Raw genomic sequence first — 46,362 nt, forward strand, 5'->3', positions numbered from 1 at the left:
GAGGGGGGATGCCGCAGGCTATGGGATCATCGCAGGTACCCTGATCGGCATCCCGGTCCGCCTGATCGTCGGGCTCGCCGCGGAAAGCGAGCGGTGGGAGCAGCTGACGGTCGGCGACGGTCAGGGCGCTCTGACCATGCGACCCATCGTTGGACGGGAGTTCGGGCTCGCAGCCTCCGTGGCCCTCGCGTGGCGCTGAACATCGGCGCGCGCGCAGGCGCCGGAGGACAATTCTGGGGGTCTGGACCTCAGCTACCTAGGATTTCGTTGAGGCCCTCGATGACCCGAGCGACCTCCTCCTCCGATGCACGAGCGATACGTCGCCCGATTCGTTCCGCCGTCAAGGTCCGGATTTGGCTGATCTTTATCCAGGACGCTTTAGGAAGACCGTCCGCCTTGGACTCCAGAGTGAGTGGGAATCCCGCCCGGGGCTCCTGGCTCGTGAGCGCGACCGCGATCACGGTCCCTGATCGCTCGTTGAACACATCGTGGCTTAGGATAAGGACCGGACGATGGCCCGCTTGTTCATGACCGCGAGGGGGGTTTAGGTCGGCCCAACGAATTTCCCCCCTCAGTATTCGGGCCACGAGTCGAGCTCCGAATCCATGCCTTCCTCGGCGAGTGCCTTCTCCTCCGTGCGATCGAGCTTCGCAGCCTCCCGGGCCAGTCGGGTGCGTGCAAGTCGCTCCAGCTTCTCGGCGACGGCAGCCTCGATCGCTTGGCTCCGATTAGGGAACTGGCGCCGGGCGATCAACTCATCCAGCTCCCCGAGGATTTCGGAGTCGAGCGTCACCGCAACTTTTGTCTTGGGCATGAGACGCCTCCCGAGTAGTATGACATAATATCATACCACCCGTCTCCGGGAAAGATCCAAGTCCGCTGGACGCCCGCCTACCGGGCGCGTGAAGCTGGCGCGGGGGAACGGGCGGGTAAATAGTTCGGCGGGCCAGCCCCGCAGCTTGCGCATGAAGCGGAGCGTTGAACGTTGAATGAGGGCGAAGGCGTGGTCCCGCACCAGTGAATCCCTTGACCCCCCTGCCTCGTCTCCATACTTTGCTTCACAAAGTACTTGGCAAGCGGACGAATGCCCGCGCGCGGTGGGCCCAATAGGAGAAGGCAGTGGAGCTCCGAATCCGAGGCGTCTCGAAGACCTACCCGAACGGGGTGCAGGCGCTCAAGGACATCACCCTCACGATCCCAGTGGGGATGTACGGGCTCCTTGGTCCGAACGGCGCGGGGAAGTCCACGCTGATGCGAATGATCGCGACGCTTCAGGAGCCGGACGAGGGGAGTATCCACTTCGGCGACCTGGACGTGCTTGAGGAAAAGGACGCGGTGCGCGAGACGCTCGGCTACCTCCCGCAGGAGTTCGGCGTCTATCCGAACGTGAGCGCGGAGAAGTTGCTCGACCACTTCGCGGTACTCGAGGGCATCGGCGAGCGTGGGGCGCGCAGGGAGGTCGTGGATGCCCTTCTTCGCCAGGTAAACCTGTGGGAGGTGCGGAAGCAGAAACTCGGCGGCTATTCGGGCGGGATGAAGCAGCGCTTCGGCGTCGCGGTGGCGCTTCTCGGCAACCCCAAGCTGATGATCGTGGACGAACCGACGGCGGGCCTCGATCCTGCCGAGCGCGTGCGATTCCTGAATCTCCTTTCCGAGCTGGGCGAAAAGAGCGTCGTCCTCCTCTCGACGCACATCGTCGAGGACGCGAGCGAGCTCTGCACCCGGATGGCGGTCATCGACGAAGGCGAGATCCTGCTCGAAACTGAGCCGCTCCGGGCCATCAATGACCTCCGGGGCCGCATCTGGCGCCGCGTGGTCTCGAAGGAGGAGCTCCCCGAACTGCAGCGAGAACACTCCGTCCTCTCGACGAAGCTCCTCGCCGGGCGCCCCGTCGTGCGCGCCTTCGGTGACACGGCCCCCGGCCCCGGCTTCGAACCCGCTGAGCCGATCCTCGAAGATGTCTACTTCAGCGCGATGGCCGGCCAGATCGGGGGGCGCCGCGGGCGGTCGGAGGTGACTGCGGAGCCATGAAGCTCTGGAGCACCTTCCGCTTCGAGCTGGCCTATCAGCTTCGGCGTGGTTCGACCTGGCTCTACCTCCCGGCTCTCGCCCTCATCGCCTTCGCGCAGGTCGTAGGAGGCTACCTCCCGGACGCGCGCTACGGGGGATTCCTCCTCACGGCTCCTTACGTCGTCGCGTATGTCACGGCCGTCTGCAGCTTGATCTGGCTTCTGGTCGCCGCCTACGTCGCGGGGGATGCGGCCGCGCGGGATGTGGAGACCGGGATGTTTCCCCTGAACTACGCTTCCCCGGTCCGAAAGGCGGAGTATCTCGGGGGACGGTTCCTCGCCGCCTTCGTCCTGAACGCCCTGATCCTGCTCGCCGTGCCCGCGGGCATCTGGCTCGGCATGCATGCGCCCGAGGTGGAGGCCGAGATCCGCGGTCCGTTCTGGCCCGAGGCCTACCTTTCCGCCTACGCCTTCCTCGCGCTGCCGAGCGCTTTCGTTGGGACGGCGATCCAGTTCGCGTTCGCGGCGCTCGGCCGTCGGGCCATTGCCAGTTACGTGGGCGGCGTGCTCCTCCTCGTCGTCACGTTCGCGGGGGCCGTCGGGTTGCCCCTTCTCCTGGACTGGGACGTAGCGCGTTGGTTCGACCCGATCGGTGTGATGGGCCTGCTCCCCGACTCCCCGACGAGCGGCTGGACCACGCTCGAGCTCAATTCACGCCTGACTTGGCTCGACGGATCGCTGCTCCTGAATCGCCTGCTCTGGATTGGCATCGGGCTGGCCACGCTGGTGGTCACCCACACCCGGTTTCGGTTCGAACATCCGACGCCGAACCGATGGTGGAGTCGCCTTTCGAGGCCGGGCCAAACGGTCGCCCCGACGCCGGTGGGGTCCGGAAGCCTCGGGAGCGCGGCGATCTCCGTGCCGGAGGTCGGGCGCACCTTCGACTTCCGAACGCGGGCTCGCCAAACGCTCGCCGTGGCGGTGGAAGCGTTCGGAAAGACGGTGACGACCTGGATCAGCCTCCTTCTGCTTGGCGTCGTGGCCCTCTTCGCCCTCGCTTCGGTGGACAATCAGGGAGATATGGGCATTCCCATGGTTCGCAGCACCGATTTGGTCCTTTTCAGCCTTCAGAATCCCGGGGCTCCTCCCGCCTATCTGATCATCCCCGTGCTCATCGTCTACTGGGCTGGAGAGCTCGTGTGGCGCGAGCGGGACGCGGGCGTGAGCGAGATCGTGGACGCCGCGCCGGTGCCCGACTGGGTGCTCTTCCTCGGCAAGTTCATGAGCCTCGGACTCCTCATCGGCGTTTGCATGGCGATCCAGATTACGGCCGGGGTCCTCGTACAGGTGACCACGGGTGAATTTGACATCCAGATCGGCCGGTACCTCCAGGTCCTCTTCGGGCTTCAGCTCACCCACTACCTCCTCTCCGGCCTCCTCGTTCTCGTCATACAGGAAGTTGTGAACCAGAAACAGGTTGGCCACCTCCTGACCGTCGTCGCCTCCGTGCTCATGCTCGGCGGTCCCGAGTTCGGCCTTCCCGAGTTCCTCGCCTACGGATTCGATCCGGGGTGGTCCTATACGGAGATGAGCGACTTCGGTGCGTCCCTGGGGCCGTGGATGCGGTATCAGCTCTACTGGACGGCGTGGGCGCTGCTCTTCGCGGTGGTGGCGAGGCTGCTCTGGGTGCGGGGGAAGGAAGAGGGGATCGGGGCGCGGGTTCGCGCCGCACGTCGCCGCTTCACGGGGCCGACGGCCTGGACGGGAGCGTCGGCGGTTTTCCTCACGCTCACCCTCGGTGGGTTCGTCTTCTACCACACGAGGGTGCTGAACGCGTCCCTGACTCCTGTGGAGGCAATGGAGCGGCTGGCCGAGTACGAGCGGCGCTTCGGGCAGTTCGCGGAAGTGCCGCAACCTCGACTGACGGGGACGAGCCTCGAGGTCGAGCTCTATCCGGAGCGGCGCGAGGTGGAGATTCGCGGCACCCATCGGCTCGTAAACGACGACCTGGTGCCGATCGATTCGGTTCACCTAGAACCGCGGTCGGACGTCGAGACTTTCGGAATCGAGTTCGATCGGTCGGCCCGACTCGTGCTCGACGACGAGGAGCTCGACCACCGGATCTATGCGCTGGAAGAGCCGCTCCAGCCCGGAGACTCTCTGGATCTCCGCTTCGAAGTTCGCTTCCGGCCCCGTGTTTTCCCGACTGGTTCCGTCGATGCGTCCGTCGTCGCGAACGGCACCGTCCTGAACAGTCAAGAGTGGCTCCCCGCCATCGGGTATCAGCGGGGCCGTGAGCTCGGGAATGTGGCGCAGCGGCAGGCGCACGGGCTCCCTCCGCGCCCGGCTATTCCCTCCCTGTACGACTTGGATGCGCGCGAGGTCCGAAGCTGGGCCGGGGAGCGAATCGCCATCGACGTCGTCGTGGGCACGGCGGAAGACCAGACGGCGATCGCGCCGGGCCTGCTTCGCGAGGCCTGGACGGAAGAGGGCCGACGCTACTTCCGCTATTCGACCGATGCCCCCATCGGGAACGAATACATCATCGCGTCCGCGGACTATGCCCTTCATGAAGGAGAGTGGAACGCGGTCGCGATCCAGATCTTCCACGATCCGAGACACGTCGAGCACCTGGATCGCATCGTCCAGAGCGTACGAGCCTCACTGGATCATTACACGGAGCAGTTCGGGCCCTACCCCTACAGCTACATCCGGTTCGTCGAGCAGCGCGGTCCCGGGTTCGGACTCCACGCCGAGGCGAGCACGATCACGTACCGCGAGTGGTTCAATCTCATGAACCCCGAGACGGATCCGGAACTCCCCGATGTCCCGTTCGCGGTCGTGGCGCACGAGGTCGGACACCAGTGGTGGGGGGCCCAGCTCGGGTACGCGTTCGTCGAGGGGGCCGGGGTGCTCTCGGAAAGCCTCGCCTGGTACTCCGCGATCGGGGTCGTGGAGGAAGCGCTCGGCCGCGAAGAGATGCGCCGACTCCTCCGCTGGATGAGGGAGCCGTATCCGGTCGAGCCACAAAACGTCCCGCTCCTTCAGGCCGCGAACGACTACCTCCTATATCGGAAAGGGCCCTTCGCGATGTTCGCTCTGAGGGAGTACGTCGGGGCGGACGCGGTGAACGGCGCCCTTCGGCGGTTGCTCGAGGTGCACGCGCAGGAAGGGGCGCCCCTACCGACGACGCTCGACCTTTATCGCGAGCTTCAGGCGGTCACGCCGGACTCGCTCAAATCCCTCCTCCACGATCTCTTCGAGGCCAACACCACCTGGGAGTTCGAGGCGGAGCGCGCCACGGCGGAGCCCACCGACGAACGTACCTGGCGAGTGACCCTCGACGTGCGGGCCCGGAAGGTGGTGATGGACAACGCAGGGGCCGCAGCCGAGATGCCGATGGACGACTGGGTGCAGGTCGGTGTCTTCGCGGCTCCAGAGGAAAGCGGGGATCCGGGTCAGAAAGACGAGGAGCTCGGCGAGCCGCTCTATCTCGAGTTGCATCGCATCTCGTCCACCGAGCCGACGATCACGGTTACGGTGCGGAGCGAGCCCGGATGGGCCGGTATCGATCCGTATCACCTGCTCGACTGGGAGGAAGACGAAAATGTCGCGGAGGTGGCGACCGAGAGCTGAGGGTGGGAAGGTTGGATCACGGTGCGCTACGACACTCCCTCACGGGCAACGCTGGAACCTTCAATCCTTAGCACGGGCAAGCGTCACGGCTAGGTCCTCGCCCGGTCGTTTCATCGCCTCCACAAGTCCGGATAAAACAGGAGCAATACCGTGAAGATCTCGAGGCGGCCGATGAGCATGAGCGCGATCAGGACGAGCTGGGACGCGGGATCCATCCAGCCGTAGTTCTCGACCGCGCCGACCTCGCCGAGCCCCGGTCCGATATTGGCGATCGTGGCCACGCTCGCTCCGATGGCGGTTTCCAGGTCATGACCCAACCCCGCGAGGACGAGGATTCCCGCGAAGAAGATCCCCAAGAAGAGAAGGACGAACCCGAGGATGTTGAGAACCTCCGAGTCCTGAAGCGCCTTCGAGCCCATCGGCGTCACGACGACCGCGCGTGGATGGAGGTTTCGGCGCAGCTGCGATATCCCCGCCTTCAGGAGCACGAACATCCGCATGGACTTGATTCCGCCGCCCGTGGAGCCGGCCATCCCTCCCATCAGCATCAGCGCGACGAGGACGAGCTGCGGCGCGAGCGGCCACCCTCCGTAATCCGAAGTGACGAAACCGGTCGTCGTTCCCACCGACACGACCTGGAAGAGGGTATCCCGGAACACCCGCTCCACGCCGAGTCCCGCGCCCGCGTCCGAGAGGAAGAGGAAGGGGAAGATCCCCAGCGTGGCGATGAGAAAGGCTCCCGTGTAAAAGCGCCACTCCAAGCTCGCCCAGTAGCCGCGGAATTTCCCCGAAAGGGCCCGGAAGTGGAGGACGAAGTTCACGCCGGCCAGGTACATGAAGAGGATGAGGACGTACTGGACGAAGCGAGACTCGTATGCGGCCGCTGAGGCGTTTCGCGTGGAAAACCCGCCGGTCGGCATCGCTGTGAAGGCGTGGTTCAACGCGTCGAAGGGGGAGAGGCCGCCCGCCATGAGGAGGAGGAACAGAATCAGGGTGAGTCCGGCATACACGACCCAGAGGAGCTTCGCCGTTTGTGTGATCCTCGGGGAAAGGCGTTCTGAGACGGGACCCGGCACCTCGGCCCGGAAGAGGTGCATCCCTCCGACCCCCAGGAAGGGGAGGATCGCGACGCCGAGAAGGATGATTCCCATCCCCCCGAGCCACTGTGTCAGCGACCGCCAGAAGAGGATTCCCTGTGGGAGCGCCTCCACGTCGGGGAAGACGGTGGCGCCTGTCGTCGTAAGTCCCGAGACCGCCTCGAAAAACGCCGCAACGGGACTCTCCACGACACCTGACAGGAGGAAGGGAAGGGCGCCGACGATCCCGACCACGATCCAGGTGAGCGAAACCACGGCGTACCCTTCGCGGATCGTCAGGCTACCCTTGAGCTTCGTCGTGCTCATCCCCACGAGTCCGAGCGTCGCGGAAATGACGGTGCTGATGAGGAAGGCCGGCAGATCGGGGCCGCCGTATCCCCATGCCACGATCGTGCTGGCGAGTAGTGCTGCGCTGAATACAACGAGGACGACGCTGATCGTGAAGATCAGGTGTCGGAAGCTCACGCGAGAAGCTCCTCGACCGCGGTGATCGCTTCGGGAAGCACGAAGAAGATCGCGTGATCACCGGCCTGAAGGGCGTCCGATCCCCGGGGCATGATGACCTTCTCGTTCCGGACGATTCCGCCCAGGAGCGCGCCGTGCGGGAAGCGGATGTCGCGGAGCTTGTGGCCGGCGAGGGAGGCGGAGGCGCCGATCACCGTTTCCATCGCCTCGGCATCGGTCCCCGTGAGTGTGGCGACGGACGCGATCTGGCCGCGACGCACGTAGCGCAAGATGGCATTCGCCGCCGAGATGCGGGGAGACACGGCCGCGTCGAGCCCGACCCGTTCGATGAGCGCCATGTACTCCATCTTGTGAATCAAAGGAATGGCTCTCCGGGCCCCGCACGTCTTCGCGAGGAGGGCCGCGAGCATGTTTACCTCGTCCCGGTTCGTGAGCGCGACGAAGCCATCGATCCCCTCGACGCCCTCCATCTCGAGCAGATCCAGGTCGGTGGTGTCGCCGTGGAGGATGAGCGCGCCCGTGAGCATCTCGGCGAGCTCGCGGCACCGGTCCTTATCGGACTCGAGAATGGTGCAGGCGATGTCGTGGTGGAGGAGGTGGCGGGCGAGGTAGACCGCCTCGTCGCTTCCGCCCCCGATCATGACCCTGCGAAGCTTGAAGGGATCGTGCCCCGCGAGGGTCGGAAGGGCACGGATTCCCGATGCGGGACCCATGACGAAGATCTTGTCCCCCGCCTCGATCATGGTCGAGCCGGTGGGGATTTCCGTCGCGCCACCGCGTACCACCGCGGCGACCACGAAGTCGAGGCCGCCGGATCGCTTGTCGATCTCCGTCATCGTCCTGCCGGCAACGGGGGCGCCCGGCAGGACCTTCATCCCCACGAGCTCGATCCGTCCCCCCGCGAAGCGCGCGAGGTCGGTCGCCGCGGAGGTGTTGAGGAGTCCGAAAGCTTCCCACGCGCACTCCTGTTCCGGACCGATCATCAGGTCCACGCCCAGGTCTTCGCCGGAGAGGGTCCCCTGGACCGAGTAGTACTCCGGGTGGCTGATCCGCGCGACCTTCACCTTGACCCCGCGGTGCAAGGCGAACATGCAGGCGACGAGGTTCACCTCGTCCGAGCCGGACACCGCCATGAGGATGTCGGCCTTCCCCAAACCGGCCCCCTCCAGGACCGGAAGTGCGGCACCGTTCCCCTCGATCGCGAGGGCGTCGAGGTTGTCCGCGGCGCGCCGGACCTTCTCCGGGTCGCTATCCACGATGGTGACGTCGTGCGCCTCCTCCGCGAGTCGCCGCGCCAGGTAAAAACCCACGGCTCCCGCGCCTACGATCAGGACTCGCAAGGGGAGGGTCTTGGATGTGGGGAAGTGGGTGGCAGGACCGGGGGAAGCTTGCCCACGCTCGAATCTGGGTGGGGAAGGTATACGGGGGTGGCTGGTAGGTAAAGCGGAGGGGCGCGGACGCCTTGCAGCGGCCGTTCCGAAGCGGCGTGGCAACCGCTACGTGACCCTCGCCACGCGGAACCCACTGGGCGCGCCAGAGGGCGCGCGAGGAGACTCAGATGACGCGGAACGTCGGGGATCGATATTCCTGCGAAAGCTGCGGCGCCCAGCTCGTCTACGAGAAGGGGTGCCCCTGTCCCCCCTCCATGCCCCACTCCGAAGCCTGCTGCGGAAAACAGATGAAGCTGCCGAGCCGGGAAGGGGCGGGGGGCGGGGGACGCACCGCTAGGGGCTCTCTGGGCCTGCGCGGAGGGGATGCGTAGGGGGGGCGGACGCGCCCCCGGCGCTCAACGCCTGAGGCCGGGCCGGTCGCGCGATCGGGCGAGAGGTGTACGGGAAGGAAACCGGCGAATCCAACTCTCCCATCCCTTCCGCATTCGTTCGCGGACCCGCTTCGGCTTCTCGGCGAAGAGGCGGCGGCCTTCGGGGAGCGCCCAATCCTGAAGCTCCCCCCGGCGACTCCCCATCACCTCCTCCAGAATCGCGACGGCTTCGGAATCGAAGCGGCCGGGCTCACGGTGGAGCGCCTCCCCAAGCACTGCGAGGTCGTGTTCCTCGCCCAGGCGGGTCGCGAGCTGCTTGACCCTTTTGTGCCTCGCGCCCAGGACGGCCGGCCAGACCGGCCGGAGGATGCGCAGATGGTTGCGGTGGACCTTCACGCTTTTTCTCCACTCGTGAAGGTTTTCCTGGGTGGGTTCCGCGCTGACCCGCCGGATCCATTTCCGGGCCCGCCTGTAGCCGTCGCTGAAGCCCGCGGCGACCGTGTCGAGATCCTGGGACTCGAGCGACCAGCCCGCGATCCGCTCGCGAGCTTCCTCGAGGAGGGCGTGAACGGCTCCGAGCCGGTCTCCGATCCCGATGGCGGAGCTGACCTCCTCGCGTCGCCGGAGGAGCGCCACCCGCACGGAGGCGACCGCCTCGGTCGTTCCGTCGCCGGGCCGCGCACCCTCGGCGAGGGCGTCACAACACTCGACCAGGGAGGCCGCATCCCGGAGGTCGGCGATCGTTCGCGCGATGTCGCGGAAGAACTCGTTCTCACGGGAATACTCCGGAAAGGCAGGGCGGAAGAGACGCAGAAGGGCCCGGATCTTGGTGCAGGCCTTTCGGACTTCGTGTACGACCTGGTGCGGATCGCCGTCCGCATCCTCGATCCGCACGAGCGTCCCTCCGACCGCCTCGCGGGCGATCCGGCGAAGGGCGCTTTCGGGGAGCTCGCGGGCCAAAATTCGGTATCGCATCTCGCCCCCAGGGTATCATTTTGATGTCCAACTCGAAATAGCCCGGCGGGGCGGCTCCGATCCCCCTGCGGCCTGGGATCCTTGCCTTCCATGCGAAGTCCTGCCTAACCTTTGATCGACCTCCTCCATCTTTGCCGAGGGAGGGGCGCTCGCCGCTCCCGTGCAGTGCCACGCCGACTCGAGGGACGACCGATGATCCGCATCCCGACCGCCGCCATCCTCCTCCTGGGACCCCTCGCGTTGGTGCCTGCGGGCGCGATCGCGGCACAGGAGAGCGCGGAAGTGACCTTTTCGCGGGACATCGCGCCGATCCTCCAACGGAGCTGCCAGGGCTGCCATCGCCCGAATTCGATGGCCCCGATGTCGCTGCTGAGCTACGCGGAGGTGCGTCCCTGGGCACCCGTGATCAAGGAGAGGACGGCGATCCGCGACCGGATGGGCGCGATGCCCCCTTGGTTCGTCGAAAAGGACGTCGGAATTCAGGATTTCCGGAACGACGTTTCGCTTTCAGATGAAGACGTCGCGATGATCGCCGCTTGGGTGGACGCGGGGGCTCCGGAGGGAAACCCGGCGGACCTCCCGCCGGCCCTCGAGTTCTCGGCGGAGGAGGAGTGGCAGATCGGCACCCCCGACCTGATCGTGGATCTCCCCTCCTTCACGATGGAAGCGAACGCGCCGGATTGGTGGGGCGCGATTCCGCCCGTACCGACCGGGCTCGGCGAAGATCGTTATGTCGCGGCGATGGAAGTGAAGGAGATCAGCGATGTCGAGGGGGCGCTCGGTGGAAATTTCATCTTCCACCATGCGATCCTGGCCTCAACCGGCCCCGGTGGCGGCGGGAGCAGCTGGCCCATCCATGAGGTCGGTCGGAACGCCGAATTTTTCGACCCGCGTGCCGGGCGGCTCCTCCCGGCGGGGTCCCAGTTCATGATTCCGGGCGTCCACATGAACTCGAACGATCGGACCACGACGGCCCACCTCCGCCTCGGCTTCAAATTCCACCCGGTCGGATATGAGCCCGAGCACCGCATCTCGAGCCTCGTCTTCGGAAACGGCGAGATCGACCTCCGCCCCATGGAGAAGGGACAGGAAGTCCACCTCTACCTGACGCTCGAGGAGAACATGCGGATCGAGACCTTCGAGCCGCACATGCACGCTTCGGGGGTGAGGATGTGCTGGGAGGCTATCTGGGGCGGCCGCGCCGAGACGATGAGCTGCAGCGGATACGATCACAACTGGGTGAAAGTCTACAACTACGGCGAGCACGCGGCACCCCTCCTCCCACGGGGGACGCTCGTCCATGTGACGGCTTATTTCGATACGACCCCGGACAATGCGAACGTGATCGATCCCCGGAACTGGCAGGGACTCGGTCACCGCTCGATCGACAACATGGCGATCGTTTTCCTCCCGGGAATTCCGCTGGACGATGCGGAGTTCGCCGCGGAGGTCGCCGCGCGCCGCGAGGCACTCGGCCTCGCGCCCGGCGAAGGCGCGCTCGGGTGCCCGCTCTGCGCCTTCGCGGAGCTTCCCCGGTCATGGTGAGGCGGCCGTTCGGGGTTCTGTCGGTGGCTCTTGCCGTCCACGCGGCTGCCCCATTTGTCGCGCCGCCTCCGGCGGTGGCGCAGTCGCCCATGACGGGAGGGAGCATTGCCCCCGCGTATGAAGGATTCTGGCGAAATCCCGATGGGACTTACGACCTCCTCTTCGGTTATTTCAATCGGAACTGGGAGGAAGAGATCCACATCCCGATCGGCCCCGATAACAACCTCCAGCCGGGCGGTCCCGACCTTGACCAGCCGACCCACTTCCTTCCGCGCCGGAATCAGTTCGTCTTCAGAGTGCGCGTCCCCGCGGACTTCGGGGATGGAGAAGTCGTCTGGACGATCACCGCGAACGGCGAGACGAATACGGCCTACGGGACCCTGCGGCCCGAATACGCCGTGGACGAGGTCGTGATGAGCGCGAACTTCGGTGCCGGGGGCCAGACGGGATTTAATCCCCAGCTCGTCGGAAATCTTCCCCCCGAGGTGACGCTCGAGGGAGAGAACCAGCGCACCGCGCGAGTGGGCGAGGCTGTCGCGTTGTCGGCGGTCGCGACCGACGATGGAAAGCCCGGGCGGCGGGGGATGCCGGCGGGCGCCGTCGGGCAGTCTCAGTTCGTGCCGAACTCGGCCGCGGGACTGCGCTTTTCCTGGTTCCATTACCGGGGCCCGGGGGAGATCGCCTTCGATCCGCCCCAGGCCAAGGTCTGGCAGGACAACAGGGACGGCGCCAGCTCGCCCTGGGCGGCCGGATGGTCGCCTCCCTCGATTCCGCCCGACAACCGGTGGTCCGCCACGGCGACATTCGGCGAGCCCGGGACCTACGTGGTACGCGCGCTCGCCCACGACGGGGGGCTGGTGGATTACGAGGACGTCACCGTCGTCGTCACTCCCTGAGCCGTCGTTCCTTCGGACGCGTTCCGGCCTGCCCGCCCTCAGGGGAGGGTGAGCGCGACGAGCGAGCCCGGGAGCCCCCCGCCCGCCACCTGCACGACGATGTACTGCTTCCCTTCGTGCTCGTAGGTCATCATGCCGTACTGGCCCGTCGCGGGGAGCCCGAGGGTCCCAAGCTCCTCACCCGTCGCCTTGTCCACCGCGTGCAGGAGCGGCGCGCCCCCGGACCCCTCCGCATAAAGAAGGAGGGAGCCGGTCACCATCGGCACGGGCCGCGCGAGTTGTCCCGTCTCGGGAAGCTCCACGCCCTGGAGCGCCGGGTGGTTTCGGATCCGCTCGGGGGTCGCTCCGTTCGGGATCCACCAGAGATGTTCCCCGGTGTTCATATCAATCGCCGTGATCTTGCTGTACGGCGGCTTGAAGACCGGAAGTCCGTCCGGCCCGGGGAATCCGCTCCCCCCCGCGTTCGCCCACCGCGAGATCGTTGTTCCCGTCGTGGCGAGGTCGTCGGGGTTGTCCACGTCCACGCCGGGGCCGACGAGGTAGGCGTTGCAGGTTCGGCCGGAGGAGACGTAGAGGATCCCCGTGTCCGGGTCGGCCGCCGTGGGGTTGAAGATGTTCGTCGCGCCCACCCCTCCCGGGCAGTTGACCGCGCCCCGGTAGCCCCCTTCGTTCCCGACGTGGATCGGCGGGTTGTAGAGGGGTCCGAGGAGGTAGTTTCTCGCCGTCTCCACCGCGCGGGCGCGGAGCTCCGGCGTGAAGTCAATCAGGTCGTCCTCGGTGAATCCCTGGAGCTCGTATGCGGCCGGTCGGGTGGGGAAGGGCTGGGTCGGCGCCGCCTGCTCGCCCGGGACCTGCGACGGGGGCACCGGTCGTTCCTCGATCGGCCAGATCGGCTCGCCCGTGACGCGGTTGAAGGTGTAGGCAAAACCCTGTTTCGTCGTCTGGACGACGATCGGGACTTCTTCGCCGTTCACGGTCACGTCGAGGAGGACGGGAGCGGTGGGGGTGTCGTAGTTCCAGAGGTCGTGGTGCACCATCTGGAAGTGCCAGAGCCGCCGCCCGGAGCGCGCTTCGAGGGCGATCAGGCTCGTGCCGAAGAGGTTGTCGCCGGGGGAGAAGCCTCCCCAGTAGTCCACGGTCGCGGGATTCGTGGGAATGTAGACGATTCCCCGCTCGAGGTCGGCGGACATGGGCGCCCAGGAGGAGACGTCCCCCGTGTAGGACCAGGCGTCATTCTCCCAGCTCTCGTGCCCAACTTCACCCGGGCGCGGGATGACGTGGAATTTCCAGAGATGCTCGCCGGTGGCGGCATCGTATCCCAGGATGTCCCCGGGGACATTTTCGATCCGGCTCTGCAGGTACCCCTGCTCGGCGGAGTTCCCCACGACGACGACCCCGTTCACCACGATGGGCGGCGAGGAGCTCGTGATCATCCCGAGCTCGCGCGGAATTCCGAAGTCGGGATCGTAAGGTCCGCCGTTCCATTCCTCCCAGGGACCCCATCCCTCGAGGAGATCGGGGAGGAGGTCCACGACACCTGTCCGCGAAAAGTCCTCGAGAGGGACGGGTCGCCCCCACCCCTCGACCGGAAGTCCGGTGGCCGCATCGAGAGCCCAGAGGAAAAAGGCGGGGGAGGTGATGTAGATCACGCCGCGTCCACCGATCTCTCCGTACGCCACCCCTTTTCCATAGCTCGCCCGCATGGAGCGCTCCCAGCGGGTCGTGTGCGGCTCGCGGAAGGTCCAGAGCGTCTCGCCCGTCGCCGGATCGATCGCGACGACCGTGCGGCGCTCGCCCGCGACCGTGTAGAGCACACCATTGATGTAGCTCGGCGTCGAGCGGGATGTCGTTTCGGGGCTCGGCCCGAAGTTGTCGCCCCGCCAGATCCACGCGGCCTCGAGCGCGGCGAAATTGGAGGCGTTGATCTGCTCGACCGGCGAGGACCGCGTGTGAGCGGCGTCCCCGCCGAGGTAGTGCCACTCGCCCGCGGGGATTCCGCGGTCCTGCCCGGCGAGGCCGAGGGGAAGGACGACGAGGAGTGCAGAATGCCACACGAGGGTCTTCGCGCGTTTCATGGGACTCCTCTTCGAAAGGAGAGCGGGGGTTGTCATCCGGGGATGCCTTCACACCCCCCTGGAGCGGTCGGTTCGTTCCGAAGGTGTTTGTACTCTCTTCCGTTCCACCCCCAGATCCCCAAGCAAAATCCCATTCCCGCGATCGCGAGATCGGGATACCCATCGCGCCCCGCCGGGCGGGTTTCCACGACCCTTCCGGGAATGCCGAGATTGGGCTGGTACGCTCCCGTCGAGTCCGCGATGAAGAGCATCACCCCGACCCCCGTTCCTCCGTAAAAGCAACCCAGGACTTCGATCAGGACCTCGGGCACCTCGTCCTGGTTCAAATCTTGCATTTCGACCTCGATGAGGGCGGACTGGCCACAGGCGACATCCACGAGAGCCCCTGGATCGAGCGAGTCCACCTGGACTGGGAGAGCGGTGGCGATGGCATTCTGCACGTCGGGAGCGATGGGAGAATCCGTGCCGAAGACGATCTGGGCCACGGGGCCCCGTTCGGCAGCAGGCGCTCCGGGCGGTGCCGCGCCGCCCCCGCACCCGGCCAGTAAGACGGAGCTCCATACGATCGTGACGCGCCGTCGCGATGATGCGATTAACAAGTCGGCCCTCTGGGGGAGTCTCCTGGAAGTAGTGTTGCGCGCGCGACAAAAATATCTCTGGCAAGTGCGGGCCGCCAACAGTAACTTCGCCGGAGAAACATATGGTTACGCTCGGATCAACATTCGGGAGCCCATGAAAAACAGGACCATACTCCTCTTCGCCGCGATCCTCGTGGCCGGGCTTCCCTTCTCGAGAATCGTTGGCCCGAGTCCGCTCGGGGCACAGTCGCCGCTCGATGTGGAGGCCCCGGACCCGGTTCTTCTCGATCCCGCGATGGCCGTCGGGCAGCTGGTACGCGCTCGGCTCGAGAACGACTTCGCCGCCATCCAGGCCTTTCGCCCGGGCTACACGTTTTGGGAGCACATCTTCACCATTCCCGACGGGTCTGTTGCCTTCGGGAGCGCGGTGGACGGTCGGCTCATCGCCGTCTTTCCCTCGAACGGGGACTGGTCGCGTGACGCGGCATGGGAGGAGCCCGAGCTCGCGGTCACCCTCGCGGGGAAGCGGCTCGCCTCGAACCTGGCGCGGCGCCGGGACGAGGTCGTGAGTCTCCTCGATCCCGTCACGGGGCCGCTCATGCACAACCCCACCCGCGGCGCTTTTGTCTCGCCGAACGTGGCGCGTTACGGTTCGTTCCTCGCGGATTGGGGCGCGATCTACGAGCGTTTCGGCGTGCCCGCGGAGATCGGCCTCGCCCAGGCCATGATCGAGTCGGGATTCAACCCCACGGTTCGCTCCGAGGCCCGCGCGATCGGCTTCTGCCAGTGGCTCGACCGGAACTGGAACGAGCTGAAACGCCTCTCGCCCAGCGTCATTGAAGCGCACAACCAGACGACGCAGGCGGCGTACTGCGCCGCGTATCTCGCGATCCTCACCGCGAAATACGGTTCGTTCATTCCAGCCCTTTCCGAGCACCACGCGGGGGGGACGAACGTGGGGCGGGCCCTGATCAACGGGGACCGGCTCGGTGGTCAGGACGTTCGCGAACAGTATTTGATCGGCGCCGCCTTCGCGCTGGATCTGCGCGAGATCTCGACCGACCGCTACCGGGAGGTCGTGCGCACCTATGGCCCGCGCTCCTTTCGTTACACGGAGATGGTCTTCGGAAACGCGGGGCGCATTCTGGAGCTGACGGCCTCGATCGCGCAGGATTCGATCTTCGCGATCCGCGCGGGGCGGAATATCCCGATCGAAGAGGTCGTCCGGCGTACGGGGCTCACAACGGACGAGGTCCGGCGCTTCAATCCCGCCCTCCTCAGGCAGGTCCCCGCGGGCGCGAACCTGTACCTCCCCTTTCCGATGGACGAGCTCGGGCGGGACGCCACTTTTTGGCACGGAGCCCCGTCCCCGGAATTCGCCGCGGTCCTGGAGGACATGTTCAGGCTCGGCGCTCCCGTGGCCCTGTGGGACGACCCAGGGTTCGAGCGAATACTCCGAGACCTCCAGACGCGCTTTCGGGAGACCGGAACCGAAGAGGGTGGCGTGATGGCGACGATGCTCGCCTTCGTCATGAACGAGACCTACCGGAGCGGACGCGGAGCCCAGCTGGCCGAGTTCCGCACGAGCACGCGGATCCTCCAGCTCTTCGAGGAAGGGGTGGCGGAGCGGGCAAACATGCGAGCCGCGTCCACGCTGGCGCGCTGAACGACTGCCCCACTCACGCGCCGAATCGCATCGCCGCGCCCACGGCATCGCCGCGCCCACGGCATCGCGGACGCTCGAACGCGCCCCCTACATCGCCCTCAGCGAACGCTTGAGCGCGATGATCCAACCGAGATGGATTCCGTCGTGCGCGAAGCTGAAGGTCAGCGCGTCGGCGGGTGAGGACAGGGCGACCCCGGCGGAGGTGAGGTACGGTCGTTCGTAACGTTCTCCCTCCCGTCCCTCGAACTCGTCGAAGAGCTCGGGGATCACGTCCACGAGATCCCGGGTGAGCTCGGCGAGTGAAGGGACCGGCGCCGATCCCCATTCGGCCGGACTCGAACCCTTTCGGAACCACCGGACCATCTCGTCGCTCACACTCAGCGGTTTTCCCGCGAGCCCGCGGGTGAGCGAGCGTGGCACCAGGGCGAGGTGCCCGGCGTGCCATCGGAGGTTGTTCTTCCACCCCGGCGGGACGACGTCTGCCCGTTCTTCGTCCTCGAGGAGCGCCTTCGCGATGCTCCCCCGCATCGTGTGGGACATGTCCCGCAGCTCACGCCATTCGATCATCTGGTTCGCCCTCCCTCGGGTTCACTACCTCGCGACTCCGAATCCCTGGTGCGTCCGCCCGCATAACGATCCCTGAGACGCCGCATCCCCGCCAGCCACCGGTCGGGATTTTCCGCGCGGCGCCGCGCGTATTCGGCGACTTCGGGGTGGGGAAGGATGAGGAACCGCTCCTTCTCCAAGCCCTCGATGACCGCATCCGCAACGACCTCAGGGTCGAGCATCCCGTCCACGCTCGCGACGCTTTCCTCGTGGCCGGCGGTCATCGCGGTCCGGACCGCCTGAGGGCAGAGGACCGACACCTGAATCCCCGCGCCGCCATGGTGGATTGAGATCCACTCCGCGAGGGCCACCGCCGCGTGTTTGGTCACGGAATAGGTCACCGAGCCGATCTGCGCCAGGAGTCCCGCGGCGGAGGCCGTAAAAAGAAGGGATCCGCCGCCGCGCGCGGCCATTCTCGGAACGAGGTGCCGGGCCGCGTACAGGTGGGACCTGAAGTTCACTTCCCACATCGTGTCCCAAACGCCGTCCGGGGTGTCGAGCCCCCCGGCCATGAAGACTCCGGCGTTCGAGCAAAATAGGTCTATGGGGCCGGCCTCTCGTTCCGCTCGTTCGATGAGCGCGACGACCTCGCTCTCGACCCGGACGTCCGTCCGCACGCCAATTCCACCGATTTCCCTCGCGACCTGGGCGGCGCCGTCGCCGTCGAGATCGGCCACGACGATCGACGCGGCCTCCTCCCGGTGGAATCTGCGTGCGAGGGCGCGCCCGATCCCGCTCGCGCCTCCCGTCACGACGACGACCCGGCCCCGAACCGTCATCGTTCGACCGGGCCGGTGGCCGCGCCCGGCTTCGACAGGCGCCTCACAGCGAATGCCCTCCGTCCACCACGATCGTCTGTCCGGTGACGAAGTCGTTCGCGGCGACGAGGGAGACGATCGTGCCGGCGCACTGCTCGGGCGTCGCGACGCCGCGCAGAGGGGCCGCCTTCGAGACGGCCTCGATCATCTCCTCGTAGCGCTCCTCGCCGAGACCTCCGCGCATCCAGCGGCCTTCGATGAATCCCGGTGCGACGCAGTTCACGCGAATCTCGGGTCCGAGGACTCGGGCCAGCGACTTTGTCATCGTGATGATCGCGGCCTTTGACGCGGCATACGGAATGGACGAGCCGACTCCGCGGATCCCCGCGACGGAGGCGACGTTCACGACGGCCCCCGACCCGGCGGCGCGCATGTGCGGAACTGCCGCGCGAGTGCAATAAAAGGTCCCCTTCACATTGACCCGGAAGGTGTCTTCCCACGCCTCCTCGGTCACGTCGTCGAGACGGTCGTGGGGGATGAAGTGGGTGGCCCCCGCGTTGTTCACGAGGATGTGGAGGGCGTCGAAGGCCTCGACCGCGGCCGCCACCAGAGCGCGGCATTGGCCGTCGTCACCCACATCGGCCTGAACGGCGATCGCTTCACCGCCTCCGGCCCGGATCGCGGCGACGACTTCCTCCGCGTCCTTCGCCGAACGCGCGTAGTTCACGACGACGTGGGCTCCGAGCTCCGCAAGGCGGTGCGCCGTCGCCCGGCCCACCCCCGCGGAAGACCCCGTCACGACGGCCACCTTTCCCCGGACGTCCACCTAGAGTCCCCTCCCAGAAGTTCGTTGAGCACCGAGGGTGTGGAAGCGCCGCGCCGGCAAGGCGCGACGACGAGGAGTAACAGGGCTACTTCGAGGAGGAGCAACGCTGCCGGGGCGGATGCGGCGGCGCACGAGCCGAGCGACCACAGGCGTTGGCACGACGTGAACGGGTCTCCGCGAGACGACGGCACACAGTGCCGTCAATGCCAACGAGCTTCTGGGACGGGACACTAGATCCCCTCGAGGGCTCTTTCGAGGTCGCCGAGGAGATCGTCCCCGTCCTCGATCCCGACCGAGAGCCTGACGAGCCCGTCGGTCACCCCGATCGCCTCTCGCTCGGCCTTGGGGACGGACCCATGGGTCATGAGCGCGGAGACCCCGATCAACGACTCGACCCCGCCGAGCGACTCCGCGAGGGCAAAAAGCTCGGTTCCCTCGACGAAGCGGCGCGCCCGATCGGCCGTTCCCAGATCCACGGTCACGACTCCTCCGAAGCCCGACATCTGACGAGCGGCCAACGCATGTTGGGGGTGCGACTCGAGTCCCGGATACAACGTCCGCTCCACGGCGGCGTGCGCCTCGAGGTAGCGGGCCACCTTCATCCCATTTTCGTTGTGGGCCCTCATGCGGAGGTGCAGCGTCTTCGTCCCGCGCAGGACGAGCCAGGCGTCGAGCGGACCCGGAATCGGGCCGGTCGTGTTGCGGAGCTGTCCGAGATCTGCCGCGAGATCGTCGTCGGCGACCACGAGGGCCCCCCCGACGATGTCCGAATGGCCTCCGAGGTACTTCGAGGTCGAGTGTGCGACGATGTGGACCCCGTGCGCGAGGGGGCGCTGATTGAAGGGAGTCGCGAAGGTGTTGTCCACGACGAGCCGGGCGTCCGCCGCCCGTGCGATTTCGCTCATTGCCGCGAGGTCGCAGATCCCCATCGTCGGATTCGTGGGGGTCTCCATCATGAGGAGCTTGGTCTTTGGGCGCAGCGCGGCCCGCACCGCCCCGAGGTCCCGCCCGTCCACAAAGGTGAAATTGATTCCAAAGCGGGAATAAACGCTTCGCGCCATGCGCGTCGTTCCCGCGTATGCGGCTTCCTCGCACACGACGTGGTCCCCCGCGGAAAGTGACTTCAGGACGCACTCGATCGCGGCGACACCGCTCGAGAACGCCAGCGCGTGTGTCCCGCCTTCGAGCGAGGCGAGATTCCTCTCGAGTGCCTCGCGCGTCGGGTTCTGGCCGCGGGAGTATACCCAGCCGAGGTGTTTCCCCAGCTCGGGCTGGACGTACGTGGAGGTCTGATAGATCGGCGGCATCACGGCGCCGGTCGTGGGATCGGGGGCCTGTCCTCCGTGGACCGCGCGCGTTCCGAACCCGCGCTCGGGGGATGGCGTCTTCATGGCGGATTCACAGGGCTCCAGCGGGACAAGGGCGCCGTTGACACTCGATTCCACTCCAGTGAAGCTTCGGAGTTCCCCCAAGCACGATCCCTTCCCCTGGCACACAAAGGCGTCGATCATGCCGCTGGCGCTGCCCCCCGACCTGATGGTGAGCGTTTCAGGCTTCCGGGGGAAAGTCGGAAGCTGCCTGACTCCGGAGCTCATCACCTCCCTCGCGGCCGGCTTCGGCCTTTTCCTCCGCGAGGAGGGTGCGGGAAGGACCGTCTACCTCGGCCGAGACTCGCGCACCTCCGGGAGGATGTACGCGGACGCCGCACGCGCCGGTCTCCTCTCCGTCGGCGGCGATGTCGTGGATCTCGGGATCGTCCCGACGCCGACCCTCCTCCTCGCCGCCGAAGAGGCCGGAGCGGCGGGGGCGCTCGGCGTCACCGCCAGTCACAACCCGTCCGAGTGGAACGCGCTCAAGTTCGCGGGGGGGGACGGCGTCTTTCTCGATCCGGGCCGGATGGGACGCTTTCAGGAGTCTCTCCGCGCCGAGTCCTTTCCCCGCGCGACCTGGGACACGCTCGGAACCGCGGTCGAGGACGACGGCGCGATCGCCCGCCACATCGAGCGTATCCTCGCGCTTCCTTTCCTCGACCTGGTCGGGCTGCGGGCGCGTGCCTTCCACGTCGCGGTGGATTGCGTTCACGGCGCCGGCGGGCGTGTCATTCCGACGCTACTCGAGACGCTCGGGTGCAGGGTGACCGGAATCGGGCTCGAGACGGATGGGCATTTCCCCCGAGATCCGGAGCCCACCTCGGCGAACCTGGGAGATCTCGGGAAGCTGGTCCGAGAGTCGGGCGCGGAACTCGGATTCGCCGTGGATCCCGACGTGGACCGCCTTTCTCTCGTGGATGGGGACGGGGCGCCTCTCGGGGAGGAGCTGACCCTCGCCCTCTGCGCGGCGACGGTCCTGGCCCGGCAGACGGGGCCAGTCGTCACGAATCTCTCGACCTCGCGGGTGATCGAGGATGTGGCGGACCATTTCGGGGTCTCGGTCATGCGGACCCCGGTGGGAGAGATCAACGTCGCCCGCCGCATGCAGAAGGAGGGCGCGGTCGTGGGGGGGGAAGGAAACGGCGGCGTGATCCTTCCCGCGCTCCACCTGACCCGCGATGCTCCTCTGGGATGCGCACTCGTCCTCCAGCATCTCCTCGACGAGGGACACACGTTGCGCGAGGCCGCCGATCGTTGGCCGGGGTACACGATCGTCAAGGAAAAGCTGGACTTCCCGCGGGATAAAATCGCCGAGGCGTACCACTCCCTGATGCAGGGGCTGCCCGAGGGCGGAGTTTCCAATCAGGATGACGGATTTCGGGTGGATTGGGCAGGCCGGGGCGAATGGCTCCACGTCCGGCCATCAGGGACAGAACCGGTGGTCCGCCTGATCGCTGAGGCGCGGGACGGGACGAGGGCGTCGGAGTTGATTAAGCTGGCCCGAGACTTGCTAGGATAATGCCGGGGTAATGCCGGGGTGCGGATCGGCCCGCCCCTCGAGGGGCGGACTGGCTCCGCCGTCAGAGGGACCAGACGCGCCAGAGTCGTCGAAACCGGAAGCGGCATATGTGCGGAATTGTTGGTTACGTGGGCTCGAAAAGCGCTGTCCCCATCCTCCTGGACGGGCTCCGGCGGCTCGAGTATCGCGGTTACGACTCGGCGGGCGTCAGCGTGATGGGACCCGACGGGGTCCTCCGGACCGTCAAGGCCGCCGGGAAGCTCGCGGAGCTTGAGCGGATCCTCAAGACGAATCCGGTCGCAGGGACCTGCGGGATCGGCCACACTCGTTGGGCCACGCACGGCTCTCCCACCGAACGCAACGCCCATCCCCATCTCTCGGCTACCGGCGACATCGCTCTCGTCCACAACGGGATCATCGAAAATTCGGGCGCCCTGCGGGCGCGTCTCGAGGCCGAAGGGGTCGTCTTCCGGAGCGAGACGGACACCGAAGTCCTCGTCCACCTCATCGACCGACTCTGGCCCGCGGGCGGCCATCTCGAAGACGCGGTCGCGGCCGCCCTGGAGCAGGTGATCGGCGCGTACGGAATCGCGGTGATCAGCTCCCGCGATCCCAACAAGATCGTCGCGGCCCGCCACGGCTCGCCCCTCCTTCTCGGAGTCGGAACAAATGGCGAGGTCCTCGTGGGCTCCGACGCGGCCGCCCTCATCGCCCACACGCGTCACGTGGTTTATCTCGACGACGGCGACTACGCGGCGATCACGCCGGACGGATACCAGGCCGTACACATTCACCAGGGCCCGGTGAGCCGGCAGGTTCATGAGGTGACGTGGGATCTCGGCGCGATCGAGAAGTCCGGGTACGAACACTTCATGCTCAAGGAGATCTTCGAGCAGCCCCGGACTCTGGAAGACGTGATGCGGGGCCGGCTCCTCGAAGAAGAGGGCTCCGCCCGTCTCGGTGGGGTCACCATCTCCGACCGAGACCTCCTCACCGTGGAGCGGATCGTGATCACCGCGTGTGGCACGTCGTGGCACTCGGCGCTGATCGGCGAATACATGCTGGAAGAGCTCGCGCGGATCCCGACGAAAGTCGAATACGCTTCGGAGTTTCGGTACAAGAACCCGGTCGTGGACCGGAACACGCTCGTCATCGCGATCAGCCAGTCGGGGGAAACCGCCGACACGCTGGCCGCGCTCCGGGAGGCTCGGCGGCGCGGAGCGCGCGTCATGGGGATCGTGAACGCGGTCGGATCCACGATCGCGCGGGAGACGGACTTCGGGATCTATCTCCACGCGGGTCCCGAGATCGGGGTCGCCTCGACGAAGGCTTTCACCAGCCAGGTCGCCGCGCTCGCGTTATTCACTCTCTATCTGGCCCGCCGTCGCGATCTTTCCATTCTCGAGGGGAGAAAGCTGGTGAAGGCGCTTCGGGATCTCCCCGAGCAGGTGGCGCGCATCCTCAGGGGGAGCGACGAGATCCGCAACCTCGCGGAACTCTACCGGGACGCCCCGAACTTTCTCTATCTGGGACGCGGTTACCAGTTCCCCGTTGCCCTCGAGGGCGCTCTGAAGCTTAAGGAAGTAAGTTACATCCACGCAGAAGGTTACCCTGCCGCGGAAATGAAGCACGGACCCATCGCGCTCATTGACGAGCACATGCCTGTGGTTGTCCTCGCGCCGAAGGACTCCGTGTACAGCAAGATCCTTTCGAACATCGAAGAGGTGAAGGCGCGCGCCGGCCAGGTGATCGCGGTCGTCAACAACGGCGCCGCGGAGCTCCAGGGCAAGGTGGATCACTTCCTGAGCGTCCCCGAAACTCACCCCGCGCTCCTCCCGATCCTTACCGTGATCCCGCTCCAGCTCCTTGCGTATCACATCGCGGTGCTGAGGGGATGCGACGTGGATCAACCGAGAAACCTGGCGAAGTCGGTGACGGTCGAGTGATGGGATGCCGCCAGGGGTGAGCATGCGATGAGGGTCGTACTCCAGAGGGTGACGGAGGCCTCCGTCTCCGTGGACGGCAAGGTCGTCGGATCCACGGGGCGAGGCCTCCTCCTCTTGGTGGGATTCTTATCAGGGGACGGCGAAGAGGAGCTCGCCTGGATGGCGCGAAAGATTCTCGAGCTCCGCATCTTTCCCGACGACGAAGGAAAGATGAACCGCTCCCTCGCGGAAAATGGAGGGGGGATCCTCGTCGTCAGCCAGTTCACCCTCTACGGCGATGCGCGGAAAGGAAGGCGTCCCTCCTTCGTACGTGCGGCCCCTCCCGAGATCGCCATCCCGCTGTACCGGCGTTTCGTGGCGCTCCTGCGCGAGTCGGCGCCCGGGACCGTGAGCGAAGGGGAGTTCGGGGCGATGATGGAGGTCTCGCTCGTGAACGACGGACCCGTCACCCTCGTTCTCGAAAAAGAGGCGGAAGGATGACCCTCGTGCTCGCCTCGGCCTCGCCCCGGCGGGCGGAGATTCTCCGGACCCTCGGCTTCATATTCCAGGTAGCTCCATCGGATGCGGACGAGACGGTGCTCTCCGGTGAGTCACCCGGTGCGCATGCGGAGCGGTTGGCTCGGACAAAAGCCGAGTCGGCGGCGCGCCGGTACGCTGCGGCCCACGTGCTCGCCGGCGACACCGTGGTCACCCTGGACGGGGAGATTCTCGGAAAACCCCGTGACGATGACGACGCGGTCCGGATGCTCCTCCGCCTCCAGGGCCGGTCCCACGACGTTGTTTCCGCACTCGCCCTCGGTCTCCCTCCGGGGGAGGGAAGCCTGGGCCGGCGGACCCTCGCGGGCATCGAAGTGACCGCGGTCAACTTTCGCCCCTTCGGGCGTGCCTTCGCCGAGGCGTACGTGGCCACGGGGGAGCCGCTCGACAAAGCCGGCGCGTACGGGATCCAGGGAATGGGGGCTGCGCTCGTGGAGCGAATCCAGGGCGACTACACCGCCGTGGTGGGGCTTCCCGTCCCCCTCCTTCTCCGCCTGATGGAGCAGGGGGGGCTTCCGTACCGGTTCGGCGCCGTCGGGGACTGAGTCCCGGACACCCGCCGGGGACGAGACCCCGCTTGGGGGCGGGAATCTCCGCGGCGGCACGCGACGCCAAGGGGCTCCCTTCGGATCTTTCGTCCCTGCGTGGGGAAATACTATGTTGTGGGTGTGCGCTGACTTCTTTCCGGAGCATCCCATGCGGAAGGATCGCAGGTTTTTCGTCGGTCTGATCGGGGTGGCCGCCGTCGTCATCTATCTGGTGTGGACGGGGATCGCTGCGACCATGACCTATGCCGTGACCCCCGCCGAGCTCTTCGCGAACCTCGAATTGAATCCGGAGGACTCCGGCCGGGGAATCCGTGTGAGCGGCCACGTCCTTCCGGGGAGCCATTCGCAGGCTTCCGGAGAGCTGAAGCACCAGTTCATCGTCGTGGATCCCACCGACGAATCGATCCGGATCGTCGTGGAGTTTCCTCACCCGCTTCCCGACACCTTTTCAGACGACCAGGCGATGCTGACCGAAGTCGTGATGGAAGGGCGGTTGCGCGAAGACGGGATCTTCGAGGCGACTGAAGTCCTGACCAAGTGTGGGAGCCGCTACGAAGCCGTTCCCGAAGCGCCTGGTTCCGAGGTGCCTTCGGCCGGGTCTCCCGGCGCGTTGCCGGACCAACGGATTGCCTCGACTGAGGGAAAGGTGGACGGGTGATCCCCGAGCTGGGCGAATTCGCACTCTGGATCGCCCTGCCCATCGCACTCTGGGGAAGCGTCCTCGCCTTCCTCGGAGGGAAGAGTTCCCGCGGCGACCTGGTCCTCTCCGGCGAACGCAGCACCTACGCCGTCTTCTTCCTCATCGCGCTGGCCTCGGCCGGGATCATCACGGCCTTTCTGCAAGACCGCTTCGAGTACGCATACGTCTATAACTATTCGAGTCGGAACCTCATGACCTATTTCAAGGTCGCGGGGCTCTGGGCGGGGCAGGACGGCTCCATCATCTTCTGGGCGCTGAACCTCGCCCTCTTCTCGTCGATCGCGGTCTGGGTCAACCGGAAGAAGAACCGAGAGCTGATGCCGTACGTAAACGGCATCCTCCTCGCGGTGATCTCCTTTTTTCTCGTGCTCGGGATCTTCGTCACCTCGCCCTTCGAGCAGCTCGGGTTCACCCCGGCGGATGGGCGTGGGCTGAACGTGCAGCTCCAGAACTACTGGATGACGATCCACCCCCCGACGCTCTACCTGGGGTTCACCTCCTTCACCGTCCCCTTCGCCTTCGGGATGTCCGCGCTCCTCACCGGGAGACTGGACGCGCGCTGGATCCAGCTCACCCGAAAGTGGGTGCTGACGAGCTGGCTCTTCCTCGCCCTGGGGATCATCTTCGGAATGCGGTGGGCCTACGAGGAGCTGGGATGGGGCGGATACTGGTTTTGGGACCCCGTCGAAAACGCCTCGCTCCTCCCCTGGCTGGTGGCGACGGCCTTCCTCCACTCCGTGATGATCCAGGAAAATCGAGGGATGCTGAAGGTGTGGAACATGGGACTCGTGCTCCTCACCTACCTCATGACGATCTTCGCGACCTTCCTCACGCGGTCGGGGCTGATCGAGTCGGTGCACTCCTTCGCGCAGAACATCACGATCGCCTGGATCTTCCTCGGGTTCATGGGGCTGGTGGGCGGCGTCGGGCTCATCCTCATTCTCTGGCGGCTCCCCCTCCTCCAGAGCGAGCGCCAATTCGAGTCCCTCGTCTCGAGGGAGGCGGCGTTCCTCCTGAACAACCTCGTCCTCCTCGGGATCGCCTTCGCGGTCATCTGGGGAATGATGTTTCCCCTGATCACCGAGGGTTTCGCGGAGTTCCGCGTGGCGATCGGTGCCCCATTTTTCAACCGTGTGAACATCCCGATCGGTCTCGCCCTGCTCGCGCTCATGGGGATCGGCCCGGTCATCGCCTGGCGTAAGGCGAGCGTGCGAAACCTCCAGCGCAACTTCGTCCTTCCGCTGGGAGTGGGAGTGGGCATCGGAGCGATCCTGTTCGCGATGGGCGTCCGGCACGCCTATGCCCTCCTCACCTTCGCGATCGGCACCTTCGTCCTCGCGATTATCGCGATCGAGTTCGTGAAGGGGACGCGGGCACGCGCGCGCATCGAGGAGGAGGGGATGGGAACGGCCTTCGTGCACCTCGTGAGGCGGAATCGCCAGCGGTGGGGCGGTTACATCGTGCACGTCGGCGTGGTCGTGATGTTCATGGGCTTCGCGGGTACCGCCTACGACGAGGAGGTCACGCAGAACCTGGCTCCCGGAGAGACGCTCACGATCGCCTCCGCAATGGGGCACGAGTATGCGCTGGTCTACCAGGGGCTCTCGACGCACCGCGCTCCGAACATGGATCAGATCGTCGCACTCTTCTCGGTGAGCCGCGACGGGCGCGATCTCGGATCCATGACGTCGGAGATCCAACTCGTCCGGGCGCCGCCGCAGAGGACGACGCAGGTCGGGATCGAACACTTCCTCCTCGAGGACCTCTACGTGATCGTCGCGGAAGTTTCGGAAAATGCGGCGAGTCTTTTCGACCTGAACGACGCCGCGCTCCAGCGCGCGACCTTCCGGGTCCTCGTGAATCCCCTCGTCCCCTGGATCTGGTACGGGGGCCTCATCCTCGTCGTGGGAACCCTGATTGCGCTCTGGCCTGGCGCCGGGGTCCCCACGAGGCGTATCGCTCCAGCCCCCGTGCCCGCCGCGGTGGGATGAGCGTCCTCATCCCCGCGGTTATTCTCGCCATCGCGGTGGTGTTCTTCGTCCTGTACCCCGTGGTCGTGGGGGAGTGGGCGCCGATGAATCGGGACGTGGACGAGCTCACGGAGACGCAGCATCGGAAGCGGATCGCGCTTCTCGCATTGCGCGACGTGGAGTACGATTTCCATGCCGGGAAGCTTGACGAATCCGACTACCTGAGGCTCAAGCGAGAGATCTCCTCCGAGGCGCTCCAGGCGCTCGACTCCGAGGAGGCGGAATGGGTCGCGCAGGCGGGGGCGCGCGAGGCCGGCGGGGCGCAGCCTTCAGGCGAGGCGGCGGCTCCCATGGGATCCGAGAACGTGGAGGCGGAGATCGCCGCGCTCCGAGCTTCCATTCGCGAGGGCATGGTCTGTCCGCACTGCGGCCACCCCAATTCCCGCGGGAGCCGCTTCTGCGGGGACTGCGGCTCGGCCCTCCCACAGGTGCACAGCTCGGCGGGAGGCGCGTAGGAAGTTGGCCGCCGTCCTGGAGGCGCAGGGGCTGGCGCGATCCTACGGCCCGATACGCGCCGTGGACGACATCTCCTTCTCGTTGGGGGAAGGGGAGCTCCTCACACTTCTCGGTCCGAACGGGGCGGGAAAAACGACCCTGCTCGGCATGCTCGGCGGTGCGCTCCGGCCCCAAGCCGGGGAGATCAGATTCCGGGGGGAGCCGCGGAATTTGGGAGAGACCGCTTGGCGCCGGGAGATCGGGGTCCTCTCTCACCGCACCTTCCTCTACGGCCCCCTGAGCGCACGGGAGAATCTCGACTTTTACGGGCGGCTGTACGGTCTCCCGGGGCTTGCCGAGAGGGTGGACGTACGGCTTGAGGAAGTCGGGCTCGCGCCGCACCGGGACCGGAGGGTTCGAGACTTCTCCCGCGGCATGCGTCAACGCCTTGCTCTGGCGCGCACGCTCCTCCACGATCCATCTCTCGTCCTCCTCGACGAGCCCTTCACCGGGCTCGACGTGCATGCGTCGGCGCTCCTTCGGGAGGTCCTCAGCCGGCTGAAGGACGGACGGCGCACCGTGGTGCTCGTGACCCACTCACTCTCGGATGGCCTCGCACTCGCGGACCGGGTGGCGATTCAGGTGGAGGGGCGCTTCGCCTTCCTCGGCGCCCGTTCGGAGATCCCCACCGGAGAGGAGGAAGCGTTTTACCGCGGAGTCGTCGAGCGGGGGGCGGGAGTCGGGTGAGCCACTACCTCCGACAGGTCTGGGCCATCGCGGCCAAGGATCTGAGGGTCGAGCTTCGGACCCGCGAGCGCTTCGCTTCGATGGGCGCGTTCGTCGTCCTGACCGCCGTACTCTTCGACTTTGGCATCGACCGAACGCAGTTCGACCCTCGTGAGATCGCGGCGGTCCTCATCTGGTTGATCGTGATCCTCGCCGGCCTGCTGGGCCTGGGGAGGACCTTCGAGCTGGAGAAGGAAGACGGAGGGCTGGAGGGCCTTCTCGTCGCTCCCGTGCCTCGGGATGCCATTTACCTGGGGAAGGTGGTCGCGAACGCGGTTCTTCTGAGCGTGACTCTGGCGCTGACGGTAGCCACGATCGCGCTCCTCTTCCGCGTGGACTTCACGCAGAGTCCCGGGGCCCTCGCGCTCGTGCTAGGACTGGGGCTCCTGGGCTTCACGGCGTTGGGCACGCTCTTCGGTGGGATCACCGCCGGCACACGCATGGGGAGCACCCTCCTTCCCGTCCTCATCTTCCCCCTCCTGGCACCCCTGGTGATCTTCGGCGCCGACGCTACGGCGACCCTCCTCGCGGGCTTTCCCTCGAGCGAGGTGAATGGCAACTTACGAATGATCTCGGCCTATGCCCTTGTGTCGCTGACGGCGGGCGTCGGCCTTTTTCGCTACGTCGTGGAGGATTGATGTCGCTCCAAAAGACCCGGATCGCGGCACTGACGTTCGGGGCGCTGGGCGTCGCTCTGACGCTTCTCTTCCACTGGCTCGTCTTTTTCTGGGTTCCCGACGTGCTCGGGTTCCGGATCGCCCAGCGGATCTACTACATCCACGTTCCCGCCGCCTGGGTCGCGTTCCTCGCCTTCGGCATGGTTGCGGTCTGCAGCGTCGTGTACCTCTGGCTGCGCGAAGAGAAGGCGGATCAGCTCGCGCACGCGGCGGCGGAGGGCGGCCTCGTGTTCACCACGATCGTGCTCACGACGGGGCCTCTCTGGGCGAGGCTGCAATGGGGCGTGTGGTGGACCCCGGACCCCAGGCTGACGCTGACCGCACTCTTGTGGTTCGTGTACCTCGGGTATCACCTCGCCAGGGGAGCGACGGAGAACCCGGAGCTCGGAAAAAAATTCGCGGCAGTCGTCGGAATCGTTGGCGCGGCGCTCATTCCGCTCATCCACGTCAGCGTTCTCTGGTGGGGAGGGACGCACCCCGAGCCCGTCGTCTTAAATGCCGCGGGCTCCTTCGCCGATCCGGAGATCGAGACGGTGCTCTTCACAGCGTTCGCGGCATGGATCTTCTTATTTCTTTCACTCGTGTTGCTGAGGTATACCGCGGCGCAGCTGGAAGAGCGAGTCGCCCGCGCCTCCCCCTCGGTCCTGGTTTCGGAAGGAGAATCGAGAGCATGAAGCTTCGTTCGATCGTTGTGAGGTGGGGTGGCGCCCTCGTCGTCCTTCTGGCCGCGCTGACGGTCGCCTTCGCCCAGCCTGCGGCCGCTCAGTCCGCGGTGCAGCCCGTGCCGCAGATGGAAGACTTCTGGCACATCTTCATCGCGTACGCGATCGCCTGGATTCTGCTCTTCGGCTGGCTCCTCTCGATCCTGAAGCGGATCCGCCGCGTCGAGGAGCGACTCAAGCCCTGAGGAGAGCCCTGAGGAGAGCGTAGAAGCGCGAGGGATACGTCCCCGATGCGCGGGGAGCCCGAAGATCGGGACGGGGCCCCACGGTCCCGCGAAGACTTCGCTCAGGCCTCGGAGTCGTTGGCCGGATTCGCGTACCGCTCGAGGAGGCGGTTGGTGGCGTCGAGGAAGGAGAGGACGGCACCCCGCGTGACGTCGTCGCCCGGTGCCACCGTCGCGCCGATGAGATCCACGCGTTGCTCCAGGATGCGGGCGCGGACGGCGACGATGACAAGGAGGGAATCGAAGGCGCGCACGAGACGGGTCCCTCGGAGCTCCAATTCGAGAGCGGCGCTGGCGGCCAGCACGACAGCCTGAAGGGCTGCCTCCGCTCCGGCGAGGGCATGCCCCTGAGGGGTCGCATTCCCCTGGCCGATCCCGACGAAGGCGGGACCCCCCAACCATTCCACTTCCACCTCGACGCGGCACCGCGAATTTCGCGAGTCCTGGACATCCACCCGGTTGCAGCGGACCCGCGCGCGGCGCACGGGAGGAAGAGGGTTTTCCGACATGGTTTCAGTGTGGCGAAGGGTGTCTGAACTCTTCCGGTACGTCCTCGGGGCGGTCCACGTCCGCGAGCGGCGGGAGGAGCGTCGTCCGGACCCCCAACGCCGCCGCGCGCGCGAGGCTCGCCTTCAAGACCCCGCTCGTGCTCCAGGGGATCCCCGAGAAGATCTCGGGGATCCGGCGATTCAGGGCGACGAGATAGTACCCGCCGTCCGTGGCGGGTCCAAGAGCCAGGGCCGGGCCGATCTCCGACGACAGGGCCCCGAAGGCCTCTTCGACCCGGTCGCGGTCCACTCCGGGAGCGTCGGTGCCGATGGCGCAGACGAGGTCTCCCTCGAGGAAGCCCCACCGAAATCCTTCGGCGAGGCGACTTCCCAGGTCTCCTTCGGGCTGCGCCTCGAACTCGAGCCCCTCCCCTCCAAACCATTCCGCGAACAGGTCGCGAGCCCCCGGAGGATCGTGATAAATGACGGTTCGATACGGCCCTCCCCGAACCCCGTCCACGACCCGGCTCCCGAGGGCGCGATAGATTCTCGCGGCCTCTTCCTCTCCCAAGGTGCGGGCGAGGCGAGTCTTCACGCGGCCCGGTTCGGGCGCCTTCGCAAAGACGAGGAGAATGCGCCGTGCCGTGGAGGGTCTCATCGGGTCAGGAAGTCGGGCCCGCGGCGACCTTGGCGCCTTCGACCCACCTGCGAGGGCGGTACCAGCGGGCGAGGAACCGGGGTGGCAGTCCCACGGCGTAGAGGGAGATGAGTGCCGCGTTGCGGATCCATCCGAGGAAGGGACCTTCCTCGCGATACCTGCGTGGGCTCGTCAGGATCGGGGCATTGATGCGGGCAATGCCTCCCGTCCTCCGAAGGCGACGCACCGCCTCTACGTCCTCCATGAGGGGGAGGTCGGGGATTCCGCCGAGCGCGTCGTAGCGTGCGCGCGAAAGAAGGAGCCCCTGGTCTCCGTAGGCAAGTCCGGTGAGGCGCTCACGAATCCTCTGTCCCCACTCGATGATTCGCCACCAGGGTCCCTTGGCGGCAAAGCGAAATCCGAAGTAAGCGGCGCCGTCCTTCGGCGCCTTCGCCAGCCAGGCTTCCAACGCGTCGATCGTGGAGGGGGGAAGCCGCGAATCCGCGTGAAGAAAGAGGAGCCAGGGGGTGGAGAGGCGGAGCGCCCCCGCGTTCATCTGGCGCGCTCTTCCCGCCAAGGTTTGCACGATCCGGAGCTCCCATCGCTCGACGATCACGAGCGTGGCGTCCCGGGACCCACCGTCCGCGATGACGATCTCGGTCGGCAACCGGAGCGCTCTCAGGTCGGCGAGGAGGAGCGGGAGGTCCTCCTCCTCGTCGAGCGTGGGAATCACGACGCCGAGCGGTGCGGGCGAAGCGCGGTCCGGGCCGATCACCGAGCGACGTCGTTCAGGGTCCAGTCGTACTCGAAGAAGCTCACGGAAGTATCGCTCCGGAGGAGGCGCACGCGATCCGCTTCACCGACGTAATCGGCCAAGAAGGCCTTCACGCCGACGAGGCCGCCAAAGTCGTCCTGGTACCAATCGAGGACCTTGTTCAGGTGGAGAGTCGCCGGCGGTCCGGGCTCGATGCGAAAGTGCTCGGGGTTGGTCACGAGGGCGCGGACGGATCGCTCGAGCTGGGCGTCGAGCCGTGCGCCCTCGTACGCCTCCGGCCAGAGAATGGGACAGCTCCGCGCCGCGCAATTCACCGCGAAATGGATGCGAGGGTCCTGGAAGGCCGGCCGGATGATCTCGTGTTCGATCTCGTCCTGCGAACGCGGGGCCCCCGCGACGGGACAGTGCTTTCGCCCGAACACGTCCGCGATCTGCCAGACCGAGTTGGCCGGGTACCCTGCAAACCAGTTGCGGATCGCGGCGAAGATTCCGGCGCCTCCCCTGCGAATCGGATAGTGATCGAGGACGATCTTCAGCATGCAAGCGTTGTACGCGTTGATCCAGAAAGCGAGACGATCGTGCGTGGGTGCGCTTTCGAGGGCCGCAGCCGGCGTGTTTCCGAGCGAGACGATGTACCGGTCCAGGTCGCGTCGGAGTCCGGCGAGCTTCTGATAGTCCACGTGCTGACCCACCACGACCTGTTCGAGGACCCGGGTAAAGGGGGTGTGGTCGGGAAGCTCCTGGGCGTGGACGGGAGCGGAGGGGGCGACCGTCCAGAGAGTTCCGGCGGCGAAAATCGCGGGGGCGAGGTGGGGGAACTTCATGTCTCTCTCAACCCGAGCGCCCGGGAATCGGTTCCCTCGGATCGCTTTTGTCCCATTCGGGCATTTGGACGGCCCGGGCCGCCGCGTACCTTTGCGCTGATTGGGGGTCGGGCCGGAGACCCCGGAATGGGGCGAGCCCCCCCCTTTCGCTTTATCTTCGGGTTTTCTATTTTCCGGCCGGAAGCGGGGGCGGGTGGACCATGAGGGAAGGGAGACGGCGATGCCGACGGTGGAGCTGAGCGAGCAGAAAAAGAAGGACTTGGCCACGGCGCTAAGCCAGATCGAACGCGCCTATGGGAAAGGCGCGATCATGCGGATGGTGGACGGGGCCCGCCTTCAGATCGAGGCGATTTCCACGGGTGCGGTGAATCTCGATGCCGCGATCGGGATCGGCGGGATTCCGAGGGGCCGCATGTCGGAGGTCTATGGACCGGAGTCGTCAGGGAAGACGACGCTCTGCCTCCATGTCATCGCGAACGCCCAGCGCGCGGGCGGTGTCGCCGCCTTCGTGGACGCGGAGCACGCGCTCGACATCCAATATGCGAAGAAGTTGGGTGTGGACGTGGACAATCTTCTCGTTTCCCAACCGGACACGGGGGAGCAGGCGCTCGAGATAGCAGAGGTGCTGATCCGGTCGAACGCGGTGGACGTGGTGGTCATCGACTCGGTGGCGGCGCTCGTGCCGAGGGCGGAGATCGAGGGGGAGATGGGAGACACCCATGTCGGGCTCCAGGCGCGGCTCATGAGCCAGGCGCTCCGAAAGCTGACCGGCGCCGTGAACCGCTCCCATACGGCGGTTGTCTTCACGAATCAGATCCGCGAGAAGGTGGGCGTCATGTTCGGGAATCCGGAGACGACCTCCGGAGGGCGGGCGCTCAAATTCTACGCTTCGCTCCGCCTCGACATTCGCCGGATAGGCGCGATCAAGGACGGGCAGGATATCGTGGGGAACCGGACCCGGGTGAAGGTCGTCAAGAACAAGTGCGCGCCCCCCTTCAAGCAGGCCGAGTTCGACATCATGTACAACGAGGGGATCTCACACACGAGTCTTCTCATCGACCTTGGTTCCGAGCTGGATCTCGTCCAGAAGTCGGGAGCCTGGTACTCCTACGGGGAATTGCGATTGGGACAGGGGAAGGAAAACGCGCGCCAGTTCCTCATCGAGAATCCGGACGTCGCCGGCGAGCTCGACCGGAAGCTTCGCGAGGCCCTCGAGCTCCCGGGTGCGCTCAAGGGGAACGGGGGAACCGGCGGCGGGGATGACGGTCTGGAGGACGGCGCAGGGGGGTGAGTCCGGCGCCCCGCCGGAGTTATACTCCTGTTTATGACCGCAGCGGAGATTCGAGCGCGCTTCCTCGCCTATTTCGAGGGGAAGGGGCACGAGCGCGTGGCGAGCGCCTCGCTCGTTCCGGCGGACGACCCGACCCTCCTCTTCACCAACGCGGGGATGGTTCAGTTCAAGCGGGTCTTCCTCGGGGACGAGCGGCGGTCGTACCGGCGCGCCGTCACCGCCCAGAAGTGCGTGCGCGCGGGGGGAAAACACAACGATCTCGAGCAGGTGGGCGTGACCGCGCGCCATCACACCTTCTTCGAGATGCTCGGAAATTTTTCCTTCGGCGACTACTTCAAGCGTGACGCCATCCACTTCGGGTGGGAGTTCCTCACCTCCGAGCTGGCGCTCGACCCCGGGCGGATCTTCGTCACCGTGCACCAATCGGACGACGAAGCATTCCAGCTCTGGCAGGAGATCGCGGGGCTCGATGCGTCGCGAATCTTCCGCCTCGGGGACCGGGACAACTTCTGGCAAATGGCGGACACGGGTCCGTGCGGCCCCTGTTCTGAGCTCCACTACGATCTCCGCCCGCCTTCGGCGGGGGGAGTGCCAACCCGGGAGGAGTTCGAGGCGCTCGGAGACGAGGGGTCCTTCCTCGAGCTCTGGAACCTCGTCTTCATGCAATACGACCGGGACGCCGCGGGTGAGCTGCACCCCCTCCCCGCCCCTTCCATCGATACTGGTGCGGGGCTGGAACGGCTCGCGGCGGTTCTCCAGGGCGCCGACTCGAACTACCACACGGACCTCTTCCGCCCACTTCTCGATCGGGTGGCGGATGTCGTGGGACGGCCCTACGAACCACAGGCGCCATCGGGTGTGAGCTACCGGGTCCTGGCGGATCACGCGAGGGCGGTGGCCTTCCTCCTGACAGACGGGGTTTTTCCTTCGAACGAGGGGAGAGGCTACGTCCTCCGCCGCATTCTCCGGAGAGGGGTGCGCCACGCCTGGCTTCTGGACATGCGCGAGCCCGTCCTGACGGAGGTGGTGGAAGAGGTCGTGCGCACGATGAGCGACGTCTACCCGGAGCTCCGGGACCGGAAGGATCACCTGCTTCGCACCACGCGTCAGGAAGAAGAGCGTTTCTTCGCGACGATCGAAGGGGGGATGGCGCGCTTCGATCAGGTCGCCCCCGTGGGAGGGTCTCGCGGGGGAAAAGTGATTTCAGGAGACGAGGCGTTCCGACTTTACGACACTTTCGGCTTTCCGCTGGACCTCACGGAGGTCATGGCCCGGGAACGCGGGTACGCGGTGGACGAAGCCGGATTCGAGACGGCACTCGAGTCGCAACGCGCGCGGAGCCGGGCGGACCGGGCCGAGTCCGGGCAGGAGATGGAGCGGATCGCCGGCCTCCAGTCCTGGACCCTCCTCGATCGGACTGCGCCGCAGGCGTGGATAGGCTGGGAGGCCAAAGACGCGGCAACCACGGTGGTCGCGGTGCTCGCCGAAGGCGAAAGGGTGGGGATGATCCTTCGAGAAAACCCCTTCTACGCGGAGGCGGGCGGGCAGGTCTCCGACCGGGGGGTGGTCGAAGGCGCCGGGTGGCGGCTCGACGTAGAAGATGTCCGCAAGGTGGAAGGGCGAAACGCGATTTTTGGTCGGGTGGAGGGCGAGCTTCCCGGCGGCATCGGGGAGCCCTTCCCGGCGCGAGCTTCGGTGGCGGACGGTGTGCGCCACGATACCGAACGGAATCACACCGCGACGCACCTCCTGCATGCCGCGTTGCGGGGGATTCTCGGGGAGCACGTCACGCAGCGCGGATCGCTCGTCGCTCCGGACCGGCTTCGCTTCGACTTCTCTCACCCGGAGCCACTCACCTCTCTCCAGCTCGCGGCGGTCGAAGAAGAGGTGAACCGGCGCGTTTGGGAAGACCGGGGCGTGCGGTGGCGGATCACCTCGAAGGATGAGGCGCTCGCGAGCGGAGCGATGGCCCTTTTCGGCGAAAAGTACGGCGACGAGGTGCGCGTCGTGGAGATTCCCGGTGTCAGCCGCGAGCTCTGCGGAGGCACCCACCTCCGCCACACGGGAGAGATCGGCCTCTTCACGATCACGCGGGAAGGGGGCGTGGCTGCGGGAGTGCGCCGAATCGAGGCGGTCACGGGGCCGCTGGCGTATTCCCGGCTCAAGGGAGCGGAGGCGGAGCTGGCGAAGCTCGCCGACAAGCTCCGCACGACGCCGGACGCCGTGTCCAGAAGGGTGGACGAGCTCGTGGCGGAGCGGGACTCCCTCACCGGCCTTCTCGCGGAGGCGCGAATCGGGGGCGGCGCTTCGGGCACGATCGTTCACGAGGCCACGGTTCCCCTCGCGAACGGGACGACGGTCCGATATCAGGGGGTACGGATGCGAGTGCGCGACGCGGACGACGCCCGCAATTTCGGGGACGCCTTCCGTGCCGAGGCCGCCCTGGCTGTGGCCGCGCTCGCGACCGAGTCGCCCGACGGGAAGCCGAGCCTTTTTGTGTTCGTGACGGACGACCTCGTGGGGCGTGGAGTGAAGGCGGGGGCGCTCGTCCGCGAGATCGCCGCCGTGGCGGGGGGACGCGGCGGCGGCAAGGCACACATGGCCCAAGGGGGTGTCGAGGATCCAGGAAAAGTGGACGAGGCGCTCCAGGCCGGCGAGGCCGTGCTGCGACAGCTCCTCGCGGGCGTTGCGCCGTGAGCGAGTGGGTGAGGCGCGAGCCGCCGCCTCCCGCCGAAGTGGCGGCGTGGATGTCCCATTTCGGCGGAGCGCCGGGAGACGCGGGTGTCAATGAGCTGACGGCGGCCGCGCTGCGAGCCCTGCGGGAGGCGCTTCGTCGTCCGGGGCGGGACCGGGAAGGGGCGCTTGCCCTCCTGGCGGCGGACGGCCTTCTCACTTACGTGGTGGAGGATCTCGCGTCCAGCACCGACCCCGAGCGGGCTTGGAGTGCACTCCTGGCGACGTTGTCCGGGATAGCGGAGGGAGCGCGGGAGTGAGGCCCGGGGATTCACCTCCCGGACTCGCCGACCTCCATTCCCACCTCGTCCCCGGAGTGGACGACGGGGCAGCGAGTGTCGAGGACGCCCTCGAGGGGATCGGTCGCATGGTCGAGGCCGGGGTGACCTCGATCGTCACCACACCGCACCTGGACGGAAGCCTGACGCGGGACTCCAAACGGCTCGGGGAACGGCTCCACGTCCTCGACGCGTCCTTCGCCGACCTGGCGGCTGCGGCCGAGGAGAGCTTTCCCGGCGTGAGCCTGGAAAGGGGGTGCGAGATCATGCTCGACCGCCCTGACGTGGATCTGTCGAACCCGGGAGTTCGCCTCGCGGGGACGACCTTCGCGCTGATCGAGTGGCCGCGGCTCCAGATCCCTCCCGCGACGTCCGCGGTCCTCCGCGCGATTCGAGAGCAGGAGGTCCACGCGCTCATCGCACACCCCGAGCGGTATGCCGGTTACGACGAGGCCCTGACGGTGATCTCTTTGTGGCGGGAAGAGGGGGCGCTTCTCCAAATGAACTACGGGTCTCTCGTGGGCCGGTATGGTCCCCAGGTGCGCGCGCGCGCCTTTCACCTCCTCGAAGCGGGGTGGGTGGACTGCCTTTCGACCGACTTTCACGGACGCCCCGCCCTCGGACTCTTCATCGAGGAGGTCCGGGAGATCTTTGCGGAACTCGACGCCGAGCCCGCGTGGGAACTTCTCACCGAAACAAATCCCCGACGAATCGCGAGGGGAGAGGAGACTCTTGCCGTGCCCCCGGTCGAAGGGGACCGCGGGTTCCTCGCCCGTCTGTGGTCGCTCTTCCGGACCTAGTGTAGTGGAGCAGAAGTCCTGTTCAGCACCGAGAGCGCTGATGCGCCGCTCTGGCAAGGCGCACCGACGAGGAATAGCAGAGCTATTGCGAGCGAGGTGCAACGCACCCAGAGCGGATGCAGCGGCGCTCGAATGCCACAGGACTTCTGCTCCACTACACTAATGGGGGCCCCGTGAAAGGACTCCAGGCTCCGGCGGCCGTGCGGTGGGTCGCACAGACTCTGGAGGAGGCGGGCTTCGAGACCTGGGCGGTCGGGGGCGCAGTGCGGGACTCACTCGCTGGAAGGGCGGGCGGCGACTGGGATCTGGCCACGCGCGCGCATCCGGGTGAGGTACGGAGGATCTTTCGGCGGACCGTTCCGATCCGGATGGACCACGGGACGGTCGGGGTCCTCGCGCGGGATGGGACGATGTACGAGGTAACGACCTTTCGCCGTGACGTGGAGACGACCGGGCGCCATGCGGTCGTCGCCTTCGCGGAGTCGCTCGACGAAGACCTGGCCCGCAGGGACTTCACCATCAATGCCCTCGCCTGGCACCCGCTTCGCGAAGTGCTGCACGACCCCTTCGATGGGGCAGCCGACCTCGAGCGAAAGATCCTGCGCACGGTGGGCCGACCCGCCGAACGGTTTTCGGAGGATTATCTTCGCGTTCTCCGCGCCCTGAGGTTCGCGGGCGCTTTCGGGCTGGAGATCGAGGGAGACACCTGGCGGGCGCTTACGGCGGCCGTGGGGCGAACGGGAATCCTTTCCCCAGAGCGTATCCGGGAAGAGCTCGAGAAGGTTCTCGCTGGAAGTGTGCGCCCCTCGGGCGCACTCGCCCTTTACGCGGCTTCCGGAATTCTCGCTTTCCTCTATCCTGAGCTGGATGCGCTCGTGACGCATCCGCGCGCTGAGAACGGAAGATGGTTCGCGCATTCGCTCCGCACCGTGGACGCGCTTCCCGCCATCCGAACGGAGCTTCGCTGGGCCGCCCTCCTCGAAGGGATCGGAGAGCCGGAAGGTCCCTCCGGTGCCGGCGACGGGGGGTTGCCCGCCGGAGACAGGGCGTTTCTTCGCACGGCGGCTCTCCTCACACGTCTCCGAACGTCGAACGCCCGGGTCGCCGCGCTCGCCGAACTGACCCGTTGGATGGCCCGTCCCCCCGACGTCGGCGCCGACGACGCGACGCTTCGGCGGTGGCTTTCCGCCGTGGGGCGGGAAAGGCTTCGCCCCCTTTTCCGCGTCTGGTGCGCGGAGGTTCGGGCGGACGAGCCGGAAGGGAGTCCGCGGACCCGCCGGCACCTGCGGGCCCTCTGGACGCGCCTGCGGGGCGTCGCGCGGTCCGGCGTTCCGCTCGGACTGAGCGACCTCGCGCTCACCGGCCGCGACCTGATTCGCATGGGGTATACGCCCGGCCCCCACTTCGGCGAGGTCCTCGACCACCTCCTCGACCAGGTGCTGGAAGACCCCGTTCGAAACCGCACGGCCGACCTCCAGGGTGAAGCTGTGGCCTGGTTGGAGGCCCGAGGGAAATCTCCCGGCGGAAGGCGCGGATGAGCGACGAGCTCGAGCTCTTCGGGGAGGGACGCCCTGGGAAGGGCGGGGAAGGAGGCGAGGTGCGTTCCGCATCCGAGAGGGAAGGGGACGCGCCGGACGCCCACGCTCCCCTCGCCGCACGCATCCGCCCGCGCGGGATGGAGGAGTTTCGCGGACAGGCGCATCTCCTGGGATCCGGGAAGCCATTCCGGAGAATGCTCGAAGGAGGCCCGCTCTCGAGCTGCATCTTATGGGGGCCCCCAGGGAGCGGAAAAACGACACTGGCCCGCCTCCTCGCCGACCGAGCCGACGCGGCCTTCGTTTCTTTTTCCGCCGTCACGGAGGGCGTCGGGAGGGTGCGGGAGATCATCGCGGAGGCGAAGGCCCGCCTCGCCGCGACCGGGCGGCGCACGATTCTTTTCTGCGACGAGATCCACCGCTTCAACAAGAGCCAGCAGGACGCCTTTCTCCCGCACGTGGAGGACGGCACCGTCATCCTCGTCGGCGCGACCACCGAGAATCCCTCCTTCGAGGTGAATCGTCCGCTCCTGTCCCGGGCTCCGGTCTTCATTCTCGAGCCGCTTTCGGAGGCGGATCTCCTCGGGATCCTGGGGGACGCGCTCGCGGATGGGGAACGGGGGCTCGGCGCGTCGGGTGTGAGCGCGGACCCCGAGGCGCTCTCCCTTCTCGCGCGGGGCGCGGATGGAGACGCGCGGCGTGCGCTCGGTGCCCTGGAGGCCGCGGTGGAGCTCGCAGGCGCGGGAGGCGCCATCACCCCGGCGGTGGCGGAAGACGCGCTACAGCATCGCTTCGCCGTATACGACAAAGGGGGGGAGGAGCATTACAACGTCATCTCCGCGCTGCACAAGTCGGTGCGCGGGAGCGATCCGGATGCCGCGCTCTACTGGCTGGCCCGCATGGTGCGAGGGGGCGAGGACCCTCTCTATCTGGCGCGCCGGTTGATCCGGATGGCGGTCGAAGACATCGGCGTCGCGGATCCGAACGCCCTCTCCGTGGCGGTCGCCGCCTGGCAGGCCTATCACTTCCTCGGGTCGCCCGAGGGGGAGCTCGCATTGGCGGAGGCGGCCGTCTACCTGGCGACCGCGCCCAAGTCGAACCGTACCTACGTCGGGTGGAGCCGCGCGATGGCGGCCGCCGCGGACACCGCTTCGGAGCCCGTGCCCCTTCACATCCGTAACGCGCCGACCACCGAGATGAAAGCGTGGGGATATGGGAGCGACTACCGCTACGACCCGGAAGAGCCCGACGGCGTCGCGCTCCAGCGATACCTCCCGGATGCGCTCGAGGGGACGCGCTTCTACGAACCGGGGAAGTTCGGATTCGAGAAAACGATCCGCGAGCGGCTGGAGTGGTGGGCCCGTCGCCGCCCGGGTGCCGCGCCACCGCAAGTGGAAACAGAATCACCGGGAGGACACGATCGGGGGGATTCCGGGTAGGACGGGGACATCACGAGCGGAAGGGCGCCGCGCGCGGCCGACAGAGCGCGGGGCGCGAGGTCGTCAATCGCACAGGATCCGATCGGCCAAGGAGGGCCCTCCTCATTCCCACGCAGCTTCTCGACAACCGAACCCCCGTGGAGCGGGCGATCCTCATGGGTGCGCCCCCCAGGGAGATGGAAGAGCGGGTCGTCCGCGAACACATGGAGGAACTCGAGCGCCTGACGGAAACCGCGGGCGGCCGGGTCGTTGGCCGGATGATTCAGAGGATGGAGGCGCCAAATCCTCACACCCATATCGGTAGCGGGAAGGTGACCGAGCTCCGAACCCTGGTGCAGGCCGAGGGCGCGGATCTGGTCATCTTCGACGACGAGCTCAAGCCCGACCAGGCGAAGAACCTCGAGCGCGCGCTCGACGCCCGGGTCATGGACCGCTCCGAGCTGATCCTCGACATCTTTGCGTCACGGGCGAAGACCAGGGAAGCGAAGCTCCAGGTGGAGTTGGCGCAGCTCGAATATCTCCTTCCCCGGCTCGCGCGGATGTGGACCCACCTTTCCCGAATTCGAGGGGGGATCGGGCTCCGGGGGCCCGGTGAAACACAGCTCGAAACGGACCGCCGGCTGATCGGAAAACGCATCTCCGAGCTGAAGAAGAAGCTCAAGGATGTCGCGGCCGCCCGCGCGACCCAGCGAAAGCGGCGTGGCGGGGAGTTCCGCGTCGCGCTCGTCGGATATACGAACGCCGGGAAGTCTTCGATTCTGCGCACCCTTTCAGGGGACGATGTCTTCGTCGAGGATCGCCTCTTCGCCACCCTCGATTCGGCGACGCGCCAGGTGGATCTCGGTGCCGGGTATCATGCGCTCGTCACCGACACCGTCGGGTTCATCCGCAAGCTCCCCCATCACCTCGTCGCGTCCTTCCGCTCGACGCTCGAGGAAGCGCGCGAGGCCGACGTCCTCCTCCACGTCATAGACGCGTCGCACCCCGATTGGGAAGAGCAGGCCCGCGTCGTGGACGAGGTCCTGGCCGGGCTCGACCTGGGAGATCGTCCCCTGATTCTGGTCTTCAATAAGGTCGATCGGCTCATCCACGCCGAAGAGGAGGCGTTGCGCCAGCGTGTACGGGCCTTCGACCCCACGCCAGCGGTCTTCGCTTCGGCGCTCGAAAAGGAGGGGCTCGCTCCACTCATCGAAGCACTCCGCGCCCGTGCCCGCGGGCGGTTTCCGAGAGTCGAGCTCGAGTTTCCCGTCGCCGCCGGTGACCTCCTCGCGGAGATCCACCGAGAAGGGGAGGTCCTCTCCCAGCACGAAGTGGGGACGAGGATCCGGCTCACCGCCCGGCTTCCCGAGCCGCTCCTCGGAAGGCTCCGCCGAGATCCGCAGGTCGTGATGGCGAGATCCTGAGGGCGTGGAACGTCTCGTCTTCATCGGGCCCGGGAGAGTGGGCCTGGCCCTCGGGCAAGCCATTTCCCGGGCCGTAGGGGAGCTGGATCTCCTTTATCAGGGGAGACGCCCGGAGCCTCCGGCCCATCCCCTCTTCCACCAAGGGGTCGCGCGCTACCAATACGGGCTCGAACGGCCCGCGGAGGGGACATCGGCTGTTTTCCTCACCGTGCCCGACGCCGTACTCCCCGAACTCGCCGTGGCACTCGCGGCCCGGGGTCCGGCGCCCGGAGGGTGCGCGGCCTTCCATACCTCCGGCGCGCTGGGCGCCGATCCTCTCGCGCCCCTGCACGCGCAGGGATATGAGGTCGGCACCTTCCACCCCCTTCAGGCGATCGCGAATCCCATCTCGGGGGCCCAGCACCTCTTCGGTTCGGCCTTCGCGATCTCGGGGGAACCCGCGGCGCTCGCGACGGCACGCCGGCTGATCGGCCTTCTCGGCGGGACTGGGATCACGGTTCCCACAACTCGGCGCCCACTGTATCATGCGGCGGCCGTTTTTGCGTCGAACTATCTCGTCGCCCTCTTGCACGAGGCCGCCGACATTTTCCAGGACGCGGGTGCGACGAGGGAGGAGGCGGAGCGGGCGCTCACGGCGCTCGCGCGGGGGACGCTGGACAACGTGGAAGAACTCGGGATCGAGGGCGCGCTCACGGGGCCGCTCCTCCGCGGGGACGTGGAGACCGTCGAGCTCCACCTGAGAACGCTCGACCCCCGGGACGCGGCGCTCTACGCGGCGCTCGGGCGCCGCACGCTCGCGTGGGTGAGGGACCGGATCCCTCAGGAAGCCGCCTCCCGGCTGGACGAACTCTTCGAGAGGGCGCCATGAGACTCTACGTGAACATCGACCACGTCGCGACCGTGCGGCAGGTGCGGGGAACGGACGAACCGGACCCCGTTCGCGCCGCCATGCTCGCCGAGCTCGGGGGTGCGGACGGGATCACCGTGCACCTTCGCGAGGATCGCCGTCACATTCAGGACCGCGACGTGCGCCTTCTCATGGAGATCGTGAGGAGCGGAGTGAATCTCGAGCTCGCGGCGGACGAAGATGTCGTCGCGATCGCTTGTGAGCTTCGCCCGATGCAGGCGACGCTGGTCCCCGAGCGCCGGGAGGAAGTCACGACGGAAGGAGGACTCAATCTCGGCGACCGGGGGACGAGGCGGGCCGTGGCCGGGGCCGCCGAACGCCTGAGGGAGAATGGGATCAGGGTATCGCTCTTCGTGGACCCTTCCGGCGACGCGATCCGTGAAGCGGTGGGGGTCGGGGTCGAGGCGGTCGAGCTCCACACGGGGGAGTACGCGAACGCCCGCGGCGACCGCGATAAGGGACAGGAGCTCGAACGGCTGAGGGACGCCGCGCGACTGGGCATCGAGCGCGGGATAGCGGTTCATGCCGGCCACGGCCTGACCTACCATAACGTGCTTCCGATCGCGGCTCTCCCCGAAATCGAGGAGCTGAACATCGGGCACTCCATCGTGTCCCGTGCGATCCTCGTCGGGATGGAGCGCGCGGTCATGGAGATGCGTGGCCTGGTGGACGAGGCGCCGGCCCGAGTGCCCGAACCTGGAGTCTGGCTTCCACCCATAGGTTTTTGAGGGACGGGCGACGAGCGGCGTGAGGTGAGGTGAAAAGACACTGGAAGGCGGTCCTCGGCATCGCGATCAGCGCGCTCCTGATCTGGTGGGCGCTGCGGGATGTGGATCTGGCCGACGTCTGGCACGAGGTCAGGGGGGCGAACTTGTGGCTCCTCGCGGCCGCGGTCGCCGTGGCCACCGCGGGATTTTTCCTGCGAGCGTTGCGCTGGGAGGTTCTCCTCCGCCCGATCCGCCGCGGGACGCACCTGGGACACCGCTTCGCCGCGGTGAATATCGGCTTCGCGGCGAACAACGTCCTTCCGGCACGCGTAGGGGAGTTCGCGCGGGCTTGGGCGTTTTCGCGCATGGAACCCGTGTCGATCAGTGGAGCGGTGGGCTCCCTCGTGGCGGAGCGGTTCCTCGACGCTGTCGCGATCCTGGCCCTTCTCGTCGTGGCGGTTCTCCATCCGTCCTTTCCCGCCGAGGCAACGGTCGTGGGCCGCCCCATCGGCGAGACCCTCACGGCCCTCCTGATCGTCGTCGCTGTCGCTGTCGCTGGGTTGGTCCTCCTCCTCAGCTTCCCCGCGACCTTTCTCCGTCTCGCGCGCGGCTTGAGCGGTTTTCTCCCCGGACAGGTGGGCCGTACCGCGGTCGAGGTGCTGGAGTCCTTTCTCGGAGGTCTCGACGCACTTCGCCGGCCCGGCCTCGTCCTACCGGCTGTTGCCTGGTCACTTGTTATCTGGAGTTGGAGCGCTCTTTCCTTTTGGCTGGGGTTTCTCGCCTTCGGGATCGACCGTGGGTTCGCCGCCGCCCTCTTCGTGCAGGCGATCGTGGCTGTGGGGGTCTCCGTGCCGGCGGCGCCCGGCTACTTCGGGACCTGGCACGCCGCCGCCCTCGTCGGACTGCACGAGGTCTACGGGGTCGGCGAGGCTTCCACGCTGGCCTTTGCGTTCGGGTACCACCTCGGCGGGTTTTTTCCCGTGACCCTCCTTGGGCTCTGGTACGCGGGGCGGCTCGGGATGAGCTTCTCGGAATTGGGGAAAGCCGGCGCGACCGTCGAGGAGGCGCTCGACCGGGAGCTGGGGAGTTGATGCCTGAAAGAAGCGCGACCGATTCCGGTGTCTGGAAGGGAAGGGCGCCCGCGAAGGTGAACCTCCGACTGAGGGTCCTGGAGCGGGAGAGCGACGGATACCACCGGCTCGAGACCGTCTTCCAGGCTCTGGAGCTGGCCGACACGCTCGAGATCGCCCTCACCGACCAGCCGGGGATCGTGCTCGAGGTCCGGGGGGTCCCCGACGGCGAGATCGGCCGGCCGGAGGAGAACCTGGCCGTGCGTGCTGCGGTCCGGCTCGTCCGGGCCGTCGAAGCTGGTGGCGGGCGTCCACCCGGGATCTCGATCCGGCTCGAGAAGGCGATCCCGCACGGCGCGGGGCTCGGCGGAGGTTCATCGGACGCGGCCGCGGTCCTCCACGGGGTGAACGCCCTCCTGGGGGCACCTATTTCGCGGGAAGAACTCGTCCGGATGGCGAAGGAGCTTGGAGCGGACGTCCCCTTCTTCGTCTCGGAGACGTCCCGTGCGATCGGGCTCGGGCGCGGAGACGAAATCAGCCCTCTCCCTCCGCTTCCCAGGCGCCCCCTCCTTCTCGTGGTTCCGGCTCCGGGAATCGTCACGGGGTGGGCCTACGGCGTCCTTGCTGCGCATCGGATTCTGACGGGGGAGCGGATCGCGCCACGTTCCGAACCCGATCGCGCCTCCGCGGAAGATTGGGCGGGGGTCGCGCGGGTGGCCGGGAATGACTTCGAAGCGGCCCTTTTTCCCCATCGTCCCGAATTGGAACAGTTGAAAGAGGTGCTCCTGGAGGGGGGAGCGAGGCCGGCGCTCCTCTCGGGAAGCGGGTCGGCCCTCTTCGGCGTCTTCGAGGAGGAGGGCGCCGCCACGCGCGCCGCGGAAAGGGTCGGGGCGGCCTTTCCCGGCGCTCGGCTCATCCTGACCCACACCGCCATGTGAGAGGCACTTTGCTTCGCCCCCCAGGCCCGCGCTACGATTGAACCGGCGTCCCCGCGCGGGGTAAACAAATGTCTGTCGCTGGCCCGTCGTCTAATGGCAGGACACCGGTCTTTGGAACCGGCGGTGGTGGTTCGAATCCACCCGGGCCA

Annotated in this window: 43 protein-coding genes and 1 tRNA gene (1 of these 44 cut by a window edge); 29 read left to right on the forward strand and 15 right to left on the reverse strand. The window is 66.9% G+C overall.

The window, feature by feature from the left end:
- Positions 1 to 199 carry the 3' portion of a hypothetical protein gene (locus WEG36_07640; GenBank protein MEX1257473.1) on the forward strand. The gene continues 71 nt to the left of window position 1, outside the view, so the window shows 199 of its 270 coding nt (coding positions 72–270); its start codon lies off the left edge, out of view; the stop codon is at positions 197 to 199.
- Between the two features lie 49 nt (positions 200 to 248).
- Here WEG36_07640 and WEG36_07645 read toward each other — a convergent pair whose 3' ends face one another.
- On the reverse strand, positions 249 to 587 hold the full coding sequence (locus tag WEG36_07645) for a type II toxin-antitoxin system PemK/MazF family toxin (protein ID MEX1257474.1): 339 nt from the start codon (positions 585 to 587) through the stop codon (positions 249 to 251).
- Positions 572 to 814, reverse strand: a complete 243-nt coding sequence (locus WEG36_07650; protein MEX1257475.1) for a ribbon-helix-helix domain-containing protein — start codon at positions 812 to 814, stop codon at positions 572 to 574. The genes WEG36_07645 and WEG36_07650 overlap by 16 nt, the downstream gene beginning before the upstream one ends.
- Before the next feature lie 305 nt (positions 815 to 1,119).
- On the opposite strand from WEG36_07650, the gene WEG36_07655 reads away from it, so the two are divergent.
- Positions 1,120 to 2,031 carry an ABC transporter ATP-binding protein gene (locus WEG36_07655; GenBank protein ID MEX1257476.1) on the forward strand — a complete coding sequence of 304 codons (912 nt, stop codon included), beginning with the start codon at positions 1,120 to 1,122 and terminating at the stop codon, positions 2,029 to 2,031.
- Positions 2,028 to 5,645: an ABC transporter permease gene (locus tag WEG36_07660; GenBank protein ID MEX1257477.1), complete on the forward strand. Its 3,618-nt coding sequence runs from the start codon at positions 2,028 to 2,030 to the stop codon at positions 5,643 to 5,645. The genes WEG36_07655 and WEG36_07660 overlap by 4 nt, the downstream gene beginning before the upstream one ends.
- Before the next feature lie 110 nt (positions 5,646 to 5,755).
- Here the strand turns inward: WEG36_07660 and WEG36_07665 are convergent, their stop codons facing one another.
- From WEG36_07665 to WEG36_07675, 3 genes are all read right to left on the reverse strand, one after another.
- Complete coding sequence (locus tag WEG36_07665; protein ID MEX1257478.1) at positions 5,756 to 7,207, reverse strand: TrkH family potassium uptake protein; 1,452 nt, start codon at positions 7,205 to 7,207, stop codon at positions 5,756 to 5,758.
- On the reverse strand, positions 7,204 to 8,547 hold the full coding sequence (gene trkA / locus WEG36_07670) for a Trk system potassium transporter TrkA (protein ID MEX1257479.1): 1,344 nt from the start codon (positions 8,545 to 8,547) through the stop codon (positions 7,204 to 7,206). Before trkA ends, WEG36_07665 begins: the two co-directional genes overlap by 4 nt.
- A 446-nt stretch (positions 8,548 to 8,993) precedes the next feature.
- Positions 8,994 to 9,944 carry a CHAD domain-containing protein gene (locus tag WEG36_07675; GenBank protein MEX1257480.1) on the reverse strand — a complete coding sequence of 317 codons (951 nt, stop codon included), beginning with the start codon at positions 9,942 to 9,944 and terminating at the stop codon, positions 8,994 to 8,996.
- 192 nt (positions 9,945 to 10,136) lie between these two features.
- On the opposite strand from WEG36_07675, the gene WEG36_07680 reads away from it, so the two are divergent.
- Together WEG36_07680 and WEG36_07685 are read left to right on the forward strand one after the other, a co-directional pair.
- Positions 10,137 to 11,489 carry a cytochrome c gene (locus WEG36_07680; protein MEX1257481.1) on the forward strand — a complete coding sequence of 451 codons (1,353 nt, stop codon included), beginning with the start codon at positions 10,137 to 10,139 and terminating at the stop codon, positions 11,487 to 11,489.
- The gene (locus WEG36_07685) at positions 11,483 to 12,385 is read left to right on the forward strand and encodes a hypothetical protein (GenBank protein MEX1257482.1); all 903 of its coding nucleotides are present in this window, start codon (positions 11,483 to 11,485) and stop codon (positions 12,383 to 12,385) included. Before WEG36_07680 ends, WEG36_07685 begins: the two co-directional genes overlap by 7 nt.
- A gap of 38 nt (positions 12,386 to 12,423) precedes the next feature.
- Here WEG36_07685 and WEG36_07690 read toward each other — a convergent pair whose 3' ends face one another.
- Positions 12,424 to 14,460 (reverse strand): hypothetical protein, encoded by a 2,037-nt coding sequence (locus tag WEG36_07690; GenBank protein MEX1257483.1) that lies wholly within the window; start codon positions 14,458 to 14,460, stop codon positions 12,424 to 12,426.
- A 32-nt stretch (positions 14,461 to 14,492) separates the two neighbouring features.
- Positions 14,493 to 15,059, reverse strand: coding sequence for a hypothetical protein (locus WEG36_07695; protein MEX1257484.1), 567 nt, complete (start codon positions 15,057 to 15,059; stop codon positions 14,493 to 14,495).
- A 133-nt stretch (positions 15,060 to 15,192) separates the two neighbouring features.
- Here WEG36_07695 and WEG36_07700 point away from each other — a divergent pair, with 133 nt between their 5' ends.
- Entirely contained in the window at positions 15,193 to 16,704 is a 1,512-nt protein-coding gene (locus WEG36_07700; GenBank protein ID MEX1257485.1) for a transglycosylase SLT domain-containing protein, read from the forward strand.
- Between the two features lie 87 nt (positions 16,705 to 16,791).
- Here WEG36_07700 and WEG36_07705 read toward each other — a convergent pair whose 3' ends face one another.
- The 4 genes from WEG36_07705 to WEG36_07720 all read right to left on the reverse strand — a co-directional run bounded on the left by WEG36_07705 (position 16,792) and on the right by WEG36_07720 (position 20,285).
- Entirely contained in the window at positions 16,792 to 17,271 is a 480-nt protein-coding gene (locus WEG36_07705; GenBank protein MEX1257486.1) for a DinB family protein, read from the reverse strand.
- Positions 17,268 to 18,089: an SDR family NAD(P)-dependent oxidoreductase gene (locus WEG36_07710; protein ID MEX1257487.1), complete on the reverse strand. Its 822-nt coding sequence runs from the start codon at positions 18,087 to 18,089 to the stop codon at positions 17,268 to 17,270. Before WEG36_07710 ends, WEG36_07705 begins: the two co-directional genes overlap by 4 nt.
- Before the next feature lie 43 nt (positions 18,090 to 18,132).
- A complete protein-coding gene (locus WEG36_07715) occupies positions 18,133 to 18,894 on the reverse strand; it encodes a glucose 1-dehydrogenase (protein ID MEX1257488.1) in 762 nt (253 codons plus the stop codon).
- 230 nt (positions 18,895 to 19,124) lie between these two features.
- Positions 19,125 to 20,285, reverse strand: coding sequence for a PLP-dependent aspartate aminotransferase family protein (locus tag WEG36_07720; GenBank protein ID MEX1257489.1), 1,161 nt, complete (start codon positions 20,283 to 20,285; stop codon positions 19,125 to 19,127).
- A 118-nt stretch (positions 20,286 to 20,403) separates the two neighbouring features.
- Here WEG36_07720 and glmM point away from each other — a divergent pair, with 118 nt between their 5' ends.
- The 11 genes from glmM (at position 20,404) to WEG36_07775 (ending at position 30,349) form a co-directional block, all read left to right on the forward strand.
- Positions 20,404 to 21,783 carry a phosphoglucosamine mutase gene (gene glmM / locus WEG36_07725; GenBank protein MEX1257490.1) on the forward strand — a complete coding sequence of 460 codons (1,380 nt, stop codon included), beginning with the start codon at positions 20,404 to 20,406 and terminating at the stop codon, positions 21,781 to 21,783.
- 107 nt (positions 21,784 to 21,890) lie between these two features.
- Positions 21,891 to 23,729, forward strand: coding sequence for a glutamine--fructose-6-phosphate transaminase (isomerizing) (gene glmS / locus WEG36_07730; protein MEX1257491.1), 1,839 nt, complete (start codon positions 21,891 to 21,893; stop codon positions 23,727 to 23,729).
- A 27-nt stretch (positions 23,730 to 23,756) separates the two neighbouring features.
- Complete coding sequence (gene dtd / locus WEG36_07735; protein MEX1257492.1) at positions 23,757 to 24,209, forward strand: D-aminoacyl-tRNA deacylase; 453 nt, start codon at positions 23,757 to 23,759, stop codon at positions 24,207 to 24,209.
- Positions 24,206 to 24,811 carry a Maf family protein gene (locus WEG36_07740; GenBank protein MEX1257493.1) on the forward strand — a complete coding sequence of 202 codons (606 nt, stop codon included), beginning with the start codon at positions 24,206 to 24,208 and terminating at the stop codon, positions 24,809 to 24,811. Before dtd ends, WEG36_07740 begins: the two co-directional genes overlap by 4 nt.
- Positions 24,812 to 24,962: 151 nt before the next feature.
- A complete protein-coding gene (locus tag WEG36_07745) occupies positions 24,963 to 25,472 on the forward strand; it encodes a cytochrome c maturation protein CcmE (GenBank protein ID MEX1257494.1) in 510 nt (169 codons plus the stop codon).
- Entirely contained in the window at positions 25,469 to 27,505 is a 2,037-nt protein-coding gene (locus tag WEG36_07750; protein MEX1257495.1) for a heme lyase CcmF/NrfE family subunit, read from the forward strand. Before WEG36_07745 ends, WEG36_07750 begins: the two co-directional genes overlap by 4 nt.
- Positions 27,502 to 27,999: a zinc-ribbon domain-containing protein gene (locus WEG36_07755; GenBank protein ID MEX1257496.1), complete on the forward strand. Its 498-nt coding sequence runs from the start codon at positions 27,502 to 27,504 to the stop codon at positions 27,997 to 27,999. The genes WEG36_07750 and WEG36_07755 overlap by 4 nt, the downstream gene beginning before the upstream one ends.
- A 4-nt stretch (positions 28,000 to 28,003) precedes the next feature.
- Entirely contained in the window at positions 28,004 to 28,726 is a 723-nt protein-coding gene (locus WEG36_07760) for an ABC transporter ATP-binding protein (GenBank protein ID MEX1257497.1), read from the forward strand.
- The gene (locus WEG36_07765; GenBank protein ID MEX1257498.1) at positions 28,723 to 29,403 is read left to right on the forward strand and encodes a heme exporter protein CcmB; all 681 of its coding nucleotides are present in this window, start codon (positions 28,723 to 28,725) and stop codon (positions 29,401 to 29,403) included. The genes WEG36_07760 and WEG36_07765 overlap by 4 nt, the downstream gene beginning before the upstream one ends.
- Positions 29,403 to 30,116 (forward strand): cytochrome c biogenesis protein, encoded by a 714-nt coding sequence (locus WEG36_07770; protein MEX1257499.1) that lies wholly within the window; start codon positions 29,403 to 29,405, stop codon positions 30,114 to 30,116. Before WEG36_07765 ends, WEG36_07770 begins: the two co-directional genes overlap by 1 nt.
- Positions 30,113 to 30,349 (forward strand): CcmD family protein, encoded by a 237-nt coding sequence (locus WEG36_07775; GenBank protein MEX1257500.1) that lies wholly within the window; start codon positions 30,113 to 30,115, stop codon positions 30,347 to 30,349. The genes WEG36_07770 and WEG36_07775 overlap by 4 nt, the downstream gene beginning before the upstream one ends.
- 101 nt (positions 30,350 to 30,450) lie before the next feature.
- Here the strand turns inward: WEG36_07775 and WEG36_07780 are convergent, their stop codons facing one another.
- The 4 genes from WEG36_07780 to WEG36_07795 are packed head-to-tail and all read right to left on the reverse strand — an operon-like array spanning position 30,451 to position 33,112.
- A complete protein-coding gene (locus WEG36_07780) occupies positions 30,451 to 30,897 on the reverse strand; it encodes a hypothetical protein (GenBank protein MEX1257501.1) in 447 nt (148 codons plus the stop codon).
- 4 nt (positions 30,898 to 30,901) lie between these two features.
- The gene (locus WEG36_07785) at positions 30,902 to 31,534 is read right to left on the reverse strand and encodes a TIGR04282 family arsenosugar biosynthesis glycosyltransferase (protein MEX1257502.1); all 633 of its coding nucleotides are present in this window, start codon (positions 31,532 to 31,534) and stop codon (positions 30,902 to 30,904) included.
- Positions 31,535 to 31,538: 4 nt separating this feature from the next.
- Complete coding sequence (locus WEG36_07790) at positions 31,539 to 32,288, reverse strand: TIGR04283 family arsenosugar biosynthesis glycosyltransferase (protein ID MEX1257503.1); 750 nt, start codon at positions 32,286 to 32,288, stop codon at positions 31,539 to 31,541.
- Positions 32,285 to 33,112: a DUF547 domain-containing protein gene (locus WEG36_07795; GenBank protein ID MEX1257504.1), complete on the reverse strand. Its 828-nt coding sequence runs from the start codon at positions 33,110 to 33,112 to the stop codon at positions 32,285 to 32,287. Before WEG36_07795 ends, WEG36_07790 begins: the two co-directional genes overlap by 4 nt.
- Positions 33,113 to 33,332: 220 nt before the next feature.
- On the opposite strand from WEG36_07795, the gene recA reads away from it, so the two are divergent.
- The 12 genes from recA to WEG36_07855 all read left to right on the forward strand — a co-directional run bounded on the left by recA (position 33,333) and on the right by WEG36_07855 (position 46,362).
- Positions 33,333 to 34,403, forward strand: coding sequence for a recombinase RecA (gene recA / locus WEG36_07800; protein ID MEX1257505.1), 1,071 nt, complete (start codon positions 33,333 to 33,335; stop codon positions 34,401 to 34,403).
- A gap of 33 nt (positions 34,404 to 34,436) precedes the next feature.
- Entirely contained in the window at positions 34,437 to 37,100 is a 2,664-nt protein-coding gene (alaS, locus tag WEG36_07805) for an alanine--tRNA ligase (protein ID MEX1257506.1), read from the forward strand.
- Positions 37,097 to 37,396 (forward strand): hypothetical protein, encoded by a 300-nt coding sequence (locus tag WEG36_07810; protein ID MEX1257507.1) that lies wholly within the window; start codon positions 37,097 to 37,099, stop codon positions 37,394 to 37,396. The genes alaS and WEG36_07810 overlap by 4 nt, the downstream gene beginning before the upstream one ends.
- Entirely contained in the window at positions 37,393 to 38,214 is an 822-nt protein-coding gene (locus WEG36_07815) for a CpsB/CapC family capsule biosynthesis tyrosine phosphatase (protein MEX1257508.1), read from the forward strand. Before WEG36_07810 ends, WEG36_07815 begins: the two co-directional genes overlap by 4 nt.
- A gap of 173 nt (positions 38,215 to 38,387) precedes the next feature.
- On the forward strand, positions 38,388 to 39,752 hold the full coding sequence (locus tag WEG36_07820; GenBank protein MEX1257509.1) for a hypothetical protein: 1,365 nt from the start codon (positions 38,388 to 38,390) through the stop codon (positions 39,750 to 39,752).
- A complete protein-coding gene (locus WEG36_07825; GenBank protein ID MEX1257510.1) occupies positions 39,749 to 41,188 on the forward strand; it encodes a replication-associated recombination protein A in 1,440 nt (479 codons plus the stop codon). Before WEG36_07820 ends, WEG36_07825 begins: the two co-directional genes overlap by 4 nt.
- 137 nt (positions 41,189 to 41,325) lie before the next feature.
- Positions 41,326 to 42,591 (forward strand): GTPase HflX, encoded by a 1,266-nt coding sequence (hflX, locus tag WEG36_07830; GenBank protein MEX1257511.1) that lies wholly within the window; start codon positions 41,326 to 41,328, stop codon positions 42,589 to 42,591.
- A 4-nt stretch (positions 42,592 to 42,595) separates the two neighbouring features.
- Positions 42,596 to 43,459, forward strand: a complete 864-nt coding sequence (locus WEG36_07835; protein MEX1257512.1) for a Rossmann-like and DUF2520 domain-containing protein — start codon at positions 42,596 to 42,598, stop codon at positions 43,457 to 43,459.
- Complete coding sequence (locus WEG36_07840; GenBank protein MEX1257513.1) at positions 43,456 to 44,226, forward strand: pyridoxine 5'-phosphate synthase; 771 nt, start codon at positions 43,456 to 43,458, stop codon at positions 44,224 to 44,226. The genes WEG36_07835 and WEG36_07840 overlap by 4 nt, the downstream gene beginning before the upstream one ends.
- A 29-nt stretch (positions 44,227 to 44,255) precedes the next feature.
- Complete coding sequence (locus tag WEG36_07845; GenBank protein MEX1257514.1) at positions 44,256 to 45,296, forward strand: lysylphosphatidylglycerol synthase transmembrane domain-containing protein; 1,041 nt, start codon at positions 44,256 to 44,258, stop codon at positions 45,294 to 45,296.
- The gene (gene ispE, locus WEG36_07850) at positions 45,296 to 46,213 is read left to right on the forward strand and encodes a 4-(cytidine 5'-diphospho)-2-C-methyl-D-erythritol kinase (protein MEX1257515.1); all 918 of its coding nucleotides are present in this window, start codon (positions 45,296 to 45,298) and stop codon (positions 46,211 to 46,213) included. The genes WEG36_07845 and ispE overlap by 1 nt, the downstream gene beginning before the upstream one ends.
- A 79-nt stretch (positions 46,214 to 46,292) precedes the next feature.
- Positions 46,293 to 46,362, forward strand: a tRNA-Gln gene (locus WEG36_07855).

The sequence above is a fragment of the Gemmatimonadota bacterium genome (assembly GCA_040882465.1).
Classification (GTDB): domain Bacteria; phylum Gemmatimonadota; class Gemmatimonadetes; order Longimicrobiales; family Gaopeijiaceae; genus JBBEBG01.

Excerpts from the sequence above, each read along its gene's own strand:
- WEG36_07690 (MEX1257483.1), bottom strand. The coding sequence starts at position 14,460 with ATGAAACGCGCGAAGACCCTCGTGTGGCATTCTGCACTCCTCGTCGTC.
- alaS (MEX1257506.1), top strand. The coding sequence starts at position 34,437 with ATGACCGCAGCGGAGATTCGAGCGCGCTTCCTCGCCTATTTCGAGGGG.
- WEG36_07785 (MEX1257502.1), bottom strand. The coding sequence starts at position 31,534 with ATGAGACCCTCCACGGCACGGCGCATTCTCCTCGTCTTTGCGAAGGCG.
- glmS (MEX1257491.1), top strand. The coding sequence starts at position 21,891 with ATGTGCGGAATTGTTGGTTACGTGGGCTCGAAAAGCGCTGTCCCCATC.
- WEG36_07710 (MEX1257487.1), bottom strand. The coding sequence starts at position 18,089 with ATGACGGTTCGGGGCCGGGTCGTCGTCGTGACGGGAGGCGCGAGCGGG.
- WEG36_07745 (MEX1257494.1), top strand. The coding sequence starts at position 24,963 with ATGCGGAAGGATCGCAGGTTTTTCGTCGGTCTGATCGGGGTGGCCGCC.
- WEG36_07705 (MEX1257486.1), bottom strand. The coding sequence starts at position 17,271 with ATGATCGAATGGCGTGAGCTGCGGGACATGTCCCACACGATGCGGGGG.
- WEG36_07795 (MEX1257504.1), bottom strand. The coding sequence starts at position 33,112 with ATGAAGTTCCCCCACCTCGCCCCCGCGATTTTCGCCGCCGGAACTCTC.
- dtd (MEX1257492.1), top strand. The coding sequence starts at position 23,757 with ATGAGGGTCGTACTCCAGAGGGTGACGGAGGCCTCCGTCTCCGTGGAC.
- WEG36_07740 (MEX1257493.1), top strand. The coding sequence starts at position 24,206 with ATGACCCTCGTGCTCGCCTCGGCCTCGCCCCGGCGGGCGGAGATTCTC.
- WEG36_07650 (MEX1257475.1), bottom strand. The coding sequence starts at position 814 with ATGCCCAAGACAAAAGTTGCGGTGACGCTCGACTCCGAAATCCTCGGG.
- WEG36_07675 (MEX1257480.1), bottom strand. The coding sequence starts at position 9,944 with ATGCGATACCGAATTTTGGCCCGCGAGCTCCCCGAAAGCGCCCTTCGC.
- WEG36_07660 (MEX1257477.1), top strand. The coding sequence starts at position 2,028 with ATGAAGCTCTGGAGCACCTTCCGCTTCGAGCTGGCCTATCAGCTTCGG.
- WEG36_07840 (MEX1257513.1), top strand. The coding sequence starts at position 43,456 with ATGAGACTCTACGTGAACATCGACCACGTCGCGACCGTGCGGCAGGTG.
- WEG36_07770 (MEX1257499.1), top strand. The coding sequence starts at position 29,403 with ATGTCGCTCCAAAAGACCCGGATCGCGGCACTGACGTTCGGGGCGCTG.
- WEG36_07700 (MEX1257485.1), top strand. The coding sequence starts at position 15,193 with ATGAAAAACAGGACCATACTCCTCTTCGCCGCGATCCTCGTGGCCGGG.
- recA (MEX1257505.1), top strand. The coding sequence starts at position 33,333 with ATGCCGACGGTGGAGCTGAGCGAGCAGAAAAAGAAGGACTTGGCCACG.
- ispE (MEX1257515.1), top strand. The coding sequence starts at position 45,296 with ATGCCTGAAAGAAGCGCGACCGATTCCGGTGTCTGGAAGGGAAGGGCG.
- WEG36_07825 (MEX1257510.1), top strand. The coding sequence starts at position 39,749 with ATGAGCGACGAGCTCGAGCTCTTCGGGGAGGGACGCCCTGGGAAGGGC.
- WEG36_07685 (MEX1257482.1), top strand. The coding sequence starts at position 11,483 with ATGGTGAGGCGGCCGTTCGGGGTTCTGTCGGTGGCTCTTGCCGTCCAC.
- glmM (MEX1257490.1), top strand. The coding sequence starts at position 20,404 with ATGCCGCTGGCGCTGCCCCCCGACCTGATGGTGAGCGTTTCAGGCTTC.
- WEG36_07780 (MEX1257501.1), bottom strand. The coding sequence starts at position 30,897 with ATGTCGGAAAACCCTCTTCCTCCCGTGCGCCGCGCGCGGGTCCGCTGC.
- WEG36_07755 (MEX1257496.1), top strand. The coding sequence starts at position 27,502 with ATGAGCGTCCTCATCCCCGCGGTTATTCTCGCCATCGCGGTGGTGTTC.
- WEG36_07775 (MEX1257500.1), top strand. The coding sequence starts at position 30,113 with ATGAAGCTTCGTTCGATCGTTGTGAGGTGGGGTGGCGCCCTCGTCGTC.
- WEG36_07680 (MEX1257481.1), top strand. The coding sequence starts at position 10,137 with ATGATCCGCATCCCGACCGCCGCCATCCTCCTCCTGGGACCCCTCGCG.
- WEG36_07720 (MEX1257489.1), bottom strand. The coding sequence starts at position 20,285 with ATGAAGACGCCATCCCCCGAGCGCGGGTTCGGAACGCGCGCGGTCCAC.